The organism is Bittarella sp. HCP28S3_D9, from assembly GCF_052065655.1.
Lineage (GTDB): Bacteria > Bacillota > Clostridia > Oscillospirales > Ruminococcaceae > Bittarella > Bittarella massiliensis.
Genome location: NZ_JBQHTP010000001.1, coordinates 170,413 through 228,083 on the forward strand (window position 1 = coordinate 170,413; position 57,671 = coordinate 228,083).

Annotated in this window: 39 protein-coding genes, 2 tRNA genes and 1 riboswitch (1 of these 42 running past the window's edge); of the genes, 14 read left to right on the top strand and 27 right to left on the bottom strand. The window is 63.9% G+C overall.

What is annotated here, in order from left to right; translation table 11 throughout:
- Positions 1 to 84: 84 nt before the first annotated feature.
- From ACTNAU_RS00805 to ACTNAU_RS00820, 4 genes are all read right to left on the bottom strand, one after another.
- Positions 85 to 1,485: an MATE family efflux transporter gene (locus ACTNAU_RS00805; protein WP_441097240.1), complete on the bottom strand. Its 1,401-nt coding sequence runs from the start codon at positions 1,483 to 1,485 to the stop codon at positions 85 to 87.
- Positions 1,486 to 1,686: 201 nt separating this feature from the next.
- Positions 1,687 to 2,952, bottom strand: a complete 1,266-nt coding sequence (locus tag ACTNAU_RS00810; RefSeq protein WP_441097241.1) for an alkyl sulfatase dimerization domain-containing protein — start codon at positions 2,950 to 2,952, stop codon at positions 1,687 to 1,689.
- 3 nt (positions 2,953 to 2,955) lie between these two features.
- Positions 2,956 to 3,429, bottom strand: a complete 474-nt coding sequence (locus ACTNAU_RS00815; protein WP_441097242.1) for a MarR family winged helix-turn-helix transcriptional regulator — start codon at positions 3,427 to 3,429, stop codon at positions 2,956 to 2,958.
- Positions 3,430 to 5,221: 1,792 nt separating this feature from the next.
- Positions 5,222 to 7,867 (bottom strand): ATP-binding response regulator, encoded by a 2,646-nt coding sequence (locus tag ACTNAU_RS00820; RefSeq protein WP_441097243.1) that lies wholly within the window; start codon positions 7,865 to 7,867, stop codon positions 5,222 to 5,224.
- A gap of 561 nt (positions 7,868 to 8,428) precedes the next feature.
- Here ACTNAU_RS00820 and ACTNAU_RS00825 point away from each other — a divergent pair.
- Positions 8,429 to 8,680 (top strand): hypothetical protein, encoded by a 252-nt coding sequence (locus ACTNAU_RS00825; RefSeq protein ID WP_021661325.1) that lies wholly within the window; start codon positions 8,429 to 8,431, stop codon positions 8,678 to 8,680.
- A 77-nt stretch (positions 8,681 to 8,757) separates the two neighbouring features.
- Here the strand turns inward: ACTNAU_RS00825 and ACTNAU_RS00830 are convergent, their stop codons facing one another.
- The 8 genes from ACTNAU_RS00830 to ACTNAU_RS00865 all read right to left on the bottom strand — a co-directional run bounded on the left by ACTNAU_RS00830 (position 8,758) and on the right by ACTNAU_RS00865 (position 23,037).
- Entirely contained in the window at positions 8,758 to 9,300 is a 543-nt protein-coding gene (locus ACTNAU_RS00830) for a DUF1062 domain-containing protein (RefSeq protein ID WP_441097244.1), read from the bottom strand.
- A gap of 303 nt (positions 9,301 to 9,603) precedes the next feature.
- A complete protein-coding gene (locus ACTNAU_RS00835) occupies positions 9,604 to 10,839 on the bottom strand; it encodes a GH25 family lysozyme (RefSeq protein ID WP_441097245.1) in 1,236 nt (411 codons plus the stop codon).
- Positions 10,840 to 11,111: 272 nt separating this feature from the next.
- The gene (locus ACTNAU_RS00840) at positions 11,112 to 14,120 is read right to left on the bottom strand and encodes an EAL domain-containing protein (RefSeq protein ID WP_441097246.1); all 3,009 of its coding nucleotides are present in this window, start codon (positions 14,118 to 14,120) and stop codon (positions 11,112 to 11,114) included.
- Positions 14,121 to 14,159: 39 nt separating this feature from the next.
- Positions 14,160 to 15,596, bottom strand: coding sequence for an extracellular solute-binding protein (locus ACTNAU_RS00845; RefSeq protein ID WP_441097247.1), 1,437 nt, complete (start codon positions 15,594 to 15,596; stop codon positions 14,160 to 14,162).
- 275 nt (positions 15,597 to 15,871) lie between these two features.
- On the bottom strand, positions 15,872 to 17,647 hold the full coding sequence (locus ACTNAU_RS00850) for a sensor domain-containing diguanylate cyclase (protein ID WP_256135943.1): 1,776 nt from the start codon (positions 17,645 to 17,647) through the stop codon (positions 15,872 to 15,874).
- A gap of 368 nt (positions 17,648 to 18,015) precedes the next feature.
- Positions 18,016 to 18,705, bottom strand: coding sequence for an anaerobic ribonucleoside-triphosphate reductase activating protein (locus ACTNAU_RS00855; protein ID WP_441097248.1), 690 nt, complete (start codon positions 18,703 to 18,705; stop codon positions 18,016 to 18,018).
- On the bottom strand, positions 18,702 to 20,804 hold the full coding sequence (locus ACTNAU_RS00860) for a ribonucleoside triphosphate reductase (RefSeq protein ID WP_441097249.1): 2,103 nt from the start codon (positions 20,802 to 20,804) through the stop codon (positions 18,702 to 18,704). The genes ACTNAU_RS00855 and ACTNAU_RS00860 overlap by 4 nt, the downstream gene beginning before the upstream one ends.
- A 136-nt stretch (positions 20,805 to 20,940) precedes the next feature.
- Positions 20,941 to 21,131, bottom strand: a riboswitch (cobalamin riboswitch).
- Between the two features lie 781 nt (positions 21,132 to 21,912).
- Positions 21,913 to 23,037, bottom strand: a complete 1,125-nt coding sequence (locus ACTNAU_RS00865; protein ID WP_441097250.1) for an Mbeg1-like protein — start codon at positions 23,035 to 23,037, stop codon at positions 21,913 to 21,915.
- 253 nt (positions 23,038 to 23,290) lie between these two features.
- Here ACTNAU_RS00865 and ACTNAU_RS00870 point away from each other — a divergent pair, with 253 nt between their 5' ends.
- Positions 23,291 to 25,225: a putative bifunctional diguanylate cyclase/phosphodiesterase gene (locus ACTNAU_RS00870; RefSeq protein WP_256135947.1), complete on the top strand. Its 1,935-nt coding sequence runs from the start codon at positions 23,291 to 23,293 to the stop codon at positions 25,223 to 25,225.
- A gap of 66 nt (positions 25,226 to 25,291) precedes the next feature.
- On the opposite strand, the gene ACTNAU_RS00875 is transcribed toward ACTNAU_RS00870, so the two are convergent.
- Entirely contained in the window at positions 25,292 to 26,602 is a 1,311-nt protein-coding gene (locus ACTNAU_RS00875; RefSeq protein WP_441097251.1) for an MFS transporter, read from the bottom strand.
- A gap of 356 nt (positions 26,603 to 26,958) precedes the next feature.
- On the opposite strand from ACTNAU_RS00875, the gene ACTNAU_RS00880 reads away from it, so the two are divergent.
- Complete coding sequence (locus ACTNAU_RS00880; protein WP_185916835.1) at positions 26,959 to 27,927, top strand: cation diffusion facilitator family transporter; 969 nt, start codon at positions 26,959 to 26,961, stop codon at positions 27,925 to 27,927.
- A gap of 395 nt (positions 27,928 to 28,322) precedes the next feature.
- Here the strand turns inward: ACTNAU_RS00880 and ACTNAU_RS00885 are convergent, their stop codons facing one another.
- A complete protein-coding gene (locus ACTNAU_RS00885; protein ID WP_185916825.1) occupies positions 28,323 to 29,453 on the bottom strand; it encodes a DUF4317 domain-containing protein in 1,131 nt (376 codons plus the stop codon).
- A gap of 127 nt (positions 29,454 to 29,580) precedes the next feature.
- Here ACTNAU_RS00885 and ACTNAU_RS00890 point away from each other — a divergent pair, with 127 nt between their 5' ends.
- Positions 29,581 to 30,021, top strand: a complete 441-nt coding sequence (locus ACTNAU_RS00890) for a hypothetical protein (protein WP_441097252.1) — start codon at positions 29,581 to 29,583, stop codon at positions 30,019 to 30,021.
- A gap of 72 nt (positions 30,022 to 30,093) precedes the next feature.
- On the opposite strand, the gene ACTNAU_RS00895 is transcribed toward ACTNAU_RS00890, so the two are convergent.
- A tRNA-Leu gene (locus ACTNAU_RS00895) sits at positions 30,094 to 30,175 on the bottom strand.
- A 167-nt stretch (positions 30,176 to 30,342) separates the two neighbouring features.
- On the opposite strand from ACTNAU_RS00895, the gene ACTNAU_RS00900 reads away from it, so the two are divergent.
- The 6 genes from ACTNAU_RS00900 to ACTNAU_RS00925 all read left to right on the top strand — a co-directional run bounded on the left by ACTNAU_RS00900 (position 30,343) and on the right by ACTNAU_RS00925 (position 37,055).
- On the top strand, positions 30,343 to 31,020 hold the full coding sequence (locus tag ACTNAU_RS00900; RefSeq protein ID WP_185915729.1) for a response regulator transcription factor: 678 nt from the start codon (positions 30,343 to 30,345) through the stop codon (positions 31,018 to 31,020).
- Complete coding sequence (locus tag ACTNAU_RS00905; protein ID WP_441097253.1) at positions 31,007 to 32,569, top strand: HAMP domain-containing sensor histidine kinase; 1,563 nt, start codon at positions 31,007 to 31,009, stop codon at positions 32,567 to 32,569. The genes ACTNAU_RS00900 and ACTNAU_RS00905 overlap by 14 nt, the downstream gene beginning before the upstream one ends.
- 335 nt (positions 32,570 to 32,904) lie before the next feature.
- Complete coding sequence (gene rbsD / locus ACTNAU_RS00910; protein WP_216401974.1) at positions 32,905 to 33,300, top strand: D-ribose pyranase; 396 nt, start codon at positions 32,905 to 32,907, stop codon at positions 33,298 to 33,300.
- Positions 33,301 to 33,443: 143 nt separating this feature from the next.
- Positions 33,444 to 34,004, top strand: a complete 561-nt coding sequence (locus ACTNAU_RS00915) for an RNA polymerase sigma factor (RefSeq protein WP_441097254.1) — start codon at positions 33,444 to 33,446, stop codon at positions 34,002 to 34,004.
- Positions 33,991 to 35,145 carry a DUF4179 domain-containing protein gene (locus ACTNAU_RS00920; protein ID WP_441097255.1) on the top strand — a complete coding sequence of 385 codons (1,155 nt, stop codon included), beginning with the start codon at positions 33,991 to 33,993 and terminating at the stop codon, positions 35,143 to 35,145. Before ACTNAU_RS00915 ends, ACTNAU_RS00920 begins: the two co-directional genes overlap by 14 nt.
- Positions 35,146 to 35,336: 191 nt before the next feature.
- Positions 35,337 to 37,055, top strand: coding sequence for an ABC transporter ATP-binding protein (locus tag ACTNAU_RS00925; RefSeq protein ID WP_441097256.1), 1,719 nt, complete (start codon positions 35,337 to 35,339; stop codon positions 37,053 to 37,055).
- Positions 37,056 to 37,122: 67 nt separating this feature from the next.
- On the opposite strand, the gene ACTNAU_RS00930 is transcribed toward ACTNAU_RS00925, so the two are convergent.
- The 7 genes from ACTNAU_RS00930 to ACTNAU_RS00960 all read right to left on the bottom strand — a co-directional run bounded on the left by ACTNAU_RS00930 (position 37,123) and on the right by ACTNAU_RS00960 (position 45,750).
- Complete coding sequence (locus tag ACTNAU_RS00930; protein WP_185915735.1) at positions 37,123 to 37,968, bottom strand: YitT family protein; 846 nt, start codon at positions 37,966 to 37,968, stop codon at positions 37,123 to 37,125.
- Positions 37,969 to 38,353: 385 nt separating this feature from the next.
- Entirely contained in the window at positions 38,354 to 38,827 is a 474-nt protein-coding gene (locus tag ACTNAU_RS00935) for a DUF4830 domain-containing protein (protein WP_441097257.1), read from the bottom strand.
- A gap of 182 nt (positions 38,828 to 39,009) precedes the next feature.
- Complete coding sequence (locus ACTNAU_RS00940; protein WP_256135992.1) at positions 39,010 to 39,714, bottom strand: Crp/Fnr family transcriptional regulator; 705 nt, start codon at positions 39,712 to 39,714, stop codon at positions 39,010 to 39,012.
- Between the two features lie 208 nt (positions 39,715 to 39,922).
- Positions 39,923 to 40,912, bottom strand: coding sequence for a nucleoside hydrolase (locus ACTNAU_RS00945; protein ID WP_441097259.1), 990 nt, complete (start codon positions 40,910 to 40,912; stop codon positions 39,923 to 39,925).
- Between the two features lie 68 nt (positions 40,913 to 40,980).
- The gene (locus ACTNAU_RS00950) at positions 40,981 to 41,967 is read right to left on the bottom strand and encodes a nucleoside hydrolase (protein WP_059004274.1); all 987 of its coding nucleotides are present in this window, start codon (positions 41,965 to 41,967) and stop codon (positions 40,981 to 40,983) included.
- Between the two features lie 1,070 nt (positions 41,968 to 43,037).
- On the bottom strand, positions 43,038 to 43,502 hold the full coding sequence (locus ACTNAU_RS00955) for a helix-turn-helix transcriptional regulator (protein WP_441097260.1): 465 nt from the start codon (positions 43,500 to 43,502) through the stop codon (positions 43,038 to 43,040).
- Between the two features lie 160 nt (positions 43,503 to 43,662).
- Positions 43,663 to 45,750: an elongation factor G gene (locus ACTNAU_RS00960; protein WP_441097261.1), complete on the bottom strand. Its 2,088-nt coding sequence runs from the start codon at positions 45,748 to 45,750 to the stop codon at positions 43,663 to 43,665.
- Positions 45,751 to 46,001: 251 nt separating this feature from the next.
- Between ACTNAU_RS00960 and ACTNAU_RS00965 the strand changes: the two genes are divergently transcribed.
- Both ACTNAU_RS00965 and gluQRS read left to right on the top strand, forming a co-directional pair.
- Positions 46,002 to 46,958, top strand: a complete 957-nt coding sequence (locus ACTNAU_RS00965) for an L-lactate dehydrogenase (RefSeq protein ID WP_353653964.1) — start codon at positions 46,002 to 46,004, stop codon at positions 46,956 to 46,958.
- Positions 46,959 to 47,046: 88 nt separating this feature from the next.
- Positions 47,047 to 48,012, top strand: a complete 966-nt coding sequence (gene gluQRS, locus ACTNAU_RS00970; protein WP_441097262.1) for a tRNA glutamyl-Q(34) synthetase GluQRS — start codon at positions 47,047 to 47,049, stop codon at positions 48,010 to 48,012.
- Between the two features lie 77 nt (positions 48,013 to 48,089).
- On the opposite strand, the gene ACTNAU_RS00975 is transcribed toward gluQRS, so the two are convergent.
- Positions 48,090 to 49,223 (bottom strand): hypothetical protein, encoded by a 1,134-nt coding sequence (locus tag ACTNAU_RS00975; RefSeq protein WP_441097263.1) that lies wholly within the window; start codon positions 49,221 to 49,223, stop codon positions 48,090 to 48,092.
- A gap of 338 nt (positions 49,224 to 49,561) precedes the next feature.
- Here ACTNAU_RS00975 and ACTNAU_RS00980 point away from each other — a divergent pair, with 338 nt between their 5' ends.
- Together ACTNAU_RS00980 and ACTNAU_RS00985 are read left to right on the top strand one after the other, a co-directional pair.
- Positions 49,562 to 50,401, top strand: a complete 840-nt coding sequence (locus ACTNAU_RS00980; protein WP_441097264.1) for a LicD family protein — start codon at positions 49,562 to 49,564, stop codon at positions 50,399 to 50,401.
- A 154-nt stretch (positions 50,402 to 50,555) separates the two neighbouring features.
- The gene (locus tag ACTNAU_RS00985) at positions 50,556 to 54,035 is read left to right on the top strand and encodes a tetratricopeptide repeat protein (RefSeq protein ID WP_441097265.1); all 3,480 of its coding nucleotides are present in this window, start codon (positions 50,556 to 50,558) and stop codon (positions 54,033 to 54,035) included.
- Between the two features lie 213 nt (positions 54,036 to 54,248).
- Here the strand turns inward: ACTNAU_RS00985 and ACTNAU_RS00990 are convergent, their stop codons facing one another.
- From ACTNAU_RS00990 to ACTNAU_RS01005, 4 genes are all read right to left on the bottom strand, one after another.
- Positions 54,249 to 55,718, bottom strand: a complete 1,470-nt coding sequence (locus ACTNAU_RS00990; protein WP_441097266.1) for a M48 family metalloprotease — start codon at positions 55,716 to 55,718, stop codon at positions 54,249 to 54,251.
- Positions 55,719 to 55,800: 82 nt separating this feature from the next.
- Positions 55,801 to 55,887 (bottom strand) — tRNA-Leu (locus tag ACTNAU_RS00995).
- A 119-nt stretch (positions 55,888 to 56,006) separates the two neighbouring features.
- Positions 56,007 to 57,272: an aminotransferase class I/II-fold pyridoxal phosphate-dependent enzyme gene (locus tag ACTNAU_RS01000; protein ID WP_441097267.1), complete on the bottom strand. Its 1,266-nt coding sequence runs from the start codon at positions 57,270 to 57,272 to the stop codon at positions 56,007 to 56,009.
- Positions 57,269 to 57,671, bottom strand: partial view of a GNAT family N-acetyltransferase gene (locus tag ACTNAU_RS01005; protein WP_441097268.1) — the 3' portion only. The gene runs 305 nt beyond the window's last position; 403 of the gene's 708 nt are visible here — the last part of the coding sequence; its start codon lies off the right edge, out of view; the stop codon is at positions 57,269 to 57,271. The genes ACTNAU_RS01000 and ACTNAU_RS01005 overlap by 4 nt, the downstream gene beginning before the upstream one ends.

A 57,671-nucleotide genomic window follows, 5' to 3' on the forward strand; every position in this document is an offset into this window, starting at 1 on the left:
ATTTTTCCAGTTTTGGCGGCGAGAAAAAGAGAACAAAAAAAGGGCCCGGAAACGGGCCCTTTTGCGGGGAAGCGAGCGGCCGATCTAGCCCTGGGGCTGCTCCCGCTCGGCGGAGAGGGGGGCGGCGTCGAGGTTGCGGATCTCGCTGCTGTAGATGCTGCGGAAGATGACGGTGCTGGCGATGATGGCGGCGATCTCCGCCAGGGGCACGGCCGCCCAGACCCCGGTGACCCCCCAGACGCGACTGAGGAGGAAAGCCAGGGGGAGGATGACCACCAACTGCCGCAAAACCGAGGTGAAGAGGCTGCTGGTGCCGTGACCGGTGGCCTGAAAGAGGGTGGAGAGGATCATCGAGTAGGCCGCCGGCAGGAAGCAGATGGAGAGGATGTGCAGGGCCGGGATGCCGATGCGGCTCATCTCGGCCGAGGGGTTGAACATCCCCAGCAGCTGGGTGGGCAGGAAGTTGAAGAGCAGGGTGCCCAGGGCCATGATGGAAAAGGCCGCCCCCATGCCGATCTTCAGGGTGCCCATCAGCCGCTTTTTGTTGCGGGCGCCGTAGTTGTAGCCCATGATGGGCATCAGCCCCTGGTTGAGGCCGAAGATGGGCATGAACACAAAGGACTGCAGCTTGTTGTAGACCCCCATGATGGAGACCGCCGCCCCCGAGAAGCTGGTGAGGATGGCGTTGAGACCCACCATCATCACCGAGCCGATGGACTGCATGATGATGGAGGGGAAGCCCACCTTGTAGATGTCCCCCACCACCTTGCCCTGGAACTTGAAGCCCTTGAAGGTGATGTGGATCTCGTGGTCCTTGGTGAGGAGGATGTAGACGCTGAAGAACATGGCGATGATCTGCCCGGCGACGGTGGCGATGGCCGCGCCCTTGACCCCCATGGCCGGCAGCCCAAAGTAGCCGAAGATGAGGATGGGGTCGAGGACGATGTTGATTACCGCGCCCATGAGCTGAAAGATCATGGGGTAGATCATGTTGCCGGTGGCCTGTAAAATCTTTTCACAGGCGATCTGCACGAAGGAGCCAAAGCAGAGGATAGTGACGATGGAGCCGTAGTCGCAGCCCATCTGCAGCACCTCGGCGTCGCCGGTGAAGGCGGCAAAGAAGGGCTTCACAAAGAGGAAGCCCAGCAGCGCAAAGACCGCGCTGGAGAGAAGGGCCAGCACCAGGCCGTGGCTGGCGGCCTGGGAGGCCACGTCGTGGCGCTGCTCGCCCAGCCGGCGGGAAATCAGCGAGTTGCAGCCGACGCCGGTGCCCACCGCCACGGCGATGAGCAGGGTTTGAATGGGGAAGGCCAGGGAGACGGCGGTGAGGGCGTTCTCCCCGATCTGGGCCACGTACATGCTGTCGACGATGTTGTAAAGCGACTGGATCAGCATGGAGAAGATGGCCGGCAGGGACATGCTGAAAATCAGTTTGGGCAGGGGCATGCTGCCCATCTTGTTCTCTTTGAGGTTGGTTTGCTCCATATAGACACTCCTTTTCTTTCGCGCCCTGCACACAAAAAAACGACCCCCACAAGTGGCGGTCGTTTTTAGCCTTTCGTTGACACCGCAGCAAAGGGGGATCGAAGAAAGCCGTGACAGGACACAGTTCTTTTTGATCGAACCCAGTATAGCAACTGTCGGGTGGAATGTCAACAAATTTCGCGCAAATGCAGAGGGTGCGCGCTACCCCTCCAACTCCTGGGCGCAGGTGAGGAAGTAGTGGCGGGCGCAGGCGTTTTCAGCCTGCCGGCCCAGCTCGGTCAGGGCCTGGCGGCAGGTGGCCAGGGCGTCGCCCCTCTCCTCCCCCGCGAGGCGGAGTGTTTGGCAGAGTTCCAGCGCCCACTGGCACTCCCCCTCCGCCAGCGCCTGGGCGGCGGCAGCGGCCACCCGCTCAGCGCCGCCCATCAGCGCCACCTCCCGCTGGGCCCGGTCGTCCGGGGCCAGGGGAAAAAGGCCGGCGGGGTCGCCGTCAAACCAGCCCAGATAGCCCGCGCAGATGCCCCGCACCGTCCAGGCCACCGAGCCGTAGAACTCGTCCAGGGCCGGCTGGCCCCGCCACCGCTCAGGCAGGGCGACGGCGGCGGCCACCTGGTCAAAGGAGAGCCCCTCGTCCAGCAGCCGCAGGGTCTCGTCCAGCACCCAGGAGAGGGCGTCGCGGTAGAGGGCGATCTCCTCCCGGATGGCGATGGCCCCGTGGAGCGCCCGGGTGTGGCCGGGCAGCAGGTGTTCGGCCGGGAGGGTCAGCAGTTTGTCCAGCGAGCGCACCCAGGCGGCCACGTCCCGGTACTGGCCGCCCCGGATGGGGGCGGTGTTGGGCCAGGACTGGTAGTAGTTGTCGCCGCAGCAGACCACCCTGTCCTCGGGCAGCCAGAGGTAGGTCTGGTCGTCGGTCTCCCCCTGGGCGGCCAGGAGGACGGCGGGCACCCCGTCCAGGTCGAGGGCCAGCTCCGCCCCCTCCATCCACCGGGTCACCGGCAGAGGGCAGGGCTTGCCGCCCCGCTCCCCCAGGGGCCCTGCCCCCATGGAGATGGCCTCCTCCGGGGTGAGGGAGAAGCCCCACTGGCGGTCCCCCCGCAGCCCGCCGATCCGGCCCAGCTGCCCGCTGCGGCCGTAGGTCGGCACGTCGGGGCGTCGGGCGATCACCTGGCGGGCGCCGGCGGCCAACACCCCCGCGCCACCGGTGTGGTCGGGGTGCTGGTGGGTGTAGATGAGGGTCTCCACCGGCTTTGCCGCCAGCAGCTCCCCCAGTTCGGCCAGGGCCAACTCGGCCATCTTGCTGTCGTTGAGGCCGTCCACCAGGGTGCAGCTGTGCTCCCCCTCGATGAGGGTGGCGTTGCTGGCGCCGAACCCGGCGATAAACCAGACCCGCTCCCCCACCTTGTAGACGCCCCGCGCCTCCCCGTTTCCGGCGGCGGCCTGCAGTCGTTTCTCTCCTGTGTACTCTTTCAACTCTTACTCCTCCTCTACTGCTCGGCGCAGGTTCTCCTCGATTTGGGAGAGGACCCGGCGAAAGACCGCCAGCTCCCCCTCGTCGATGCCCGCCCGGTAGCGCTCCTGCAACTGCTGTGAAATGGACGAAAAGGCCCCCTCCAGCGCCTGCCCCTGGGGGGTGAGAGAGACCAGCACCGCCCGCCTGCTGTGGGGGGCGGTCCGGGTCTGCAGGTAGCCCAGGGCCACCAGCTTCTTCACCAGGGCGGTGGCGGTGGAGGGATCGCGGCCGATGCAGCCGGCCAGCTGGCCCATCTGCATCTCCCCCCGCGCCAACAGGGCGGTGAGGATCTCGCCGTGGGAGGTGGCCAGCCCCCCCAGCCCCAGCTGGGCCAGGCGGGCCTGCAAAAAGGCGTTGGCCGCCGCCCGGGTGCGGCTGATGCGGCTGACGGTGTCGTCCCGGCTCCAGCTGGCGCGATTCGTCGCTTCCCTCTCCACACATGCTCTCCCCTTCCGTTTTCTACCATTATACTTTGATGTCAAAATATTTGCAAGGGGGAATTTCCCCGCTTTGTTCGACCTTTCTCCGGCCTGTCCGGCAGCCCCGCTCCGCAGGCAGAGGGGACAGAGGTCGCCTTGTGGATAACTGCCTCTCGATGGGGCCCTCCCCGCGGCCGCAGCGGGAAAACACCTCGCGGCTCCCACCGCTGCCTTGGCTCATAGTTTTTGCCGCCGGCACCCGCTCCTTCTCACGCTCTGATTTTCCCCTGTCATCTCCCGACCACCGAAGGGAAGCACAGGTCATCCATCGCCCGCGCTGCCCGCTTGTCACAGCTAAAAGTGGTTTGCGCACCGTTGCTCTGCCAGGTTGGCGCGCGCCGTGCGCAGGGGGGATGCCAATTCGCCCCCCTGCTCTGTGGCCTCTTCCCCCCTTTGGCCGCCTGTAGCGCCAAAAGAGATCGTCCCCTCCAGGTCGGCAGCCGGCGCTAGAGGCGAGCGCTTGTTGTTTCCCCCTCCGCATTTTTGAAGCCACGGCGTTCACCTTCCCTGTCCTACGATCACGTCCGCCCTCTCCCCCCTCCGGCCGTTTGACTGGCAGTGGTATTATGGGCGTCGCCAAGCCCTCTCAAGTGGGAAATCGGCATCGGCCTCCCTTCTGTTGTTTCCCCCTCCGCATTCTAAAAATGCGGCCCATAGGCTATTTCCCCACAGCATGGGGGCAACTTCTCATCCCACCGTCGCCCATCTTGCAATTGCGTTGGCTTCCCCTTCCCCCCTCAACCGTTTGGCAGCGGCACCGCACCAGAGAAAAACCAACTCTGTTCAACCTCCCCTGTCCCGCAATCACATTCGCCCTCTCCCCCTCCGGCCGTTTGACCGGCAATGGTATGGGCGTTGCCAAGCTTGTTCAATTGGGGAAATCGGCATCGGCCTCCCTTCTGTCGTTTCCCCCTCCGCATTCTAAGAACGCGGCCCATAGGCTGTTTCCCCACAGCATGGGGGCAACTCCTCCCCCCACCGTCACCCATCTTGCAATTGTGTTGGCTTCCCCTTCCCCCTTCAACCGTTTGGCAGCGGCACCGCACCAGAGAAAAACCAATTCTGTTCAACCTCCCCTGTCCCGCAATCACATTCGCCCTCTCCCCCTCCGGCCGTTTGACCGGCAATGGTATGGGCGTCGCCAAGCTTGTTCAAGTGGGGAAATCGGCATTGGCCTCCCTTCTGCTGTTTCCCCCTCCGCATTCTAAGAACGCGGCCCATAGGCTATTTCCCCACAGCATGGGGACAACTTCTCATCCCACCGTCGCTCGTCTTGCAATTGTGTTGGCTTCCCCTTTCCCCTTCAGCCGTTTGGCAGCGGCACCGCATCAGAGAAAAACCAACTCTGTTCAACCTCCCTTGTCCCTGCAATCTCTTCGGCTTTCCCCCCGCCTTCACAGCCGCTTGATTGGCAAATGCTGCGGGATGCCGCCGATCTCCATTAAGCAGGCAATGGCCGGCCGCGTCCCCGTCTCGGCCCCCTTTGCTATTGAAAGCCCCAGCTCAGACCAGTCCTTTCCTCTACAGGGGCACCCCCTTGTTTGGCTGCCCCCGCCCCGTGGCCGCGCCGCCCCTCCCCCTCCGCAATTCGAAAGCGCAGCCCGAGGGCTGTTTCCCGCGCTGTGGGGAGCGATTTTCCCCCCGCCCCATCGCCACCGCTTTCCCCACCAAAAAAGGGCGGCCAAAACGGCCGCCCCAAGGGCTCTGTTTTTTTAGGCTTCACCCGGCGACAGACACGGCCACCCAGATCTTAGCGATTTTTTTGCACACATTCCAGCAGCACCCGGCAGAGCTGGTCAATGTCCAGCGGCTTGCTGACGTGGGCGTTCATCCCGGCGGCCAGGGCCGCGGAGATATCGTCGCCAAAAGCGTTGGCCGTGGTGGCGATGATGGGGATCTTCCCGGCGGCCGGGTGCTGGGATAGGCGGATGCGCCGGGCGGCCTCGTGGCCGTTCATCACCGGCATCTGCACGTCCATCAGGATGGCGTCAAAGGCGCCGGGGTCGGAAGCCAGGAACGCCTCCACCGCCTCTTCGCCGTTCTCCACCCCCACGACCTCGGCCCCGTTCATCCGCAGCAGCTCCTCGGCGATCTCCCGGTTGAGGGAGTTGTCCTCGGCCACCAGCAGGCGCAGGCCGGCCAGGGGCCGTTTCTCCGCGGAGGTGGGCTTGCGGCGGACAGGGCCGCTGCGGCCGGAAACCGCCTCGCGGATGGCGGTGTAGACCGAAGAGCGGTAGAGGGGCTTGGGCAAAAAGCCGTTGACCCCTGCCTCCCGCGCCTCCCACTCCACCTCGGAGATGTCGTAGGCGGAGATCATGACAATGGGCAGCTCGTCCCCCACCTCACGGCGGATGCGGCGGGTCACCTCGATGCCGTCCATCCCCGGCATCTTCCAGTCCACCAGACAGAGGTCAAAGTCGCAGCCGCTGCGGTGGGCCTCCCCGATGCGCTCCACCGCCTCGGCCCCGGACTGTCGCCACTCGGTCCGAATCCTGATTTTTTCCAACAGGGTGGAGGTCTGCTCGCAGACTTGCTGCTCGTCGTCCACCACCATGGCGCAGAGGCCCCGGTCGCCGAAGTCGGGCTCCTCCAACCGCTCTTTTCCGCGGCGCAGGGGGATGTCCACCTCGCAGGTGGTGCCCTTCCCCGGCTCGCTGTCGATGCGGATTTTGCCCCCCATGAGGGAGACCAGGTTTTTGGTGATGGACATCCCCAGCCCGGTGCCGCCAAAGCGGCCGGCAATGGTGGCGTCGGCCTGTTCAAAGGGCTGGAAGATGCGCTCCACCGCCTCTTTGGACATGCCGATACCGGTGTCGGTGACGGCAAAGCGAACCACATCCGCTCCGGACTTGGCGGCCACCCGAGAGACCTTGAGGCGGACGCTGCCCCCCGGCTCGGTGAACTTGACCGCGTTGGAGCCCAGGTTGAGGAGGATCTGGTTGAGGCGCAGGGGGTCGCCCAGGTAGATGGCCTGGTCGCCAAACCCCTCCATGGTCTCGCCAAACTCCAACCCCCGGCCCTTGGCCTGGGCGTAAATGGTGGAGACAAAGCCGTTGACCAGCTGGAAGATGTCAAAGGGCTCCTCCTGCAGGGTCATCTTGTCGCTCTCGATTTTGGACATGTCCAGCACGTCGTTGATGAGCATCAGCAGGTGCTTGGAGGAGAAATTGATCTTCTGCAGGCAGTCCTCCACCCGGGAGGCGTCCCCCGCCGAGGCCGCGGCGATGGTGGTCATGCCGATGATGGCGTTGAGGGGGGTGCGGATCTCGTGGCTCATGCGGGAGAGAAAGTCGCTCTTGGCCGAGCTGGCCCGCTCGGCGGTGAGCATGGCGTCCCGCAATGCCTGGCGGGAGCGCACCTCCTCGGTGCGGTCGGAGAGGACCGAGATGATTTGGGGGGCGTCGGCCCCTTCGACCCGGTAGAGGCGCAGCAGCAGCCAGCGGTGTTCCCCGTCCGGCTTGCGGTAGTCCAGCATCTTTTCAAAGAGGATGTCGCCCTGCGGCGGTTTTTGGTCCGCCGCCCGAACGGCCTGGCGGATCTCCCCCACGTCCTGGTCGGTGAGGCCGTGGTGAGGGGCGTCCCCCCCTTCAAAGGAGAGGCCCAGCACCCGCTCGAGGTTGAGGGAGCTGTATTGGACGGCGCCGGTGCGGGCGTCGCGGATGACAAAGGCGTCGTCGATGCTGCGGGAGAGGTCGTCAAAGAGGCGGCCTCGGTAGGCCAACTCGTCCCGCTGCCGCCGCAAAAGCCGCTGCGAGAAGAGGAACACCCCCACGATGGCGGAAATAAGGAGCACCGACCCCACCAGGGTGGTTCGGCGCAACCGGGTCGCCGTTTCGCCATAGCCCACCTTCTTTTCCTGGGCGACGGCGATGAGCCTTTCCGCCTCGTCGGTGGCCTGCCGGTAGAGGGGGGTCAGGTGTTCGGCGCTGTAGGCGGCGATCTCTCCCTCTTCGGTGTCGTCGCGGGCGGCGTACTCCAAAAACGCCTCCTGCTCCACCCGCACCTTTTCCAGGGTGCCTTTCAGGCGGCGGGTGTCCTCCTCGCCGCCCAGATAGAGTTCCTCTATCCGGGACAGGGGCTGCTGCAGGGTGGTGTAGAGCCCGTCCAGCTCCTGGCGGACGGCATCCACCTCGGCCGCCCCGTGATAGCGCAGCAGCCGCTCGGTGCGCACCTGCATCTCAGAGAGGTAAAGCTTGACGTCGCCGGCGGAGATGACCACCTCGAAGGGGTGCTCGGAGATGATGTCGGTCTGCGCCGCCAGCTGGGCGGAGCTGACGATGGTCATCAACAGGTAGAGGAGCATCATCGCAACCAGGCAGACGGTGCACACCGCGTTGATCCGTCTCCCTTTGGCCAGCTGCTCCCTCCGAAAAACGGTCCTGTTTTCTTTTTTCATTGCGAATTCCTGTCCTCCCAATCGCCATACGGCACGAAAAACCCTTCGGCTGAGGGGAACGTCACTCTCACCGAATTTTCAAAAGGGTTATTTTTTTACAGTGTAACAAAAACAGCTGTCATTTGCAAATGCTTTTCCCATTTTAAATCAGTAAAACAACAAAAATCCTCCTTTTCCTTCCGCTCTCAGGCCCTTGCCGGACAGCGCGCCCCGCCTTTCAGGGGGAAAGGGCGGGGGCGGGGACCGCTTTGACCCCTCGGGGCAGCTGCTCCCCAACAGAGTGCAAGGGGGGAGGCGGCGGCCCCGCCCCCGCGAACGACGGGCCGAATCGGCACAAAAGACCCCGCCGGCGGCCAGGGAAACCGCGCGATCGGCGGGGCGAGGGGAGGCGAACGAGCCCGGCGCCTCCCCTCCGCCTGTCCGGCAAGGGGAGAGAGCCGGTCGCCCCTCCCGCCCGGCGAACCGCCCTCCCCGCTTTGGGAAAGGCGGTCAAGGCCTTTGCAAAAAGTGGTCAAAGCGGGTAAAATAGAGACAGAAAAAAACAAGAGGGAGGGCCCTGCCGTGCTCACATTCAAATACGACACCCAGCTGCTGCTGGAAGGGGAAAACCTGGACGAGGACGAGATAAACGACTACTTCACCGACCACTTTCAGGGGGACTGCCTGCTGGCGGTGGGGGACGAAGACCTGGTCAAAATCCACTTTCACACCAACGAGCCCTGGAAGGTGCTGGAATACTGCGCCTCCCTGGGGGAGATATTCGACATCGTCATCGAGGACATGGACCGCCAGTCCCGCGGGCTCAAGGGCTGAGGGGCGGCGAGGCGGACGGAAAAGAGAGAGGCGTCCCGGGGCACAGGCCCTCGGGACACCTCTCTCTATATAACAGGTCAGCGGGCGGGTGTGAACCGCCAGCCGTCCTCCGTCGCCTCGGCGACCACTTCGCCGCCCTTCAGCAGCGCCTTGGCCCGGGCGCGGGGGATTTCCAGGCACTGGGACAGCAGCTTGTCGGGGCGGACCCGTATCCGCCCGGGGTTTTGCACCCACAGCCCCTCCTCCCCCGCCCGGTCGGGCAGCCGCGAAAGCCGGTAGGGCAGCTCGCCCCCCAGCTGGGCGCCGCAGCGGAGAAAGAGGGCGCGGTCCCGCCCGACGCGGGCCACGGCCGCGGGGTCGTTTGCCAGCAGGGCGCGGTACTCCTCCGGGGAGAGGGCTTCCCGCAAGACGCGGGAGTAGACCGGCAGGTTGTAGGTGTGCTTGCAGCGCTCGCAGCGGTAGATCAGCCAGACGTCCAGCCGCTTGCCGTTGGCGTTGACGCGAAACCTGTTCGCACAGCGGTAGGTGCTCTTGCCGCCGCAGCCCGCGCAGCCGCGCACAATGGTGTAGGTATCGGTGGGGACCATCCGAAAGGTCCCCGAAAGGGGAAAATAGCTCATCTTGCATCTCCTGATTTTGATAAAATCGGGGGTGCAGAGGCTATTTCAGCAATTTTGGTAGATTGCAATAGCCTCTGCTATGCAATCTGACAGATGGGAGCCAGCATCAAAAGGCGACCTCCTTTTTCAAGGGAATGGCGGGATGACAGGCTCTTAAAAGATCGGCATATCCATTTGGCGCTCCTCTCCCGGGGGCGGGCGGCGGTGCAGAGAGGAGCGCCAGGAGAAACCCCGCGGTCTCCCCTGGCGCTCTTTCCCTGCGGCCGGCAGGCCGCACCCTGTGTTTGATTATGTAGGCAAATTTTACAGCAGTTCCACGTTCATGTCCACCTTGCCGGGGATGCCCGGCACCGAACCGCCGCTGGTGTACTGCCAGATGTTGTAGCGGCCGGAGTAGTCGGTCTGGTTGGTGTAGTGGGCCAGCCAGATCTTATAGCTGCCGAACTGGCTGGTGTCCAGCTTGTTGTAGAGCCAGCTCTTGTTGGCGTAGACCATGGTCTGGTACCCCAGGCTCTTGGTGGCGGCGCAGAAGGCGTTGACCACCTCGGTGTTCTGGGCCTTGGTCATCCCCTCTACCCGGCCCTGGCTGCACTCGATGTCGATGGCCAGGGGGTAGTCCAGGCTGTAGCCGGTGGAGCGGATGATGCCTGCGGCCACGCCCGCCTCTTCGGCGGCCTCCTCGGCGTTGATGGCGGTGGTGTAGAAGTAGGCGCCCACCTTCAACCCCGCGGCCTTGGCCCCGGCGATGTTCTGGCGGAAATAGGGATCCTCGACGATGGCGCCGGTGCCGTAGCCCCGGTAACCCACCCGGATCATGACAAAGGAGCAGCCCGCGGCCTTGACCGCGCTCCAGTTGACATTGCCCTGGTACTTGGAGACGTCCACCCCCCAGCGGCTCTTGAGGACGCCGCTGTTGTCAAACTTGTACTTGATGCCCTCGAGGGTCTGCCAGCCGGTGAGGGGGTTGCCGTTGATGTAGAGGTAGGTCTTGCCGCCGATGACCTGCCAGCCGTTGAGCACCGGGGTGGGGGCCGGTTCGGGCGCAGGCGCGCTGCTGCCGCCGGAACTGCTCCCCTCCCCGCCATTGTCGGGGGCAGGGGAGGGCTCAGGAGTGGGCGTGGGGGCAGGAGTGGGGGGGACCACCACCGAGTCCTCGATCTCGCTCTCCTGCTTCTGGTTGTCCTGCTTGCCCGGGTCCTCGTAGCTGTGGGCGCTGTCGTTTTTATACTTGCTGGTGTCCTTCTGGGCCTCCTCCGCCGCCTTTTTGGCCTTGGCGGCAGCCTCTTCCCGCTGCTTGGCGGCCTCTTCCTCGGCCCTCTGGGCCTCGGCCTCTTCGGCTGCCTGGGCCTCGGCGGCCATCGCCTCTTCCAGGTCGGCCGAGAGGGCGGCCATGTACTCCTTGGTGTCGATCCGGTTCACAGCCAGGGCAATGCCCTCCTGCCCGCCGGAACTGCCCTCGGCGCTCTTGTCGACGCCGCAGCTGCTGAAGGCCAGCAGGATGGCACAGGCCACCGCCGCCGACACGATCTTTTTGAACATCGCCGCTCTCCTCCTCTTTTCACAGACCCCCGCGGGGGAAAGGGGCGCAAGGCCCCGCAATGATTTCTCTAGACGGTTCCCAATTGTAGCACAGATCCCCCCTCTTTACAAGGAAAGCGCTGCCATTTCGCCCCTTTTCGCGCAAAAAAGCGGGTGGAAAATATTGCCCAAAAACCGCGCCACTCTGCGGTTTTGTCACCACTTTGCATCCGCGAGGGCCCGACTGTGACCAAACGGGGCGGCCAAAGCCGCCCCGTTTGCAAAGGGGTCATCTACTGCATTTTCTCCCGGGCCGCCTGCACCGCCCGGAGGATGTCCGGCTCGACGGGGGCCACCTCCAGCTGGGGGCGGGCTATGTAGTAGCCCTGCAGGTAGTCGACCCCGTGGGAGACCAGGGTCTCCATCTCGGCGCGGGTCTCCACCCCCTCGGCCAACACCTTGATGCCCCGGCTGTGGGCATAGGAGAGCAGGTTTTCAAGCAAGCTCAGCCGGTCGCCGTCCCGGTCGATGTTGTGGACGATGGTGATGTCCACCTTGACGATGTCCGGCGAGAGGAAGATGAGCAGCGACTCGCTGTTGTAGCCCGAGCCGAAGTCGTCGATGGCCAGCTGGCCGCCCCAGCGCTTGGCGGTGCGGATCTTGAAGCGGGTGCGCTCGTTGTCCCAGGGCTCCTGCTCGGTGATCTCCAGCACCACCCGCGCCAGGTAGGGGCCGTAGAGGTCCTCCAGGGCGGTGATGTCCGAACCGGTGAGGCTCTGGCTGGCGATGGAGTTGATAAAGGCCCGCTCGCCCGGGCCGACCCGCCCGGCCTTGACCTGCTGGGTGAAGGAGGCCATGGCCTCAAACCAGGTGAGGCGCTCGATCTGGTAGAGCTTGGACTGGGCCCTGGCAATGCGCAGCACGTCCACCGGGCTGCGCAGCGCCTCCACCTGGGAGCGCATCAGCAGCTCGTAGCCGTAGACGCTGCCGGTGGCCACCTCCAGCACCGGCTGGTAGGCAAAGCGCACCAGCCGGTGGTCGATGAGGCGGTTGAGCTCCTCCTGGCCGCGCACCAAAAAGGAGTCGGCCTGGTAGGAGGTGCGCTCGAACTCCTGAATGCTGCCCTTTTCGCTGTGCTTGACGCTGTACATGGCAAAGTCGGCGTAGCGGATGAGCTCTTCATAGGTAGAGGCGTCGTCGGGGTACCAGGCCAGCCCGCCGGAGACCCGGATCTTGAAGTCCTTTCCCGCCAGGGGGAAGGTGGTGTGCCCGATCTGCGTCCAGACCTTGCGGATGATCTGGCGGATCTTCTCCTTGCTCTGGTAGCCGTAGAGGAAGACGTAGAACTCGTCGCCGGAGCGGCGGGCCACCAGGCTCTGCTCCGAGAGGAAGGACGAGAGGCAGCGGGCAAAGGCCTCGATATAGCGGTCGCCGCTGTCGTGCCCGTAGTTGTCGTTGACAAATTTCAGGTTGTCCAGGTCCCACATCAAAAGGGCGGCAGTGCCCAGCACCTCAGGGGTCTCAAAGAGCCGCTCCATGTTGGCGGCAAAGGCGCGCCGGTTGTAGAGGTTGGTGAGGATGTCGTAGTCGCGCTCGTACTCGATCTTCCGCTTTTCGGCCATGTCCTTGCTGACGTCGGTGATGGCGCCCAGGATCTGCCCCTCTTCTCTGAGGAAGGTCAGGCGCACCCAGCGCTCCCCCTCCGGGCTGGAGGGCAACCGGTAGAGGAGCCCCTCTTCCCCGTCCTCCACCAGGCACTCCTGCAGCTCCCTCATCCGCCGCTCAAAGACCTCGCGGGGGAGCCGGCCCTCCACCTGCTCCTCCGAGGGCCAGCCCAGGATGGGGAAGATGTTGGTGCTGCAAAAGACCGAGGGCGCTTTGGCGCTGTACTCGAACACCCCCACCGGGATGTTGGTGGTGGAGATGATCTGCCCGAACTTCGAGGCCGATTCGGCCGCGGCGTTGCTGAGGTTTTCGATGGAGATGGTGAGCTGGTCGATTTCCTCGATGCCCAGCTTTTTGAGCTTGATGGGTTTGTTGGGGTCACTGCGCTTGAGGTCTTGCACCAGGGCGGTGATGGGCTTTGCCACCATCCGCGAGGCAAGCACCGCCCCCAGGATGCCCAGCAGAAGGGCCGCCACCGTGCACAGGTAGATGATCTGGCGGATCTGGTGCGAAAACTGCAGCAGGGTCTTCCCCTCGCAGAGGCCGATGAGCACCCACTGCTGCCCGACAAAGGGGGTGTTGGTGTTGTACAGGGAAAAGGGCTGCACGCTGCCGTAGAGGTCGCTCTTCCCCCCCTCCCCTGCGCGGGTGAAGGTGGAGATGTTTTTGTGCTCGCTCTTCTTCCCGGCGATCTCTTGGCTGACGCCGAACTTCACCTGGTAGAGGGAGCCGCTGGCAAAGACCGTCTGAAACTGCTGCCCCTCCCTGTCGGTAATCGCCAGGATGTAGGCGCCGCTGTGGTCCACCCCCAACTCCTCGTAGTTCATGAGGGAGGTGAGGTAGCTCTGGGTGATGTCCACCCCCATCACCCCAAAGACGGTGCCGTCGGAGGCGATGAGGGGGATGGAGTAGGTGATGACCTGCCCGTCCTGGTCGGAGAGGGAGAAGGCCGGGCTCCAGTAGCCGAAGTTGCTGCTCTCGCGGTTGGTGCTGGCCCGGGCGGCGTTCAGGGGGGCGAGGAAGAACTGCTCGTCGGCCCGCCCCTCCTCCCCGGTGAAGAGGAAGTCGGCCCGCCAGAAGCTGTCCAGGGGGATCCCCATCCGCCGGGAGGTGGTGGGCATCCCCCGCTCCATGAGGATGTCGGAGACGCCGGAGGAGTTGTTGACCGGGTCCAAATCCCGCAGGTAGAGGCCCGCCTTGGACTGGCCGCTCTCATCTCCCTGCACCCCCACGCCGTCCAGGACGACGAAGGCCCCGGTGACCCCGTTTTTGCGCAGCATGTAGACCAAACTGTCGGAGAGGCCGTCGAGGATCTGGGCGTTGAGGGCGGCGTCGGTGGCGATGTCGTCCAGGGTGGCGCCCCGATCCTTTAGGGTCTCCTCCACCGAGGAGAGGATGGCGGTCTCGTGCTCCTTGACGTTGGACCAGCGGTGGATCATCTCGTTTTCCAGGTAGAGCTGGCGGTTGATGGTGCGCTCCCCCAAAATGTCGTAGGCGTTGGCGTCGGTGTGGGAGAGGACGCCGCCCTGTAAAAACACCACGGCGTAGAGGGCCGCCTGGGCCAACACGATGGCGGTGACCGGGATCAGCATCTTCTGCAAGATGGTGCGCCCGCCCCTTTTGCGACCGGCCTTCATTTCCTCACCTCCTTCCCCGTTCAGGTGGCTGCGCCCCGCTTACAGCGCCGCAAGCTGGGCGGAAAAGTCCTGATACCAGCTCTCGAAGTTCTCGTCGGTGTCGTACTGGGCCACCGCGTCGGCCAGGGTGCTGCCCCCGTCCAAAAGGGCCTTTACCGCCTCGCGGTCGGCGACGGCCTTCTGCTGGAGGGACTTCTCCACCACGGCCCGGGCCTCGGTCCCGTTTTCAAACGCCTCGTTGGTGTAGAGGGTGTAGTTCTGGGTGATCTCCACCCCGGTGAGGAGGGTCTCCTCCATCAGCTCGGAGATGGGCTCGGGGGAACTCGCCACCGCCTCGCCGATGGCCTCGGCGGTGTTGATGTCCTTTTTCACCGGCAGGTAGCCCGAGCCGATGGCAAAGCGGACGTTCTGCTGCTTCTCGGTGAACCACTTCAAAAACAGTGTGGCGGCGTACTCGCGGGTCTCGTCGCTCTTGGTGACCATCATCCCCGCGCCCTGCTGCACCGCATAGGGCTTGGTCCCCTCAAAGTTGGGAAGGGCGTAGGTCTTGGCGTCGATGGGGTAGCTGCTGCCGTCAGACAGGGTGACGGCGGTGGGAAAGTAGGTGTTGCCGCTGGTGGAGCCCACCAGGGCGATGATGTCGCCGGTCTTGGCGTCATCGCTGCGAAAGCGCCCGATGGAGGCGAAGTAGCCGCTGACATAGGGGGTGTAGTAGTTGTCCCAGAGGCGGCGCATCACCGCCTTGTCCAGGTTGTAGGTGACCTGGCCGTTTTCGACCGAGAACAGCTCCTGCCCCAGCTGCATGCTGCCGATGATGAAGTAGTTGGCCATCACGTCCCGGCCGAAGAAGGCCTTGCCGTCGTTTTTCTCCGGGGTGAGGCCGTCGGTCCACTCGTAGTAGCTCTTGGCCAGCTTGCAGATCCCCTCCCAGCTCCGCAGGTCCTCCTCGCTGGCGCCGGTGGCGGCGGCGAATTTGTCCCAGTCTGTCTTGTTGAGGGTGAGCACCTCGGTGGACTTGGCGGTGGGGAAGAGCTTGACGCTCCCCTCCTCGCTGAAGGCCCCCTCGTCCAGGTAGGCGGAGACATAGCTGTCCCGCTCCTCCTCGGTGAGGTACTGGCTCAAGTCGGCGGCCATCCCCCGGCGGTTGATCTCGTAGGCGGTGTCGGCGTAGGCGGCAAAGACGTCGGGCACCTCTTCGGCGCCGACTTTCTTGTCGATGGCGTCCATCACCTTGGCGGTGAGGTCGTTGACGCTGCCCTGGCTGTAGGCCTGGACCACGATCCCCTTTTCGGCCCCCACCGACTCGTTGAACTCGGTGACCATCTCGTCAAACATCTGCTTCTGGGCGCCGTTGTAGTAGTGCCAGATGGAGATGGAGATGGAGACCGGGCTGTCCTTTTTCAGGCCGTGGTTTTTGTCCTTGCAGCCGGTGAAGAGCCCCAGGGAGGCCAGGGCGACGCTCAGCACCAAAGCCACTGCCCGCAGGCCGCGTCGGGAACGACAATTTCCTTGTTTTGACACAGTACTCTCTCCTCTCGGCGGGGCGGGGCGCTCCCACCCGGACACAGCGCCGGTTCCGCTCGTCCCTGCCCAGCGGGCAGAGACAGCCGATTTTTCTATTATCATATCATCATCTTCCAATCTTTACAATTGGAAGTGGCCATTTATAGACAAAATTTGTTGTGTTTCCACCAAAAAAAGCCGGCCTTTGCGTTCGCAAAGGCCGGCGAGCGGGCGGTTTTGGACCGCCCCTAGCACAGCAGCAATTGGCAGATGCGGGCCGCCCCCTTGAGGAGGGCGACCTCCTCCTTGTTCCAGTAGCGCCGGGCGCCGTTGACCTCGGCCCCCAAAAGGCCCAGGCGCTCGCCGCCGCTGACGCGGCACTGCAGCACCGCCCGGGCCCCCCGCGCCCGGCAGAAGGCGGCAAAGCGGGGGGCACTCTCCGCGGCGGCCGCCGCGTCGGGGCAGTAAAGCAGCCCGGCGGCCGGGTCGTAGTAGGGCTGCAACTCCTCCCGGTCGAGAAGGGCGGGCGCCGCCGGCCCCTCGGGGAGATCGGCGGCCACCCCGGGGGCCGTCCAGACGTGCAGGGGGATCTCCCCCTTCCAGACAAAGTAGGTGCGGTGAGCGCCCAGGGCATCCCCCAGATCGGCCAGCACCCGGCGCACCCCCTCCTCCGGGGTGGGGGCGGCCGTCGCCCGCTCCAGCAGCCGCCCCAGGCAGAGGGGGCAGCCGACCTCCCCCTTTGCGCCCCCGCCGAGGGGGGCGGCGGGGTTCCCGGCGGCCATCCGGTAGCGGTCCTTCCCCGCCCGCTTGGCCTCGTACATGGCCCGGTCGGCGGCGGCAAAGAGGGCCTCGTAGCTGGCGCCGTCCCTGGGCCAGAGGGCGACGCCGATGCTCCCCCGCACCGAGAGGCCCCGGCGGGAGGGCAGTTCCCGCTCCAGCAGCTGGCAGAGGCGCTCCACCGTCTCCCCCACCACCGGCGCGGCGGCGTCCTTCATAAAGACCACGAACTCGTCGCCCCCCACCCGGCCCACGATGTCGGTGGCGCGAAAGTTGGCCTGCAGCCGGGCGCTGACCTCGGTGAGGACCGCGTCGCCAAACTGGTGGCCGTAGCGGTCGTTGACCCCCTTGAAGTCGTCCAGGTCGATGAGCAGCAGGGCGCCGGAGCCGCCCCGGCAGGGGCTCTGCAGGTAGCCGTCCACCGCCTCGGCGGTGGAGAGCTTGTTGTAGAGCCTTGTCATGGGGTCGCGGCAGCAGCGGGAGCGCAGCTTCTGGGTCTCCCTTTTGTGGGCGCTGATGTCCCGCAGCACCCCCAGCACGCAGGTGCGGCCCCCCGGGCCCTCCACCGGTGCACCGGAGGCCGAAAACCAGCCCCCCTCGTGGCCGGGGAAGGCCCGTCCCTCCAGCTGCACTTCGGCGGGGCCGGCGCTCTCCCCCCGGCAGATGGCGGCAAAGGCCGCGGTCCCAGGGCAGCCGCTCTCTTTCAGGGCGGCCAGATAGCCCTCCGCCCGCCAGATGCCGCCCCCCGCCCGACCGGGGCGGCGGTCGCAGAAGGTCATCACGTCCTCCGCCCCGTCGTACTCGAAGGCCAGCCCGTCGGTGCAGCGCAGCAGCACCTGCCGCCGCTCCCGCTCCCCCTCCAGCTCCCGCTGCATCTGCCGCCAGCGGCCGACGTCCAGGCAGAAAAACCGCCAGCGGCGCGGGGCCTCCAGCACCCCGCACCAGCGCAGCCAGCGCAACTGGCCCGCCGGGGTGTAGCAGGGAAAATCGGCCTGCACCCGCCCCGCCCGCCGGGCCCGGGCCAGTTTGCGGGCGGCCAACCGCCGCCCCTGGGCCCCCAGGAAAAACCAGGGGTCCTCTCCCTGGGCGCGGGCAAAGGTCTCCGGCGCGCAGTCTAGCAGGGCCAGAAATCCGCCGTCGGGCGACCAGTGGGCCCTGGCCTGTCCCAGCTGCAGCCGGACCAGCCCCCCCTTGACCCCCCGGGCAGCCGCCGCCAACAGCGCCTCGCCGCTCATCCTCTCGTTCACCCGATCTCCTCCTTTTGCTGTGAACGCCCAACTGGGTCTCCTTCCCAATATAGTCAGAGGAGCTGTAAAAATATGGCGTTTTTTGTCCCTCGACCGCCCCCGTGCGGAGACGGCGGACCGCTGCCGCCGGCCCCGCCCAGATCCCTGGCGGACGCCGGGGAACAGGGGCGCCTTTCCGCCCTGCGGCGGCTTGGGCGGCAGGGGGGACGGGTTGGGCCCTCCCCTTTCTCCCCTTTCTCCCCTTTCTCCCCTTCCCCCCCTTCCCGCCGACCCCCATCCCGCTGCGGCCGGGCGGGAAGAGACGGCAAAAAGGCGCGGGGGAGCGTTGCCGCTCTCCCGCGCCGGGGCCGCATATCAAACAGGCCTGTCTAAAAGGTGAGGCCGGGCTGGACGGCCCGGAGCTGGGGCTCCACCGCCCGCACCTGTTCGTGGGTGAGGAAGGGGCGCTCCAGCAGGGGGAGGTGCCGCTGCCGGGCGCAGGCGGGGGTGCGAAAGAAGTTGAGCCGGTAGCGGGGCAGCGGGGGCAGCTGCCCCGCCAACTCCACCAGCGCCCCGGCGGTGAGCCCGGGGTAGAGGGTGGTCCGCGCCTCGCAGGGGATCCCCTTCTCGGCCAGTTGGCAGAGGGTCTCGCGGGTGGCGTCGTACCCCTGTTCGGGGGGGACGCCGCACACCTGGAGGTACTGTCGGCGGGGGGCCTTCCAGTCGATGGCCAGGTAGTCGCAGAGCCCCGCCTCCGCCAGGGCCAGCACCCGCTGGGTCTGGCGGCCGTTGGTGTCCAGCTTGACCCGGTAGCCCATGGCCTTGAGGGCGGCCAGAAACTCCTCCAGATCGGGCTGGAGCAGCGGTTCCCCGCCGCTGACCACCACCCCGTCCAGCAGCCCCTGGCGCTTTTTCAAAAAGGCCTCCACCTCCCCTTCGGGCAGGCAGTCGCCGGGGCCCAACAGGTCGCGGTTGTGGCAGTAAAAGCAGTCGGTGTCGCAGCCGCGGGTGAAGAGGACGCAGGCCAGCACCCCGGGGAAGTCGATGGTGCTGGTGCGCTGGATGCCGGCGACCCTCACTGGGCGGCCGCCCCGGAGAGCTCGCTCTCTTTGATGACGTACTTGACCCGCTGGCGGTACTCCTCCTTCTTGCCCTTGTGGAAGTTCTGCACCGGGCGGAGGTAGCCCACCACCCGGCTCCACACCTCGGTGGCGGCGCCGCAGTCGGGGCAGCTGTACACCTCGCCGCTGATGTAGCCGTGCTCGGGGCAGACCGAGAAGGTGGGGGTCAGGGAGAGGTAGGGCAGCTTGTAGTTGGTAAAGGCCTTTTGCAGCAGGGCCTTGGCCACCTCGATGTCCCGGATCTGCTCGCCCAGGTAGAGGTGGAGCACCGTGCCGCCGGTGTACATGCACTGCAGGTCGTCCTGCAGGTCGAGGGTCTCGAAGATGTCGTCGGTGTAGCCCACCGGCAGCTGGGTGGAATTGGTGTAGTAGGGCACCTCCTCCCCGGCGGTGAGGATGTCGGGGTAGCGGTCCCGGTCGAGCTGGGCCAGGCGGTAGCTGGTCCCCTCGGCGGGGGTGGCCTCCAGGTTGTAGACGTGGCCGGTCTCCTCCTGGAAGCGGGTGATGACCTCCCGCATGTGGCCCAGCACCCGCAGGGCGAACTGCTGGCCCTCGGGGGCGGTGATCTCGCAGCCCAGGAAGTTGCGACAGGCCTCGTTCATCCCCACCAGGCCGATGGTGTTGAAGTGGTTGAACCAGTAGGAGCCGGTGCGAGCCTTGACCTCTTTGAGGTAGTGGGCCGAGTAGGGGTACATCCCGTTTTCGGTCTGCTTTTCAATGGTCTTGCGCTTGATCTCCAGGCTGTTCTTGGCCAGTTCCAGCAGCCCGTCCAGCCGCTGCATCAGGTCCTCCTCGTCCTGGGCCAGGTAGCACAGCCGGGGCAGGTTGAGGGTGACCACCCCAATGGAGCCGGTCATGGGGTTGGAGCCGAAGAGGCCGCCGCCCCGCTTGCGCAGCTCGCTGGTGTCAAGGCGCAGCCGGCAGCACATGGAGAGGGCGTCCTCGGGGGAGAGGTCGGAGTTGATGTAGTTGGAGAAGTAGGGGATGCCGTACTTGCAGGTGATCTCCATGAACTTGTCCACCACCGGGCTCTGCCAGTCAAACTCCTTGGTGACGTTGATGGTGGGGATGGGGAAGGTGAAGACCCGGCCGTGGCGGTCCCCCTCCATCATCACGTCGCAGAAGGCGGTGTTGAGCAGGTCCATCTCGGCCTGAAAGTCGCCGTAGCAGGCGTCCATGGGCTGGCCGCCGATGACCACGCACTCGTCCTTGAGGGTGGAGGGGACCACGATGTCGAAGGTCAGGTTGGAGAAGGGGCACTGAAAGCCCACCCGGGTGGGGACGTTGAGGTTGAAGATGAACTCCTGCAGCGCCTGTTTCACCGAGGCGTAGTCCATGTGGTCGTAGCGGATAAAGGGGGCGCAGTAGGTGTCAAAGGAGGACCAGGCCTGGGCGCCGGCCGACTCGCCCTGGGTGGTGAAGGTGGAGTTGACGATCTGCCCCAAAAAGGAGCGCAGGTGCTTGGCCGGGCCGCTCTCCACCTTTCCGGGCACCCCGCCAAAGCCCTGCATCAGCAGCTGGCGCAGGTCCCATCCGGCGCAGTAGGGGCCGAAAAAGCCCAGGTCGTGCAGGTGCAGGTCCCCCGAGGTGTGGGCGCGGCGGATCTCCTCGGGATAGATCTCGTGGAGCCAGTACTGCTTGGTAAAGGCCTCGCGGATGTAGTTGTTCATCCCGTTGATGGACTTTTGGGTGTTGGCGTTCTCCTGGATCTTCCAGTCCATGTCGTCCAGGTACTGGGAGAACATGTCGATGGTAGCGCCGATGAGGGCGTTGGCCTCCCGCGCGCCCTGGCGCTTCTCCCGGTAGAGGATGTAGGCCTTGGCGGTGCGGGCGTGGCGGTTTTCGATGAGGACCTTTTCCACCATGTCCTGCACCTCCTCCACGTCCAGCACGCCGGTGCGGGACGTGGCCATCTCCACCACCTGGCGGGAGAGCTCCTCCGCCCGCTGCCAGTCGTCTCCCCCTACGGCGGCGGCCGCCTTGAAGATGGCCCAGGTGATCTTCTCCGGATCAAAGGGGACAATGTCCCCGCTGCGCTTGCGAATCGACTCGATCATCGTATTGTGTCCTCCCATCAAAGTGGTTTCAGAAAACCGCTGGAGACGCCCAGAGCGCTGAAAAGCCCCTGCCGGCCAAAGGGCAGGGGCGCGACAAAGGTCACTCACCAGAGCCCGCTTGACGCCATACACCGTGGCAGCGCGCGCACAGCGGGCAGGTATTCCGGCTCGGATTCCACGCGCGCCCCGCCTTCCCAGCTCCCGGGGAGCCAGTGGCAGTTGGGGCGCGCTCTCTCCTTACGGCGGCGGGACCGCGCGGGCTTTTCACCCGTCTTCCCTGTTGCCGCCCGGCCCGATGACAGGCCGGGCACCCGCGTGCTTTCGTTTCCATATCTAGTTTGATTCTGAAACAGATTGGTCAAATCATACTACATCTTGTGCACCCAGTCAACCGTCATTTCGCCGATATTGCGGCGATAAAGTGCCACAACAAGCGCGTTTTGAGAGGGGGCCCGAAGCGCCGAGGCGCATGGAGAAGCCCTCGACGGGGTTTGGGCAGAGCGTCGGGGGGAAAGGCCCATTTCACCCCGCCCCAACCAGGGGGCAGCCGCTTCCCTCCCACAGGGGCGCCGGGTGGACCCCCCGCCCGGCGGAAAAGGGAAAACGGGTGCAGGGGCCGGGCGGGCCGCCAGATGACAGGAGAATCCGCCGCCTGCAACCCAAAGAGCCGAAAGGCCCCGCCGGTCTTTGGGTGCGATCTCCCCTTCGCGCCTCCCACAAAAGGAGACGGACACCCGCCTCCGCTCCGCCGGCCCTCTTGAAAGAGAAGACCGACGCCCCCTGCAGGGAAGCAAGCCCCCCTTCCCGGCGGCGACAGGGGACCGAGCCGCAGACGACCCCGCTCCCCGCCCCGGGGCAAGAGGGTCCCCTACTCCAGACGCCGCTCCGGCCCACGCCCCGGAGCGGATGGTATGGAAGTTCTCCCGGCAGAAAAGGGAAAACGGGTGCAGGGGCCGGGCGGGCCGTCAGATGACAGGAGGAGCTGTCGCCCCTCCGCCCTGGCCCCCTTGACAGAGAAGTCCGCCGCCCCCGCCGGCCGCAGAGGCGACTGCAAGGGCCTTTGCTCCCCGGCGGTGGCAGGGGATCCCCGCCCCGGGGCGAGGGTCCCCTACTCCAGACGCCGCTCCGGCCCCTCGCCCCGAGGGTGGGCGGTACGCAGGTTCTCCCGCGCCGAGCGAAAGAGGCCGCCCATCACCTGGCCCATCAGGCGGCGGGTGTCCTCATCCACATTTTTGAGGGACTGCAGCACCGCCCCGGCGCTGTGCAGCCAGTCGCCGGAGAGCTCGCCCACCGTCTTGGCCTGGGTGCCCGCCAGCAGCTGGTAGAGGGTGTCAAAGAAGGTGGCCCGCTCCTCCCTGCTCATCCCGGCCACCCAGTCCTTGAGGGTCTTGTCGATGAACTTGCTGCTGGCGCTCACCTCGTCGAGGCAGACAAAGCCGGGGCCCTTCACCTCCCAGGAGTAGAGGTCGTGCTGCATCAGCCCCACCTGGCCGCTGTGGACCACCGTGTAGGCCTCCTCGTGTTCCAGCAACATCCCCACCACCGAGGACTGGGGCAGGTAGGTGTGCACCCGCTCCCGCACCGCCCGGTAGCCCGGGCCCTCCAGCACCCCGCCGTCAAAGCCGGGGCCGTCGTTGTTCTGCACCCAGAGCAGCCGCTCTTGCACTGGGGCCGGGGCGAAGGCGGCGGCGTAGACGGCCAGGTTGCCCCCCTTGGAGTGGCCCCCCACCCGCCAGGTCGCCGGCCCCCGCTCCACCGCTTGGCAGAGGTAGGAGACCGCCTCCCTCTGGGCGGGCACCGGGGTGGCAAAGCCCATGTTAAAGTCCTCTTTCCAGCCCACCAGGGTGTTGTCGGTCCCCCGGAAGGCGGCGAATCCGGTGCCGTCGCCGGGCAGGGCGCAGAGGGCGGAAAACTGCTTTTGCTCGTCGGCGTCCACGTCGTTGACATAGCCCCAAAGGGGCATCTCGCCAAAGCGGGCGCTGGCAGCCAGGGCCCGCAGCAGGTCGCGGTCGCGCGCCCACATGGCCTCCGTCTGGCGGGCAAAGGCCGGGGAGAGGAGCCGCTCCGCCGCCCGGCGCAGGGGAATCGCTCCCCCCTCCCCCAGCGGGGGGACCACCCCGTCAAAGGGGACGTAGGACAGCCGGCAGAGGATGAGGTCGTCCACGCAGGTAAAGGGCGCCTGGTCAAAGCGCAGGTCGCCCCGCCATTCCAGATAGTCAAAGATGTTGGCCAATGTATCCACCCTCCCCGCGCCCCACGCCACATCTCTCTCCGGCGCGGGGCGCGCTTTCTGCCTTTCATTATACCCCTTTTGGCGCCCTTTTCCAAACAGAGGGGCGGCGGGGGGAGGACGGCAGTGGATTTTCATTGCCTTTTTTGCAGTTTTCGACTATGATGAACGTATCTTTACAGTTTTGACATATTTTATCCTTTGATTTTTGATTCTTGATTTTATTCTTTGCCCTGCGGGGCGGCGGAGGGATCACATGCGCTGGGACATCGCGCCGGAATGCGTTTCGGCAGTCATACTGCTCATCATCTGGGGGTATTCCCGCCGGGGCAGCCCGCTGCCCAGCTTAAAAAACCGGGTGTTTCAGGGCTGCCTGATCGTCACCTTTTTGGCGGTGTCCACCAACATCCTCTCTACCCTGCTGCTGATGCGCCCCGACCTGGTCCCCCAGTGGCTGGTCTGGGGGGTGACCACCCTCTATTTTGTCTGCACCCCCTTGATGGGGCTGGCCTATTTCCTCTACTCGGCCGCCATCCTCTGCAAGGGGCAGCCCATGTTGCGCTGGGTCTTTGCCGGGGGAATCGCCCCCGGCGCCCTCTACGCCCTGCTGGCCCTGGCCGACCCCCTCACCGGCAAGCTCTTCTCCATCACCCCCGAGGGCGGCTACCGGCAGGGGGAGTGGATCGCCCTGACCTACCTGCTCTTTTACGCCTACTGCGCCGCCAGCATCCTGCTGGTGCTGCGCTTTCGCCGGGCGGTGGAGCGCTCGACGAGGACCATCCTCCTCTCCTTCCCGGCGGTGGCCTTCGTCGTCATTTTGGTGCAGCAGTTCTACCCCACCGTCATCCTATCGGGCTCGGCGGCGGCCTGCGCCCTGCTCATCATCTACCTGCACCTGCAGAACAAACAGATGTCTCTGGACTCCCTCACCGGCGCGCCCAACCGGCAGGAGCTGGTCAACCTCATCGACCTGCTCCTCTTTGAAAAGCGGCTGCCCACCTTCACGGTGGCGGTCCTCTCCCTGCGGGACTTCAAACAGATCAACAGCCGCTTCGGCCAGTCGGTGGGGGACCTCTTTTTAAAAGAAGTCTGCGGCTGGCTGCAGCGGCTGGCGGGGGAGAAAAACGTCTTTCGCTTCGGCGGGGACGAGTTCGCCGTCCTCATCCGCGACGGCGGGCGGGAGGAGGTGGGCCGGGTGCTGGGGGCCATTCGGGAGCGGATGGCCCTGCCCTGGCGGGCGGGCAACTACCTGCGCCCCCTGTCCTGGGCCATGGGGGTGGTGCAGTACCCCAACAGCGCCGACACCGCCGAGGGGTTGGCCGGCGGGATCGCCTACGCCGTCTCCCAGGCCAAGCGCCGGCCCGGCCGCAACATCTGCTACTGCGGGCCCGCCATGCTGGGGGAGATCCGCCGCCGGGAGCAGGTGTTGCAGGCGGTGAAGCGGGCCTGTTCCCAGGGTGCTTTCTCCCTGCGCTACCAGCCCATCTACGACGTGTCCAGCGGCCGCTTTCTCTACGCCGAGTCGCTGATGCGCATCGAGGGCACCCCCGCCGACCCGGTCTCGCCGGCGGAGTTCATCCCCCTGGCCGAGGAGACCGGCGACATTGTGGAGCTGACCTACCAGGTGTTGGAGCGGGTCTGCCGCTACCTGCTCTCCCTCGGGGAGCGGGGCATCTCGGTGGAGGGGGTGCACGTCAACTTCTCGGCGGTGATGTTCGGGCAGCCGGGGGTGGTGGAGCGGGTGCGCCGGATCATCGGGGACAGCGGCGTCCCCTTCTCCCAGATCGTGATCGAGTTCACCGAGACCGCCCTGGCCGAAACGCCGGAGCTGGTGGGCGAATTCGCCCGGGAGATGCGGCAGATGGGCATCCGCCTGGGGCTGGATGACTTTGGCACCGGCTACTCCAACTTGAGCTCGGTGCTGGCCCTCCCCTTCGACACCGTCAAACTGGACAAGAGTCTCGTCTGGGCGGCAGTGGAACAGGAGAACACCGCCGTCATGGTCCGGGCCCTGACTGAAATTTTTCACCGCATGGGAATGCGGGTGTTGGCCGAAGGGGTGGAGGACGAGGTGCAAAACCGCTTTGTCCTCGACTGCGGCATCGAGCTGATCCAGGGCTTCCTCTACGCCCGCCCCCTCCCCGGGGAGGAGGCCGCCGCCCTCCTGGCCGCCGAACCCCCCGCCCGCTAAAAACAGCTTCAAGAGCGAGAGCGCCCGCCCCCTGTAAAAGGGGGGCGGGCGCTCTTTTCTGCGCGCTTATCGGCGGGGCGGCCGTTCCTCCAGGGCCCAGATGGCCCGGGAGCGGCGAAAGAGGAGGCAGGTGCCCACCCCCAGCGCCGCCAGGAAGAAAAAGAGGAGGGCGGCCCCCGCGCCCTTCCCCTCGCCAAAGAGAATATGCAGGGGGCTGCCGGCGGGCTGGGCGGCCATCAGGGGCTCGCAGACCCCGTCCACCAGGGCGCCCCCGGCCAGATAGCCCAGGGGGATGGTGAAGAACTGCAGGGCGTTTCGCACCGAGTAGACCCGGCCCTGCATCTCCACCGGGATGTGCAGCCGCAGCAGCACGTCCAGGTTGGCGTTCATGGCGGGGATGCAGAGCCACCCCAGCACCGCCCCCAGGCACCAGACCGGCAGCCCCCGCCCCAGGGAGAGGAGGAGGTTTTCGGTGCTCATGGAGAAGAGGAGGGCCCCCACGATCACCCGCACCCGGCTTTTGGGGGCCGGGGCGAGGGAGACCGCGGCGCTGCCCGCCAGGTTGGCAAGGCCGGCGCAGGTGTTCACCAGCCCCAGGACCATCTCCCCTCCTCCGGCCCGGGGGAGGAGGAGGGCGGGCAGGGCCGCATTGTACATCGAGGCGGTGAGGTTGATGGCGGCCAGAAAGAGGATGAGGTGGAGCACCCCCTCATTTTGGGCGAGGAAGGCAAGCCCCGCCTTTGCCACCTGCCAGATCGGCTCCCGCGGGCCTGTCTCGGCGGCGGTGTGGGGGAGCCGGACGGCCAGGCAGAGGGCAGCGGCGGCCACGGCGAAGGTGGCAAGGTCGACTGCGATCACCGCCCCCAGCCCCCCAAAGGCGAAGACCGCACTGGCCAGGATGGGGGCGAGCACGGTGACCAGGGAGTTGGAGAGGGCCCGCAGTCCACTCACCTGGTGATACTGCTCCCGGGGGACCAGCAGGCTGACGGCCACGTCGGAGGCGGGCTGCTGAAAGGTGTTCATCAACCCGCTCACGGCGTTGAGGAGGTAGAGGTGCCCCATGGCCAGCTGCCCGGTGCAGAGGAGGGCGAGGGCGCAGAGGGTACAGAGGGCCGCCGCGCTGTCGCACAGCAGCATGGTCTTTCGCTTGTCCCAGCGGTCGCTCAGGGCGCCGGAGAAGATGCTCAGCGCCACATAGGGGGCGTAGGAGCAGACTGAGAGCAGGCCGGTAGAGAGGGCCGAGCCCCACTGCTGGTAGGACCAGACCACCAGGGCAAAACTGGTCATGGCGCTGCCCAGGGCCGAGAGGGATTGGGTGGACCAGAGGACGAAAAAAGGCCCCAAGCCGCGATAGCGGGCTTTGATTTTTGAAAACACGATGGACTTTGCTCCTTTGTTTGGATTTCCGGCCGGGCCGGATGGCTGTTCCAAACGCGCAAAGTCCCTCTGTCGGGCGAAAAGCGTATCTTTACTACTTAATCATTTGCTCCGCACAGCGCCGCCCGACTAGCGGACCTTGCGCGGAGCTCCCTCAATGCAAAGGCGCAAAGCCAGCGCCCCCTCTCTCAAAAAATTTCCTCTATCGTACCGCCCCCCTCCCCCTTTGTCAACCGCGGCGGGGGCGGCGCATAAGCTGGGGGGCACGGCGCCGCCCTTCCGGCAAAGAGGGGCGGTGCCGCAGGACAAGGGAGGGGATCGCCGTGAGAAAGGCGGACGAGGGTCGGCGGGTGGCCATGCGGGTGTCGGGGGTGAGCATTGCGGTCAACCTGGCGCTGACGGCCTTCAAGTTGGCGGCGGGGCTGTTGGCCCGCTCGGGGGCGATGGTGTCCGACGCGGTCCACTCCGCCTCAGACGTCTTCAGCACCCTGGTGGTGATGGGGGGCATCAACCTGGCCGCCCGGCAGCCCGACCGGGACCACCCCTACGGCCACGAGCGGCTGGAGTGCGTGGCCGCCATCCTGCTGGCGGCGATCCTGGCGGCCACCGGGGCGGCCATCGGCGCCCAGGGGATCGCCCAGATGTGCGGTGGACGGGGAGAGCTGGCGACACCGGGGGTGCTGGCCCTGACGGCGGCGGTGGTCTCCATCGCGGTGAAGGAGTGGATGTTTCGCTACACCCGAAAGGCGGCCCGGCGGGTGCACTCGGGGGCGCTGATGGCCGACGCCTGGCACCACCGCTCCGACGCCCTCTCCTCGGTAGGGGCCTTTGTGGGCATTTTGGGGGCCCGGCTGGGGTGGCCGATCCTCGATCCCCTGGCCAGCGCCGTCATCTGCCTCTTCATCTGTAAAGCGGCCCTGGACATCTTTCGCGACGCGGTGGACAAGATGGTGGACAAAGCCTGCGACGCCCAGACAGTGCAGGCCATCGCCGCGGCCGTCCGCGTCCAGGAGGGGGTGGCAGGGCTGGACGAGATGCGCACCCGGCAGTTTGGGGCCCGGGCCTATGTGGACATGGAGATCGCGGTGGACGGCCGCCTCTCCCTCGAGGCTGCCCACCGAATCGCCGAGGGGGTGCACCGGGCCGTCGAGGCGGGGTTCCCCCAGGTCAAGCACTGCATGGTGCACGTCAACCCCGCCCGCCCAGGGGGCAAGGCGGGGCCGGGAGAAGGAGACGCGATTTCAGAGAGGGCGGTCCCGTTGAAACCGCCCCCTCCGGCTGTCTGCGGACAACCGGCAAAAACAGCCAGGTCCCAAGGGGAATAAAGGCAGTCGCTCCCTGCCGCCCGCAACAGGGCGGGGACCGGCCGGTGACAGCTCCCGGCCCCATCGGGCCAGGGCCGCTCCCGCCGGCATCTCCCCACAGCGCCGCGACCGGCCGCCCCGTCTCCCCCGCGCCGGTGGGGCCGGGCAGTGAAGGGCGCGGCAGAGGGGCAGGGCGGCAGGGGACCCCGCCACGTCGGGGCTGCTGGCCGCCCTGGACCCCGTCGGCCCCCGCCCGGGGAGAAGGCCGCGGGGCAAAAGGGCCCCCCTTTCCCCTGCGAAACAGTGGCGAAATACCGCCTCCCCCCGTCGGCCGACAAAAGGGGAGCAACCTGCCCTTCAAGGCAAATTGCTCCCCTGCAAACCAAATCGTCGCGCCCCCTGCCGGGGCCAAGAAATCAGGAGATGTGGATGTCGATCCCGTTGACCTGTACCCCCTCCTCGGCGCGGATGAGGATGTAGCGGACGCCGTCGATGACCCGGGTCTCCACCAGATCCCCCCGCTCGGGGTTCACCTTGACGGTGACGTCGGGGGTGGCGACCTCCAGCGCCCGGGCGTTGACCAGGTTGCGGGGGCTCAAATCCAAATCGGGGCCAAAGGCCTCGTCGTAGCGCTGGGTAAAGGTGCTCAACCGCTCCTCCGGCACCCCGCAGCCCTCCAGCACCCGCTTGACGGCGTACTTGGAGACGGCCAGGGGCTCCTCCTCTTTGCGCTCCTTGTGCGCCTCGATCATCTCGGTGAGCTGGCCCTCCACCGCCTGCACCACCTCCAGGCTGCAGTCCTCGCCCAGGCTCTCCCCCAAAAGGGACTGAAAGGTCTCCTTCTGCTCGGCGGCAGGCATGGGGATCTCCCGGTTGAAGACGGCGTCGGCAAACTCCTGGTGGTTTTCGGCGGGGTTGCGGGTGTAGTAGAGGGCGCTGTAAATGTTGGCGCTGCGGCTGTCAAAGGCGGGGAAGAGAAAGCCCAGTTCGGGGGGCGAGACCAGCCAGTCCGCCGGCCGGTTGGAGAGCTTGTTCTCGTAGATGAAATAGCTCAGGGCGGGGGTGGTGAGCTTGACCGGGCAGATGCTGCAGAGAAAATAGGTGTAGACCTGGTCGGAGGCGTCGTCCTGCCGCCCCCCGTCGGCCGCGCGGTAGGGGACGTCGTAGGTCTCGTGGGCCAGGAGGATGAGGTAGCTGCCCTCCATCGACAGGGAGGCGATGACCTTCTGCAAAAAGGCCTGCACCGCCTCCTCGTCCCCCAGACCGGAACTGCGCAGGGACATGAGCAGCCGGTGCTCCTCGCTGTCCACCACCTGCTGGGTGGCGAACTCCACATCAAAGAGGTTGCGGCCCTGGGCCCCCGAGAGGGTGCGCTTGAGGGTGGCGAGGATCTTCTCCGCCTCCTCCTCGCTCATCATCGAGAGGGGCTGGTCAAACTGGGAGACGATCTCCCGCTTCTCGTTGACATAGCAGCCCCGCAGGTGGGTGATGTTGGTCTTCTCCGGCCGGTAGCGGCGGCGAATCTCGGCGATTTCCCGTTCGGTCATGACGATCTCTCTTCCTTTCGCTCTTTCCGGGGCGGGGCGATACACCCCCGGGCCCCCTCTGCAATATCCTGTAAAAAAGGCGTCCCCCTCTGGGCGGCGCCCAACATTCTGTGGGAGTGATGCGGCAATGAAAAACATCATCTGCAATTCGCGCTGGTGCCCCGGGCCCGACGGCGGCCCCCTCTACTTTTCGGGGAGCGGGGCGACCTACGACAACCTCTGCGTCTGCGGCTACCGCACCTGCACCACCACCCTGCCCGAGGGCGGCAGCGGCTGCGACCAGTATGACCCCGCCATCCCGGTGTGGGGGCAGCAGGCCATCACCTGGGGGTATGTGCTGCGGGCGGTGGAGGCCCAGGACATCCGCCTGGCGGCCGAGTTTTGCGGCCCCAACGGGCAAACCGAGCGGCGGGAGGAGGTCATCACCCACCGGGTCTGCTACTGCTTTTGCCGGCAGATGGCGACCTTCCCCATCCCCGATTGGGCCGAGACGGTGCGCCTCTCCCTCCACTTTGCGGGAAAGACCACCGCCTGCACCTACTACGCCCCCGCGGCCTATTTCTGCTAGAGCAGCCGCACAGGGGCGGTCGGGGGCAAAGGAAGGGCCCGGAGCGCACATTGGCTCCCGGCCCTTTTTGGATGGTGCGGGAGATGGGACTTGAACCCACACTCCGAGGAACTGGCTCCTAAGACCAGCGCGTCTGCCATTCCGCCACTCCCGCACACAGGGGCACAAGGCGGCCGGCGGCCGCCTTGTGCCCCTTTATGATACCCCACATTCCCCCGCTTTGTCAATCTCCTCCCCGGGCGAAAAGAGGACCCCTTCACACGGGTTTCACATTGTGCCGATATGCTGTATAATAGCAGAAAAACAGGTGGAGGAGGGGTTTTGATGCGCCTATTGGTGGTCGATGACGAGGCGCGCATCCGCGAACTGGTGGCCAAGTACGCCCGGCACGAGGGGCACCAGGTGAAGGAGGCGGCCGACGGCGAGACGGCGGTGGCCCTCTGCCGGAGCGAGCCATTCGACATGATCGTGCTGGACGTGATGATGCCGGGGATGGACGGGTTTGCCGCCTGCCAGAAGATCCGCGCCTTCACCGATACCCCGGTGCTGATGCTCTCGGCCCGGGGGGAGGAGTTCGACCGCATCCGCGGCTTCGAGGCGGGGGTGGACGACTACGTCTGCAAGCCCTTCTCCCCCAAGGAGCTGATGCTGCGCATCGCCGCCATCGCCAAGCGGACCGCCGGTGGCGCCGAGGGAGCCAAGAAGGACATCTACACCAGCGGCGAGCTGACGGTGGACTTCACCGGCCGCCTGGTCTACGTCAAGGGGGAGCCGGTGGACCTCTCCCCCAAGGAGTACGACCTGCTCTTTTACATGGTGAAAAACCGGGGCATCGCCCTGAGCCGGGAGCGGCTGATCACCACCGTCTGGGGCTACGACTTCTTTGGGGACGAGCGGACTCTGGACACCCACATCAAGCTGCTGCGCCGCCAGCTGGGCGACTGCGCCGGGCTGATCACCACCCTGCGCGGGGTGGGCTACCGCTTTGAAGACCGCTGACCGCCCCGGGCGCCGGGGCCGGCGGCGGCTGGGCATCAAGTGGAAGCTGCTGGTCTACCTGCTCTGCTTCGTGGCGGTGATGCTGGGCTGCCTCTGGTTGTTTCAGGTGGTATTTTTGGAGAGCTTTTACAAGTCCATCAAGGAGCAAAACCTGAAGGACTGCCGGGCCCAGGTGGTGCGGCAGCTGGCCCGCCAGGAGAGCCCGGAGGACTTTCTGGCCACCCTGGCCCTGAAAGAGGGGGTGGCCGCGGCCATCTACACCACCCAGGGGCAGCTGCGCTACAGCGTGGTCACCAGCCCCGGCGAGACCATCACCCGGCTGGGGAGCAACACCATCGACCAGCTGGCCGCCCAGATCGAGGCGTCGGGGGAGATCCTCTTCGTCTCCGCCCCCCGGCTGCAGTACAAGAGCTGGATGGCAGCGGACGACGGCGGGGGCTACCTCTTCGGCAAGAGCAAGTTCCCCACCCAGCTCTCCCCGCCCGAACTGAATATCCAGCCCCGCGACAGCACCATCGACAACATCCAGACCCTGATTTTGGGGACGGCGGTCTCCCTCCCCGGCGGGGAGGAGGGCTACCTCTTTTTGAGCAGCGCCCTGACCCCGGTGAGCACCACCACCCAGACGCTGCAGGTGCAGCTCATCTACATCAGCCTGCTGCTGGTGGCCCTCTCGGCGGTGCTGGCCCTCTTCCTCTCCCGGCGGATCACCTCCCCCATCGTCAGCATCAACCAGACGGCCAGGGAGCTGGCCGAGGGCAATTACAGCGTCACCTTCCACGAGAGCGGTTACCGGGAGGCGGGCGAACTGGCCGAGACCCTCAACTACGCCGCCGGGGAGCTCTCCAAGGTGGAGCACCTGCGGCGGGAGCTGGTGGCCAACATCTCCCACGACCTGCGCACCCCCCTGACCCTGATTGCCGGCTACGCCGAGATGATGCGGGACCTTCCCGGGGAGAACACCCCGGAAAACCTCAACGTGATCTTAGAGGAGGTCAACCGGATGAGCAGCCTAGTGACCGACGTGCTCGACCTCTCCCAGCTGGAGGCGGGGGCCCAGAAGCTGACCCCCACCCGCTTCTCCCTCACCGAGCTGGGGCGGGAGACGGTGGAGCGGTTGGGGGCCCTGTTGGCCCCCCAGGGCTACCGGCTCATCTGGTCGGCCGACCGGGAAGCACAGGTGCAGGCCGACGAGAACAAGATCTACCAGGTGCTCTACAACCTGGTCAACAACGCCGTCACCTACACCGGGGCGGACAAGGCCGTCTTTGTCAGCCAGACGGTGCGGGAGGGGATGGCCTACCTGCAGGTGCGGGACACCGGCAAGGGCATCGCCCCGGACGACCTCCCCTATATCTGGGACCGCTACTACAAGCAGACCGGCAGCCACAAGCGGCCCACCGTGGGCACCGGGCTGGGGCTCTCCATCGTCAAGGGGGTGCTGGAACTGCACCAGCTGCCCTACGGGGTGGAGAGCAGCTCCGCCGGCACCACCTTCTGGTTCGCCATCCCCCTGGCAGAGGGGGAGGCCCCCTCGGCCGGCAGGTAGGGGCGGGCGGCACCCTGCGAAGCGGGTCCTTTGCCGGAAGGCGGGCTCCGCTCGCACTCCGCCCGGTTTCCCCCAAATCCTCCCGCCGGGAGCGGCCCCCCTCCAGCCCCAAAACGGCCCTGTCAAAACGGGCCGTTTTTTCATTTTTTGCGCCAATCTGCCCAGGTGGGGACCGCTGGGTTTGGCCAAGCCGCCAAAATCGTTGGAAACGCCGGCTTTGTTGGGGGAAAACAGTTGTCAAATCGGCCAAATGCGCTATAATCAGAGATGTGAAAAAACGGTTCGACAAAAAGGGGGAAGCCCCCCTGCCGCCGGGCTGAAAGGAGTGCGATGGCATGAAGAAAAAGGGAGTTCTCAACGCCCAACTGGCGGGGTATATCGCCGGGCTGGCCCACAAGGAGTGCTTTATGATCACCGATGCGGGGATGCCCATCCCCAAAGGGGTGCCGGTGGTGGACCTGGCGGTCTGCGGCGGGGTGCCCACCTTCCGCCAGGTGATGGACGCGGTCCTGGGCGAGGTGGCGGTGGAGCACTACACCGTGGCCAAAGAAATCGGCGAGCACAACCCGGTGATCTGGTCCTATATTCAGGAAAAATTGCCGGGGGTCAGCCACGAGATGATCGACCATGTGGACTTAAAGGAGATGTCCCAGCAGATCAAGTTTGCCGTGCGCACCGGGGAGTTCACCCCCTACCCCAATGTGATCTTGCAGGCGGCAGTGGTCTATTGAGGGCGGCGTCACCCTTCGAGTTGGGGCCAAACAGCAGCGTGCTGTTTGGCCCTTTCTTTTTGCGCACCCGGCAAAATGTGCACCCAAATGGGGGAACGCGGTGTATTGAGGGGTGAAGAGCTTTTGGAGAGGAGGGAGTCGTCTTGAAGGAGAACGAACTGATCGCCCGGCTGCAGGCGGGCGACGCCACGGCGCTAAAGGCGGTGGTCTACCAGTACGGCGGCTACGTCTACACCGTCGTCAAGGCGGTGCTGGGAGGGCGGATGGCCGAGGAGGACATCGAAGAGGTGGCCGCCGACGCCTTCGCCAACCTCTGGCGGGTGGCCGAGCGGCTGGACGGCCGCCCCGGGGGACTGAAGGCCTACCTGGCCGCCACCGCCCGCAACCTGTCCAGGAATAAACTGCGGCGCTTCACCCCCGGCCTTCCCCTGGAAGAGGGGGTGGAGGACCCCGAGCTGGACACCCCAGCCGCCCAGTTGGAGGCCAGAGAACAGGCCCGATTGCTGCGGGAGGCCCTGGACGAGCTGGAGGAGCTGGACCGGGAGATCCTCGTTCGCCACTACTACTTCTACCAGCGGGTGAGCGAGATCGCCCGCCTGCTGGGGCTCAACACCAATACCGTCAAGAGCCGGCTGCTGCGGGGGCGCAAGGCCCTGCAAAAGAAGCTGGCAGAAAGGGGGATCGATCACATTGAAGCTGTCTGATTGGATGGACCTCCTCCCGGCGGAGGAGATGGTGCACTTGATCCGGCAGGAAGAGGAGCCACCCCTGGACGCCATCTGGGCCAAGGCACAGCGGCGGGCCGAGCGGGCGAGAAAAGCCGCAAAGAAACCCGCCAAGCGCTGGAAGCGGACCCTTCTCATCGCCGCAGCCATCTGTGTGGCGGCGGCGGGGACCGCCCTGGCAGCGGCGATCTTTCGCTGGAACCAGCCGTTGGTGGAGCAGTACAACCCGCCCGAGACCATCCGCGAGGGGCTGATCCAGACCGGCAAAGATTTAAACTACCGGGTGGAGCACGACGGGGTAGCCGTCACCTTTCAGCAGGTGATTGGGGACGAGAATGAGATTCAAGTGCTCTTTCAGGTGGAAAGTCTGGATGGGCAGGGCTGGAAAGGCGGTTTTCGCACCGTCGATTTCTTCCTGGACGGAGTGAGCCCCGACTACAGAGTATGTCAGATGGGGGGCTGGCAGACTGTCGGCGACACCTCGCAGGGGGACAAACAGCGCGGTGCGGCGGTGCAGGACTTCGCACTCTTCATCAACCCTGTCACCTCGATCGACGGGCGGGTCATCACTGTGCGGGTAAAGGATTTTTTCCGTGAAGACTCCTACACTCTACAGCGGGCGGGGATTGACTGGCAAACCGCCTCTCCCGACATTGCCGAAACCTGGCAGGCCTCTTTCCGGGTAGATTACAGTCTGCTCACCAAAACTGATACCTATTATCCCAACAAACCAGTGAAAGTAGGTGATACTTGGACCCTCCACCAAATCTCCATCTCCCCCCTATCGGCGAAAGTTGTGTTGCTTCCCCCTTCTGAAAACGCTATCTTTGACCCTGCCAATGAGGGAATCGACTTTGACGATGAAGACTTCACGGCGTGGGAGGCCAGTGAAATTGTCTACTACATGGATGATGGGTCGGTGCGCGTTCTCAACACCCGCGGCTCTTCAGCTGGTATAGGAGGCGATGATGCCGTCTTCCTTGGCAGACCCTACTGGGCCATCGACACCAGCCAGATCCGGGCCATCGCCGTTGGGCCCATGACCAAAATCAACGGCATCACCTTCTACGAGCCCAGAGAGAATCCGGAGGACTACCCCATCCACTATTTCTTAAAGTAGCCACCCAGCACCCCAAGAGCCCGGCGCAAAGTTTGCGCCGGGCTCTTCCCTTTTGCCCGCACCGGCAAAAGGCACAGAAAAAGCTGGGTATCCGGGGGCATATCGCCGGTTCTCGCGGCAGCGGTTGCTTTTCCCCATCCCGGCTTTTATAATGAATTTTGCATTGACATTTTAAAAAGAGGAGTGCCAAGATGTTAAAGAAGTTCATCGGCTATTACAAACCGCAAAAAAAGCTCTTTTTTGCGGACATGCTCTGCGCCCTGGTGGTGGCGGTTTGCGACCTCTTCTACCCCATGATCACCCGCAGCATCATCCAGGACTACGTGCCCAACAAAAACCTGCGGCTGATCGTCGTCTGGGCCTCGGTGCTGCTGGGCATCTACCTGCTCAAGGCCGGGCTCAACTACTTCATCCAGTTCTACGGCCACGTGATGGGGGTGCGCATTCAGGCCCACATGCGAAGGGACGTCTTCACCCACCTGCAAAAGCTGCCCTTCTCCTACTTTGACGAAAACAAGACCGGCGTCATCATGTCCCGCATCCTCAACGACTTGATGGAGGTGACCGAGCTGGCCCACCACGGGCCGGAGGACCTGTTCATCTCCCTGATCATGCTGCTGGGCTCCTTCATCATCCTCTGCGGCATCAACGTCCCCCTGACCCTCATCGTCTTTGCCCTGCTGCCCGTCGGCGTCTTTCTGGTGGCCAAACTCCGCACCCGGATGAACCACGCCTTCCGCGTCACCCGGGAAAAGACCGGCGAGGTCAACGCCGAGCTGGAAAACAGCATCTCCGGCATCCGAGTGGCCAAGGCCTTCACCAACAAGGAGGGGGAGATCCGCAAGTTCGAGCACCGCAACGGGGAGTTCGTGGAGGCCCGCTCCAACGCCTACAAGGTGATGGGCCAGTTCTCGGCCAGCACCAACTTCTTCACCGACGCCCTCAACTTCACCGTCCTCATCGCCGCGGCCTGTTTCCTCTTCGCCGGGGCCATCACCGTGGGGGACTTTGTGGCCTACCTGCTCTACGTCTCGATGTTCCTAAACCCCATCCGCCGGCTGCTGGCCTTTGTCGAGCAGTTCCAGGAGGGGATCACCGGCTTCAAGCGCTTTTGCGAGATCATGGACCAGCCCGAGGAGCGAGACGACCCCGGCGCCGTCCCCATGGGCGACGAGGAGGCCCGGGGCGACATCTCCTTTGAGGGGGTGCGCTTCTCCTACGACAACAACACCCAGATCCTGCGGGACATCGACCTGCACATCGGCAGCGGCAAAACCCTGGCCCTGGTGGGCCCCTCGGGCGGCGGCAAGACCACCCTCTGCCACCTGTTGCCCCGCTTCTACGAGCTGGACGACGGCTCGATCCAAATCGGCGGGCGGGACATCCGCCAGTACACCCGCCACTCGCTGCGCGAACACATCGGCATCGTACAGCAGGACATCTTCCTCTTCACCGGCACCATCCGCGACAACATCGCCTACGGCAAGCTGGGGGCCACCGACGAGGAGATCGTGGAGGCGGCCAAGCGGGCCAACCTGCACGACTTCATCCTCTCCCTGGACGACGGCTACGACACCTATGTGGGCGAGCGGGGAGTCCGCCTCTCGGGCGGGCAGAAACAGCGCATCTCCATCGCCCGGGTCTTTTTGAAAAACCCGCCCATCCTCATCCTGGACGAGGCCACCTCCGCCCTGGACAACGCCACCGAGCACCTGATCCAGGAGTCGCTGGGCGAGCTGTCCCAGGGGCGGACCACCCTGGTGGTGGCCCACCGGCTCTCCACCATCAAGAACGCCGACGAGATCGTGGTCCTCACCCCCGAGGGCATCGCCGAACAGGGCAACCACCGCCGGCTGCTGGAACAGGGCGGCATCTACGCCGAACTCTATAACTCCCAGTTCGCCGAATAGCGGCACAAAAAAGAGCCCCCCTCCCCTGGCACCAGGGGAGGGGGGCTCTTTTCAAGGGAGGACGACTCTACATCTCCCGAAAGCCCTTGCCGACGATGGTGGTGGCGTTGGAGATGAGCATAAAGGCGTGGGCGTCGGCGTTTTTGACGTAGTTGCGCAGGGCGGCCGCCTGCATCCGGCTCATCACCGAGAGGATGACCCAGTGGGGCTTGTCGGTAAAGGCCCCCTTGGCCTGCCAGATGGTGGCCCCCCGGTGGAGGTTTTTGTTGATGAACTCGCAGACCTCCTCCGGGTGGGTGGTGACGATGGTGAAGCTCTTTTTCATGTTGATGTTCTCGATCACCATGTCCACCAGGAAGGACTTCATCACCAGGCCCACGATGGAGTAGAGCCCGGTCTGAATGTCGAAGACAAAGAGTGCCGAGAGGGCGATGACCGCGTCGCTGAGGAGGAGGGCCTTGCCGATGTTCAACCGGGTGAACTTGCGCATGATCATGGCCAGGATGTCGGTGCCCCCCGAGCTGGCATCGATGTTGAAGAGGATGGCCGACCCCACCGCCGGCAGGGCTGCGGCGAAGATGAGCTCCAGCATCTTCTGGTCCGTCAGGGGTCCGGCCAGGGGGAAGATGTACTCCAGCCCCTGGGTGAGCCCGGCGAAGAGCAGGCTGCAATAGACGGTCTTGAAGCCAAACCCCCGGTCGAGAAAGACAAAGCCCAGCACCAGAAAGAGGAGGTTGAAGATGGTGTTCCAGGCGCCGGGGCTGAGAAAGGAGAAGACCTGCCCCAGCACCACCGAGAGGCCGCTGACCCCGCCGAAGGAGAAGTGGTTGGGGAATTTAAAGAAGTAGGTCCCCACCGAGACCAGGACGGTGCCAAAGGTCATCAACAGAAAATCGGTCGCTTTTTTCTTCATGAAAATTGCCTCCCGCTGCGGGGGCGTCGCTGCCGCGGCCCCGAATTTGCGGTATCAGTATACCACAACCAAATCCTTTTGCAACCGCCATTCTCCCCGCTGCAAAGCCATTTCCGCCCGTTTCTCTCCCCCGGGAGGGCGACGGCTGAAAGCCGGTTTCCTGCATCCTGCACCGCCTCCCGCATTCTCCCTTTTCGCCAAAAAAACGCGCTCTATTTTGGGCGATCTGTTTTTTGAATCTGCATTTATCCCCTCTGAAAATTTTTTTGGTTTTTTGCTGCGGGGGCGCAAAAAGCGGGCGGGACAGCCCTCTTTTCCGGCTGTCCCGCCCGTTTGCAGCGAGGGGCGGCGGCCTGCCCGGCCCCGCGCCCTGCCTGCACACCCGCTATTTTTGCACCAGGGGGGCGCTGGCGCTCCCCGCCTCGGCGGGGGTCACGTCGCCCCCGACGATGGTGTTTTTGTAGAGAAGGAGGTGGACGTACTCCGCCGGGGTCCCCTTCTCGGCAGTCTTTTGGTAGCGATAGCGCTTGAGGGTCTTGCCCGCGTACTTCTTCAGGTCGAACCCCGCCTGCTTTTGCAGCTCGTTGTAAGCGGTATAGGTGTCGTCAAAGGCGGAGGGGACCTTCACCTCCACCACCTCCAGGGGCTCCGGCTCCACCTGCAGGTCCACGCTCTCCAAAAACTGCAGCCGCTTTTCGGCGGTCTTGCCGTCCAGCGAATAACCCACCTGCTGGGTGGCGGTCTCTCTGGCCTCCCCCAGCTGCTTGCGGTCGGCGGCATAGCGAAACGCCCCCGCCGTACAGAGCAGGGCCAGGGCAAAGCAGCCCGCCCCCAGCACCAGCTTTTTGGCTTTGATCATGCAAACGAACATCGCCGTTCCCCGCCTTCCCCACTGTCTCATTTCTGTTATCAAGTGTATGCGCGCCGGGCGGTGGGTATGCCGGGCAAAGGGGAACACGGGGCGGGCAGAGGAGGGAGAAAATAAAGAGCGCAGGAGGAAGATTCCCTCCTGCGCTCGGCTGTCTTTTCGGTGAAACGCCCCTAGTCGTCCAGCCCGTCGGGGTCGGGACCGACGGTGTAGTCCTGGTCAGGCTCGAAGTCGGCCCGGATGTCGACGATGGCTTGCAGCGCCGCCGGGTCGAGGACCCGCAGGTTTTCGCCGTCCACCGCCAGCACCCCCTCTTCCCGCAGGGTCTTGACGATGCGGTTGGTGCTGCGCATGCTGGTGGCCAGCAGCCCCGCCAGGGTGGTCTTGTCGATCCTCACCCGGCCGTCGGGGGCCAGGTTTTCCTGAATGAGGACGGCGGTGCGCACCCGCAGGGGGAGCAGGGCCGCCATCACCCCAAAGCGGGAGGCGTCGCTGCTGCGGCGGTTCTGCCAGCGGATGAGGTAGATGCAGAAGGCGTGGTCCCTCTCCAACCAGCGCCAGAAGTCGTCCTTCGAGAGGCGCAGGGTGTCGCAGTCGGTCTCTGCCTGGACGTTGTAAAAGATGGTGGGCAGCTCCTGCAGCACCTCGGACTCGCCGAAGATGGTGCGGTTTTTGTGCCCCAGGTAGTTGATGACCAGGTCGCCGCCGCCGGTGTAATAGAACACCCGGATGCGCCCCTTGGCCAAAAGGTAGACCCAGCGGGCCGTCTCGCCCGCGCGAATGATGTACTCCCCCTGGGCGTAGTGGCAGCGCTCCATCCGGTTTTTCACCGATTGGGGACAGGTGGCCAAAAGCCGCTCCAACTCTCTGCTGTCCAACGGGAACCCCCTCTCTCTGCCGGTCCTGCCGGCGCTGTGCATCAGCGTTCACAACAAGTATAGCAAAAACGGTTTTTCAAAAAAAGGGGGGAATCGACCTTGGGAGAGGGTGATTTTTCACAAATCCGCCCTCCCCTTTTTGGAAGGGGCCGCAAAAGGGCCGCCCCAGCGGCAGGCGGGGCGGCCCTTTTCTCGCAGAGTGCTCTGATTACTTGGTGTATTCCAGCAGCTGGCAGAGGATGTCTACATACTTCTGCCGGTCGGCGGCCAGGGCCACCTTGCAGTTGGGCTCCTTGGCCTCCATCCGGCCGTTTTTGATGTCGAACATGGTCACGCCATAGGCACTGCCGCGGCCGCAGTCCACCTCGCAGGGGGCGTCAACCAGCTCGGTGATGACGGTGGGGTCCACCAGATAGGCCACGCAGAGGGGGTCGTGGATGGGGGCAGCCGGCTCCTCGGCCACCTTCTGCCAGGTGCTGTACCCCTTGATGCGCTGCTCGCAGAGGGAGGCCACCACCTCGGCCGGCTTGGTGCCGATCGCGCGGATGCGGGCCACATCCTCCATGTTGAGGTAGGCGGCGTGGGTGGCGTCCAGGGTGACGAAGGTGAAGGGGATGTTGGCGTCGATCACCGCCTGGGCGGCCTCGGGGTCGAGCCAGACGTTGAACTCGGCCAGGGCCGACTTGTTGCCCACCCGGAAGCCGCCGCCCATGTAGACGATCTCCCCAATTTTGGGGATGATGCGGGGCTCGATGCGCACGGCGTGGGCGATGTTGGTCAGGGGGCCCAGGGGGATGAGGGTGATCTCCCCGTCCTCGGCGGCCATCAGGGTGTCCACCAGCCAGCTGACGGCGTTCTGGGGCTGGGCCTTGAGGGTGGTGGGGGGGCACTGGTCGATATAGGTGCCGTGGATGTTTTTGTAGAGGGCCTCTTCCGGCGCCTTGTACTGGGGGTAGTTCTTGCGCAGCCCCAGCATGCAGGAGGTCCAGGGCAGGGCGCAGCCCTGGAAGACCGGCACCTTGCCCCCCATCAGTTCGCTGATGCGCAGGCTGTTTTCGGTGGTGATGGGGACGGCCCGGTTGCCGTTGACGGTGGTGATGCCCAGCACCTCAAACGCGGGGTTGGCCATGGCACAAATGAGGGCGATGGCGTCGTCCGAACCGGTGTCTACATCCAAAATGACCTTTCTCTTTTCCACAGTTCATCTCTCCTTTGCTACTCTCGGTTTCTATTTTTCTGCGCGGCCGCCAGGGCCTGCGCGGGGGTTCAGCGGGTGTGCTCCAACAGCTCCTCCAAAATCTGGGCGAAGCGGACGCGGTCGGCCCCCAGGGCCACCTTGCAGTTGGGGGCCTTGGCCCCCAGCCGCCCGTTTTTGATATCGAAGATGGTCTGCCCGTAGGCCGCGCCCCGGCCGCAGTCCACCTGACAGTGGGCGGGTATCAGCTCGGTGATGACCGCCGGGTCCACCAGGTAGGCCACGCAGAGGGGGTCGTGGATGGGGGCAGCCGGCTCCTCGGCCACCTTCTGCCAGGTGCTGTACCCCCGGATGCGCTGGCTCACCAGGTCGGCCGCCACCTGGGCGGGGCGGGTGCCGACCCGCCGCAGGCGCTGGGCATCCTCCTCGGTGAGGTAGGCCTGGTGGGTGGCGTCCAGGGGGATGAAGGTGAAGGGGATGTTTTCATCCAGCACCGCCTGCAGCGACTCGGGGTCGACCCAGACGTTGAACTCGGCGGCGGCCGTCTCGTTGCCGATTTTGTAGCCGCCGCCCATGTAGACGATCTCCCCAATTTTGGGGGCGATGCGGGGCTCGATGCGCAGGGCATAGGCGATGTTGGTCATCGGCCCCAGGGGGATGAGGGTGATCTCCCCGTCCTCGGCGGCCATCAGGGTCTGGATCAGCCAGACCACCGCCGGGGTCTCCTCCTCGCGGATGGTGGCGGGCGGGCACTGCTCGATATAGGTGCGGTGGATGCCGGCATAGGCCGGGTCGGCCGGCTCGTACTGGGGGATGTAGGGGCGCAGCCCCATCATCACACTGACCCAGGGCAGGGCGCAGCCCCGGTAGACCGGGACCTTGCCCCCCATCAGCTCGCTGATGCGCAGGGTGTTCTCGGTGGTGATGGGGACCGCCCGATTGCCGTTGACGGTGGTGATGCCCAGCACCTCAAAATCGGGGTTGGCCAGGGCACAGATGAGGGCAATGGCGTCGTCAGAGCCGGTGTCCACATCCAAAATGACCTTTCTCTTCTCCACGGGGGAAAACCTCCTTCTCGTGCTGGCGTGGGGGTGTCTCCTGTCTTTCAGTATAGCGCGAAACCGGCCGTTTACAAGGACATCCGTCCGGCCCGCCGCGACCAACAAAAGGGCCGGGGACTTTCCTGTCCCCGGCCCTTGCCACTCCCTGCTCCGCCTGTAGGCCGACCTGCCTTCAACTCACCCGTACAAAAGTCCCCATCCAATCGGGCAGGGGCATAGGGCAGGAAATCCGCTGCGGATAGCGGGGTCGTTTCCCAGCCATCCTCCCCCTCTCGTCGCCTACCCTTCCCCAAATCCTCGACACGTAGGGAGAGGGTGGCGCTCTTTTTCCCCCGAGGGGAAAGCCCTGCTGTCGCAGAAGGGCAAGGGGCAAGGGGCAGGGAGCAGGGGGCGAAGGGCAGGGGGCGAGGAGGCAGGGGGCGAGGAGGCAGGACGGTTGAAAGAAAAAGACTGCTCTGTGCAAGGGCGCTTTCCCCTTCCCGCCCCTCGTCGACTGTTCCCCCCTGTCTGTGAGCCGGTCCGCCTCCTGCTTGCTGTGCAAACCCACCTTCGATTGGGCAGCGACACAGGACAGCCAAAGCGCCGTGGATAGCGGGGAGGACCCTTGCGGCCTTCCTCCGCCCATCCTTCCTCACAAGTCCTCGGTGTGCGAGGGAGCGAAGGCCACCCTTTTTCTTTCCCCCGGGGAAAAGCCCTGTTGCCGCAGGGGACAAGTAGGCAAAAAGAAACGGTGAAAAGTCGCCTTGCGCATGAACACTTCTCCCTCCCCCGTCCTCGCCAGCCGTTCTCCCCTGTCTGTGGGCCAGTCCGCCTCCTGTTTGCTGTGCAAACCCACCCCCGATTGAGCAGCGACACAGGACAGCCAAAGCGCCGCGGATGGCGGGGAGGCTCTCCGGCTATTCTCCTTTACCGTCCGTCCTTCTCCAAGCCCTCGGAGCACCGGGAGGAAGTAGCGCTTTTTTCTCCCCGGGGAAAGCCCTGCTGCCGCGGAGAAAAAAGGTCAGAGGGGCAAATGAAAAGGAAAAGGTCGCCCTGCACATGGGCGCTTTTCCTCCCCAGCGAGTTCCCTACTGCCCGTCCACCTCCTCGGCGCGCTCACAAAGGGCGACAATGGCGCCGTCGGTCGAGCAGCAGCCAAAGACCCCCTCGTAGATTGCCAGATAGTGTCTGGCCTGCTTGGCCTTTTCGCGAAAGACAAATTTCTGGTGGCGGACGGTGGAGACCGACACCCCCAACCGGGCGGCAACCTCTTTGTCGGGCAGTCCCTGGGCAAAGAGGGCGTAAAGCCGCCGCTGGTTTTTGGTGAGGGTGTTGTACTTGGAGTCGCTGTCGATGAGTCCGGTCTGCAGATAGTCGGGGTGCTCCCTCTCCAGGTGGAGGGCCACCGCCCGGCTGGCGGTGTAAAACCGGCCCCCAGAGGGGTAGACCTCCCCCTCTTCAAACAGGCGACCGCAGGCGGCGCAGCGGTAGCCCCCCTCCTCTCTGGCGTACCCCCGGGCCAAGTCCTCCGGCGTCCAGTGCGCTCTGTCCATCTCTCTATCCTCCAAATTGTTTTTTACAAATTTAATTATATTATATTTATCAAATTTATCAATATATTTAAATGCCATCTACTCCATTGAAAAGAGAGCAGACCGGCATGGCCGGGCTGCTCTCTTTAAAACGGTCTAAACTAGGGTCTTATGGATACGGCTACTCGCCCTTTTGGAAGAACTTCTTGGCCTCTTCCACCACCTTCTCCTCCAACTGGGGGGGAAGGGGCTCGTAGCGGGCAAAGGCATAGGTAAAGCTGCCCCGGCCCTGGGTCATGGAGCGCATGACGGTGGAGAAGTCGGCCATCTGGGCCATGGGCACGTCGGCCACGATCTCCTGCAGGCCGTCCTCTGCCGGGTTCATGCCCAGCACCCGGCCGCGGCGCTTGTTGATCTCACCCATGATGTCGCCGGTATAGCTGTCGGGCAGGTAGGCCTTGAGGGTGCCGATGGGCTCGAGCAGGGAGGGCGCGCCCTGCTTCATCCCCTCTTTGTAGGCCAGGGAGGCGGCGGTCTTAAAGGCCAACTCAGAGGAGTCCACCGGGTGGTAGGAGCCGTCGAGGAGGGTGGCCTTGAGGCCCACCACCGGGTACCCGGCGATGACGCCGTGGCGAACGGCTTCCTGCAACCCCTTTTCCACGGCGGGGAAGTAGTTTCTGGGCACCGCGCCGCCAAAGACGTTCTCCTCAAAGACCAGCTCTTCGCTGTCGCAGGGCTCAAATTCGATCCAGACGTGGCCGTACTGGCCGTGGCCGCCGGTCTGCTTTTTGTATTTTCCCTCTACCTTGACCTTCTTGTTGATCCGCTCGCGGTAGGCGACCATCGGCACCTCCAGCTTGGCGTCCACCCCGTAGCGGGCCTTCAGGCGGGCGATCACCACGTCCAGGTGCTGCTCGCCCAGGCCGGTGAGGACCTGCTCCTTGGTCTCCCGGTTGGTGGCGAAGTGGAGGGTCGGGTCCTCCTCGCAGAGGCGGAGGATTCCCTGGCCGATCTTCGACTCGTCCCCCTTGTCGAGGGGGTGTACCGCCATCGAGAGGGTGGGCACAGGGAAGGCGGGCCGGTCGAGCTTGTAGACCTTGCCCTCGGCGCAGAGGGTGTCGCCGGTGAGGACCCCCGAGAGCTTGGTCACCGCGCCGATGTCCCCGGCGGCGATGGCCTTGATCTCACTCTGTTTTTTGCCGAAGAGGGAGACCATCTTGCCCATCTTTTCGCCCTTTTGCTGGGTGGCGTTGTAGAGCTTTGTCTCGGGCAACAGGGTGCCGCTGAACACCTTGACAAAGGAGAGCCGCCCCACAAAGGGGTCGTTGACCGTCTTAAAGACCAGGGCCGCCAGATCGCCGGCGGGGTCACAGGGCAGTTCGGTTAGGTCGCCCACCTCGGTCTCGGCCGCGGTGGGGGCCGCGTCGGCGGCAGTGGGGAGCAGTTCGGCCATCATCTCAAGGGTCAGGTCGATCCCCTCCATCATCAGGGCGCTGCCGCAGACCACCGGGGTGATGCTGCCGGCCTTGACGCCCTTTTTGATGCCGCGGATGAGCTCCTTCTCGGTGAACTCCTCGCCGGAGAAGAACTTCTCAAACAGCTCCTCGTCGGCCTCGGCCACCGCCTCGCTCATGGCCTCCCGCAGGCCGTCGATTCGGTGCTCCAGGTCGGGCATGGGCACCTTGGAGGGGGCGCCCTTGTCGTCGTACTGGTAGGCCTGGCCGGAAATCAGGTCGATGTAGCCGTTTTTCTCGCCGTCCTTGTAGGGGACCACCACCGGGCAGACCGAGGGGCCAAAATGGGTCTTGAGCTCCTCGAGCACCTTGTAGAAATCGGCGTGGGGGCGGTCCATCTTGGAGACAAAGAAGATGCTGGACTTCCGGTTTTTCACCGCCATCTTGTAGGCCTTCTCGGTGCCCACCGAGACGCCGGACTTGCCGGACACGGCGATGAGGACACTCTCACAGGCCATCAGCGCCTCGTACTGGCCCATCTCGTAGTCAAAGAGGCCCGGGGCATCGATGAGGTTGAACTTGTACTCCTCCTCCCCCACGGCGCAGGAAAAGGGCAAAACCGATGAAAAGACCGAGGTCTTGCGGCTCAACTCCTCGTCGGAATAGTCGCTTAAGGAGGTGCCGTCGTCCACCCGGCCCAGCCGGTCGCTGGCGCCGGCCTTCCACAGCAGGGCCTCCACCAAGGTGGTCTTGCCCGCGTTGCCGTGGCCCAGTACAGCGACGTTTTTGATCTGCTCCGGTCGATAGTTTTTCATGGTTGTCTTCCCTCCAAGTCGTTGGCCGGAAGCCCCGGCCATGTTGTGAATGTTACTGAATCGCAGAGCGTATTCCAGTCATATTTTAGTATATACTACCACCCTTTGGGGAAAATAACTATTCATATCCTGTCACAAATATGGCGCGCCGGATTGTAGGATGTCACAAAATCCCCCGGGTGCGCAGGCCGCGGGAGGCCGCGCCTCCCGGCCCTGACAGGGATCTATCAAAAAAACAGGAGGAAAACGAAGTGGAGAAAAATCCAAACAAGGCCGTCATCGTCGGGGCCGGGATGGTGGGGGCCGCCGTGCTGGGCGCCCTGCTGGGCGACAACCTGCTCTCGGAAATCGTCCTCATCGACCAAAATCGGGACCGCGCTGCAGGCGAGGCCCTGGACGCCAGCCACACCACCGCCTTTGCCTATTCCGCCAGGGCCCAAGTCCGCGCGGGCGACTACGCTGACTGCGCCGATGCGGGCATCGTGGTGATGACCGCCGGGCCCAGCATCAAGCCCGGCGAGACCCCCGACCGGCTGAAATTGGCCGGGCAGAACACCCAGATCACCCGAGAGGTGATGGCCCAGATCACCCGCTACACCCGCGAGGCCATCCTCATCGCCGTCACCAACCCGGTGGACATCGTCACCTACTGCGCCCAGGCCGAGTTCGACTACCCGCGGGAGCGGGTGATCGGCACCGGCACCCTGCTGGACACCGCCCGCCTGCGGCAGATGATCGCCGCCAGCTGCCATGTGGACGGCAAGAACGTGCACGGCTATGTGCTGGGCGAACACGGCGGCGGGGCCTTTGTGCCCTGGGGGCTGGTGGACGTGGCCGGGGTGCCGGTGGACAAGCTGCACGCCGCCTTTGACCTCCCCGCCCCCTTGAACCGGGAAGAGCTGCTGGAAAAGACCAAGGCGGCCGGGTTTGAAATCATCACCCGCAAGGGCTACACCAGCGCCGGGATCGCCGCCAGCGTGGCCCGGGTGGTCAAGGGGATCCTGCTGGACGAGCGCTGCATCCTCCCCCTCTCCACCGTGCAAAACGGGGCCTGCGGCCTCTCGGGGGTGGCTCTGAGCCTGCCCAGCATCCTGGGCAAAAACGGGGTGGAGCAGGTCATCGAGGTCCCCCTGCAGCCAGGGGAGCGAGACCAGTTGCAGCAGTGCGCCGCCCACCTCAAAGCCACCCTCGGCCAGGTGGGGCTCTGAGCGCCCTGCGGCAAGTCCCCCCTTTTCAGCGGCCCTGAGCGGTGGTACAATACCCCCAGAGACGCGCAGCGCAAAAGGGGGATGACAGATGGAGAGAGGGGCGGTCAAGGGGCGGTTTGCCCCTACCCCCAGCGGGCGGATGCACCTGGGCAACCTGCTGTGCGCCCTGCTGGCCTGGCTGTCGGCCAGGGCCGAGGGGGGCCGGGTGGTGCTGCGCATCGAGGATCTGGACGCCATGCGCAGCCCCCGGTCATACGCCGACTTGCTGGAGGACGACCTGCGCTGGCTGGGCCTTTTCTGGGATGAGGGCGGCTCCTCCGGCGGGCCGGATGGGCCCTATTACCAGAGCGAGCGCACCGCTTTATACCAATCCGCCCTGGCCAATTTGGAGGAACAGGGGCTCGTCTACCCCTGCTTTTGCAGCCGCGCCCAGCTCCACGCGGCCCAGGCGCCCCACCTCTCAGACGGGCGGGTGCTCTACCCCGGCACCTGCCGGAATTTGACCGCCCAGGAGGTCGCCCAGCGGCGACAGCATCGCCCCCCTGCCCTGCGTCTGCGGGTGCCGGACGAGACGGTCTCCTTTGTCGACCGGCACCTGGGCCCCTACTCGGAAAACCTGCAGCGGGAGTGCGGCGACTTTTTGATCCGCCGCTCCGACGGGGTGTTTGCCTACCAGCTGGCGGTGGTGGTGGACGACGCGGCCATGGGGGTGACCCAGGTGGTGCGGGGGGCGGACCTGCTCTCCTCCACCCCGCGGCAGCTCTACCTCTACCGGCTGTTGGGGCTGCCCGCCCCCACCTTTGCCCACATCCCCCTCCTCACCGCGCCGGACGGGCGGCGCCTCTCCAAGCGGGACGGGGACCTGGACCTGGGGGCCATCCGCCGCCGGCTGCCGGGCCCCGAACCGCTGCTGGGGCTGCTGGGCTGGCTCTACGGACTGCTGGAACGGCCGGAGCCGGTGCGCGCTCAGGATCTCGTCCCCCTCTTTTCCTGGGACAAGATCCCCAAGGGGGACCTGCCGCTGCCCGCGGCGCTGTGGGAGCTGCTGGGGTAGAGACCGACGCAACAAAAAGAGAGAGGCCAAATGGCCTCTCTCTTTTTCTCTGCAACCGATTTTACACATCGGCCCGCCTAGTCGCCAAAGTCAAAGTGGATGCCAAAGGCCTTGCAGACCTCCTCAAAGGCGGGGCGGGTGGTGGCCTCTGCATCGTAGCTGTTGATTTCCACCTCGATGCTCAAAAAGGTGTCTGTCCCCACCTGGTCCACCTTGTGGATGACAAAGCCCGGGTACTTCTCCCCGTCAAACCCGACGTAGTTGAAGTTGACCTGCTGCAGGGCCCAGCCATCGCCGGTGAGCAGCTCCTCGGCGGCGACATCGCTGTAAAAGTCAAGCGAGCCCTTGACTGCCAGGGTCCCCTTCACATCCGAATCCACCTGTTCTTTGGGGGTGTCGGCCCCCGCGCCGCTGCTGGTGAAGAGATAGGTGGTGAGTTCGATGCCGTCCGCGGAGGTGGCGGCGTAGTCGCCGTTGAGGTAGATGTCCTCGTCCTTGAGGCAGTAGACGCCCAGAGACTTGCCGTCGGCCTGCAGGGTGATTTGCGAGAGATAGGTAAATCCGTCCGCCGGTTTCTGGACGCTGCTTCCCGATCCGGAGGACTGGCTGCTGCTCCCAGAAGAGGAGTTCCCGCCGGGGGCGGTCTGCCCCCCAAAGCTCCACTCGTAGTCCGACAGGGGGCCGTATTTGCGGATGCTGTTGACCAGGTCCTCGTCCCCCACCGCCCGGTCGGGGGCGCCCATCCAGACGTCGATGATGAGACTGCCCGCCTCATCGCTGTGAAAGATGATGGTGCGCTCGACGCTGCCGTTCAGGCGGTACTTGTAGGTGCTGGTGGAGGCGCCGTTCACGCTGCCGCTGCGGTGGCTCTCCCGGCTGACGGTATAGCCGTCGCCCCTCTCGTCCGCCTTGATTTCATCGATATAGTCCTCCTCGTCGACAGAGCGGCGGTCGCTGTAGCGGACAACGACGAGATTGCCCTCCTCGTAGATGTCCTCCTTGTCCAGCCCCTTTTCGTAAAATAGCAGTCCGTAGTAGTCCCCACTTTTGCCGGCGTCCAGATATTCCCAGTAGCTCTCGTCGTACTGGGCCTTGATACAGCCGTTGTCAAAGTTGTACTGGTACTCCTTGTCCCTGCCGCAGCCGGTCAGCAAGGTGCCCAGCAGCAGACAGAGGGTCAGCAGTGCGCCGACCCAGCGATTTTTCTTCACGGTGGTCCCCCTCTTTTTGGCGAGATCGCCTTTTTATAGGTATTTTCATTATACTGCAAAGGTGGAAAAAGAGGAAGGGGGCCGCCGCTTTTCTGCCCTGTGCACACTGCGAGGGTAGTGAGTCAGCTGGAAAGGCACCCCCTATTCGACGAATTTAGTCATCCGTCTTGCTCCGTCTGCAGATCCTTGTTATACTGGGGTAAATCGATCTGTTCTCTGAATGAAAACCTAAACCTTTTCTTTCGGGGGAAATACGGGAAATCAGGCCGCGGAAAATCGCCGCACCGGTCCATTTTACAGCAGAATGGATTGGTTTACTTAAGCCATCGGGGGATTGTATGGAAACATTTCGCGAGTTGCAGCTGACCCAGCTGCAAATTTTAAAAGAATTGGACCGCATCTGCAAAAAGAACGACATCACCTACTACCTAGCCTGGGGCTCGCTGTTGGGGGCTGTGCGCCACCAGGGGTTTATCCCCTGGGACGACGACGTGGACGTCTGCATGAGCATCGAGGACATGCTCCGCTTTGAAGAAGCTTGCCGGCGGGATCTGGGAGAGGAGTTTTACTACCTCAGCCGCAGCCAGAACAAGTACAACTACATCTTCTGGCATCGCATCGGGTTAAAGGGGACAACCTGTAACGAGCGGGACTTTCTCGATCTGCCTGCAGACAACGGCATCTGCATCGATATCTTCCCCCTGTTTGCCCTGCCCGACAACCAGGCGCAGTGGCCTGCCTACAATCAGCTGATGAAGCGCTATCAGCTTCTCAGCGAGAAATACCTTCACGTACACACCCTCAAAAGGGAGCCCAGTCTGGTGGGAAAGTGCAAGAAGATGGCTCACGCCCTCCTCCCCGACCAGCTAAACCTCCGCTGCTCGCAAAAAATCCTCTCAGAACTGATTGCGCGCCAGGGAAAAGCGAGGGCATACCTTGCCGATTACAGCGATGGGCAACCGCCCACCGTTCTTTCCGGAGAAATTTTTCGAGACACAGTGGAACTGCCTTTTGAAGGGGTCCCCTTTCTCGCACCCATCGGGTATGACGAGTATCTCAAGACAGTTTACGGGGACTATATGAGCCCTCCCCCTCTCACCGAGCGGGCAAACCACTGTGAGCGGGCAGACGTCGTACTCGACTTTCATAAGCCCTATCGGGAATTCTGGGCCAAATAGCAAAATCAAGCAGGGCTTGCTCTGGATGGGCAGGCCCTGCTTTTTTGTTTATTCCCCCTTTATCGCGGCAATTGCATTGACTTTACCAGCCCCGGCTGGTACCATTCTTTAATAGAAGTTTGTCGAATGCACAAAAAGAGGAGGATGGGTAGAGATGGAGGCAACACAGAACGGGGACAACCTGTTTGAAGACCAGAACATCGTCTTGGTGGACACCCAGAACCTGTTGCGGGCAGCGAAGGAATTAAAACAGTCCAAAGAGGACTTTCAGTCCCTGCTCGAGCAGGCGGAGCTGGGCGACACCTCGGTCCAATACGACCTGGGCGAGCACTACGCCAGCGGCGACGGGGTGGAGACCGACTTTGAAAAGGCGGTCTACTGGTTTAGCCAGGCCGCCGAGGTGGGGGACCTGCGGGCCATCGAGGCCCTGGCCCGCTGCTATTTCGAAGGTCGCGGCGTGGAGAAGGACGAGAAAAAGGGGCTGGAACTCCTCACCCAGGCCGCCGAGCAGGACAGCTGCTCGGCCCAGTGCGAGCTGGGGCTCTGCTACGAAAACGCCGACGGCACCGAGCGCGACCCCAAGGCCGCGGCCGAGTGGTACCGCCAGGCCGCCGACCAGGACTACGCCCCCGCCCAGTGCAACCTGGCCGTCTGCTACTTCAACGGCATCGGGGTGGAGAAGGACGACGCCCTGGGGATGGAGTGGCTGGAAAAGTCGGTCTCCCAAAACCACCCCCGGGCCCAGACCATCCTGGGCAGCTTTTTTGAAAACGGCGCCCACGTGGAAAAGGATGAGGGACAGGCCGTGCGCCTCTACCAACTGGCTGCCGACCAGGACTACGCCCCCGCCCAGTGCAACCTGGCTGTCTGCTACTTCAACGGCATCGGGGTGGAAAAGGACGAGGCCCTGGGGATGGAGTGGCTGGAGCGGGCCGTGGCCCAGGAAAACCCCCGCGCCCAGAGCATCCTGGGCGGCTTTTACGAGGCCGGCGGGCAGGTGGAGAAGGACGAGGAGCAGGCCGTGCGCCTCTACCAGATGGCGGCGGAGCAGGAGTACGCCCCCGCCGTCTGCGACCTGGGGCTCTGCTACGAGTTCGGCACCGGGGTGGAGATGGACAAGGTCCACGCCGCCCAGCTCTACCGGCGGGCCGCCGACCAGGACTACGCCCCCGCCCAGTGCAATCTGGCCGTCTGCTACCTCAACGAGATCGGGGTGGAAAAGGACGAGGCCGCCGCGGTGCAGTGGCTGCAAAAGGCCGCCGACCAGGGCTTTCCCCGGGCGCTGAACATCCTGGGGGACTGCCACTTCCACGGCATCGGGATGGAGGAGGACGAGGTCCAGGCGGCGGAGTGCTACCGCAAGGCCGCCCAGCAGGGGCATCCCCCCGCCAACTACAACCTGGGGCTCTGCCTGGAGCTGGGCCTGGGGATGGAGAAGGACGCCGAAGCTGCTGTGGCCGAGTACTTGAAGTCGGCCGAGCAGGGGTACGCCCCCGGCCAGTGCAACCTGGCTTTCTGCTACCTGGTGGGGGTGGGCTGCGAGGCAGACCCCCAGGCCGCCATCCCCTGGCTGGAAAAGGCCGCCGAGCAGGAGCACCCCCGGGCCCTGGGCCTGCTGGGGAGCTGTTACCGGGACGGGAACGGCGTCGAGCAGGACCTTGCGCGGGCCGCCGGCTACTTTGAAAAGGCCAGTGCGCTGGACTATCCCCCCTCCCTCTGCGACCTGGGGCTCTGCTACGAGATGGGCGAAGGGGTGGAACAGGACCAGCCCCGGGCCGTCGAGCTCTACACCAGGGCGGGCGAGCTGGGCCACGCCCCGTCCCAGTGCAACCTGGGATACTGCTACCTGCGGGGCATCGGCTGTGAGGCGGACGCCGCCAAGGCCATTCCCTGGCTGCAAAAGGCCGCCGAGCAGGACTACCCCCGCGCCCTCGACCTGCTGGGGGACTGCTACCTCTACGGCGACGGGGTGGAAAAGGATCCCGCGCAGGGGGTGGCTTGCTACCGCAAAGCCGCCGATCTGGGCTACCTGACTGCCCTGTGCGACCTGGGGCTGTGCTATGAAAACGGCGACGGGGTGGAGATGGACAAGGCCCAGGCGGTCTCCTACTACCTGCAGGCCGCCGAGCGGGGCTATGTGCCCGCCCAGTGCAACCTGGGCTACTGCTATCTGGAGGGCATCGGCTGCGAGGTGGACAACCAAAAGGCCGTCGAGTGGCTGGAGAAGGCGGCCCAGGACGGCTATCCCCGGGCCATCGCCCTGCTGGCCGGCTGCTACCGCGATGGCAGAGGGGTGGCACAGGACGCCGCCGAGGCGGCAAGCCGCTACGCCCAGGCCGCGGAGATGAACTACGCCCCCGCCCTCTGCGATCTGGGGCTGTGCTACGAGATGGGCGACGGGGTGGAGAAGGACGAGGCCAAGGCGGTGGAGTACTACACCCGCTCGGCCGAACTCGGCAACGCCGCCGCCCAGTGCAACCTGGGATACTGCTACCTGCGGGGCATCGGCTGCGAAACGGACGCCGCCAAGGCCATTCCCTGGCTGGAGCGGGCGGCCGAGCAGGGCCACCCCCGCGCCCTCGATTTGTTGGGGGACTGCTACCTCTACGGCGACGGGGTGGAAAAGGACGAACAGAGGGGCGCCGACTACTACCGCCAGGCGGCAGAGCGAAACTACTCGGTGGCCCTGTGCGACCTGGGCCTCTGCTACGAAAACGGAACCGGGGTGGAGATGGACAAGGCCCGGGCCCTGCAGCTCTACCTGCAGAGCGGGAAACTGGGCAACCTGGCCGCCCAGACCAACGCGGGTTTTTGCTACCTGCGGGGCATCGGCTGCGAGGCGAACGCCGCTGAGGCCGTCCTCTGGCTGGAGCGGGCGGCCGGTCGCGGCTATCCCCGCGCCCTCGACCTGCTGGGGGACTGCTACCTCAACGGGGACGGCGTCGCCGTGGACAAAGCCAAGGCGGTGGAGCTCTACCGCCAGGCCGCCGACCAGGGGTATGCCACCGCTGTCTGCGACCTGGGGCTCTGCTATGAAAACGGGCGGGGCGTGCGGATGGACAAGGCCAAAGCGGCGGAGTACTACCGCCAAGCCGCCGACCTGGGGAGCGTGGCCGCCCAGTGCAACCTGGGGTACTGCTACCTGCGGGGCATCGGGGTGGCCAGGGACCCGGCCCAGGCCATTCCCTGGCTGCAAAAGGCCGCCGACAACGGCAGTTCCCGCGCCATCGACCTGCTGGGGGACTGCTACCGCGACGGGCTGGGGGTCGAGCGCGACCCCGCGCAGGCGGTGGCCTGCTACACCCGCTCGATGGAGATGGGCTTCTCCCCCGCGGTGACCGACCTGGCCCGCTGCTACACCCAGGGCATCGGGGTGCCGGTGGACCGGCAGAAGGCCGCCCAACTCTACACCCGGGCAGCGGAGGACGGCGACGAGGAGGCCATGCTCTGGCTGGGGCTGTGGTACCGGGACGAGTCGTCTCAACCGGACAGCCAGCAGCAGGCCCAGCACTGGCTGCAAAAAGCCGCCGACAACGGCAGCAGCCAGGCGGCTGAAGAGCTGAAAAAGGGAGCCGGCGGCGGCTCCCTGGCCAAAAAATTGGGTGGGCTCTTCCGGCGCAAAGGGAAAAACTAGTTTTCCGGAATTCTGTATTTACATTGTAAAAGGGGAGTGCCTATATAATGGCATTCCCCTTTTAGATTTCAACTATTGTAAAATCAGACAGCATTGGGAATTTTAACAGGAAAGCACTTCTAACGCACCATCTTACTGCTAAAACCTCTACCAAAACCATTGAAAGCCTCTTTTTTTGCTATTCATAACGATAATGAAAAACAGCAAGTACAATTACCTTCCATTCCATCCTTTGCGTTTTATTTTCCACTTACAAATAGTAAAATACAAATCAATATAATCTCGCAGGGACCACGTCTTAAATTTCTCAAGACATTCTTTTCTCTTCAAGATAGAAGGGTGCGTTTCTATTTCAATATTTCTTTTATAGTGCTTATAAGCCACATTGGTTGTGTCTACTCTCTGTGTCTCCCTTTGATCATGCTCCAAAAAGCCCATTATCTCCCAATAATCTGCTAATGTGTCTGTAGAAATATCACTTATTTGTTTTCCAATGCGATCCGCTCTCAATTCACTAGCCATTCCCCAATACCTGCCATCTCCAACAATTCTAACTATTAATGAGTTGAGCACAAATAATAGTAAGATAGGAATTGCTGCATATGAAACTGATGCAAATGCCATCATTAAACCAATAAGCAATCCATATATGAGAAGACTCACCGCACAAAATACCCTTACTCTATAATTAATGCGGATATTATCTCTATATGCAATATGCACTAACTCATGGCCTATTGTAAAAACAAACATATCTGTCATTTTTTCATATTGAAACGTTTTTTGTGCATAACTAAATAGCCGTGCCCATAGAGCATTGGTAATAAAAACTATTGGTGTCTTATTTCTAAAACACTGTGCACCCGCATTTACAACATTCCCCTCTTCAACTTTTATCTGCAAATCCGAAATGTTTAGCTTGGCACACATTTCTTTAACCTTTTCACCAATTAGAAAATTTAAATCATTATCCTCAATTCTAATTTCTTTTTTCTTTTTATAATATGCGCTCTTTTCTTTGTAAGAACGAAATAAAAATCTAGCCAAAGAAAGAAGTAAAAAAACCACAAAAATGATTGAGTCAAATCGTTTGAATAAATCGCTATTTAGTGCAAGTAAAAGGATCCCGGAAAATAAGGCAAAAAAAGCACCAGCTAAAATACAATTTACAATCTTCTTTTTATTAACTGCTATTTTGGGGGGTGTTTCTCTGCAGTCAAAAAGATATTTTGCATCAATACAGTCAATAATAGATATTAACTGCTTATATTTTCTTGTAAATGTTGGTGTGTGTTCTTTTAACAAGTTATAATGAACTGCTATTAAGCTAAACAAGCTCAAAATAAAGGAATAAATATTCCCATTTGAATACATATACACCGCCATCACAATAAAAGGCACCATTATTACTGCCATTGCCAACATCAGTACTGTATACTTTAAATCGGAAACAATTAGCTCCTGCCTTTTTAAGATTTCTCTTTCTCTCTCACTTTTGGCAATTGGTGTCTCATGTCTAAAAATTACTTTTAAAGTCCAAAATAATTTTGACTTTAAAAAGAGAATAATTTTTCGAGTTGTTTTCATATTAATTTGTTCGTATTTTAATATTTTAAAATACCATAAAAGGTATAGTGCAGCTTCTAATAAAAACAAACCGAGTAACAACACCAAACCGTTCACACAAACACCTCTATATTTTTGGCAATGAAATAAACTAAAATATAAAAAAAATAGATTCTAAAACATCTGTTTTAGAATCTATTGGTGCGGATGAAGGGACTTGAACCCATACAGTATTGCTACCACTAGAACCTGAATCTAGCGCGTCTGCCAATTCCGCCACATCCGCGAGTACGTTTGTTATTATAGCGCGCTCGTCCGGCTTTGGCAAGGGGTTTTTGTAATTTTTTTAGGAAATTTGTGCGTTTTCAGATTCTGCCCAAAGCCCTTTCCACATCGGCCGCAACCTTAGGCGGTTTGCCCATTGACTTTCAGCACCTCTTCCGCTGCCTTGAGGATGCCGATCTTCCCGGTGGCGTAGTTGAGCCCGCCCTGGAACCAGACGGCAAAGGGCTCGCGGATGGGGGCGTCAGCCGACAGCTCGATGGAGGAGCCCATGGTGAAGGCCCCCGCCGCCATGATCACCTCGTCCTCGTACCCGGGCATGGGGCAGGGTTCAGGGGTGACAAAGGAGTCCACCGGTGCTCCGGCCTGAATGCCCCGGCAGAAGGCGCAGAGCCGCTCTTTGTCCTGCAGGCAGATGGCCGAGATGATGTCGGCCCGGGTGTCGTCCACCGCCGGGTAGACCTGGTAGCCCAGCTCCTCGAAGAGGGCGTTTGCAAAGCAGGAGACCTTCATGGCCTCGCCGGTGACAGTGGGGGCGTGAAACAGCCCCATGTAGAGGGCGCGGTTTTGCCCCAGGGAGCAGCCTAACTCCCGCCCCGTCCCCGGGGAGGTGAGACGATAGGCGCAGAGCTCCACCAAGTCGTGGCGGCCGGCGATGTAGCCGCCCGACTGGGCGATCCCCCCGCCGGCGTTTTTGATGAGGGAGCCCATCATGATGTCAGCCCCCACCTGCACCGGTTCGACCTTCTGGGAGAACTCGCCGTAGCAGTTGTCCACCATGACGATGCAGTCGGGGTTGGCCTCCTTGGCGGCGCGGCAGACCTCCGCGATCTCCTCCACCGTGAAGGAGGGGCGCAGGCTGTACCCGCGGGAGCGCTGTATGTAGCAGAGCTTGACCCCTTTGCAGGCCGCAGCGATGGCGGGCAGGTCAAAGCGGCCGTCCTCCCGCAGTTCCAGCTGGCGGTACTCCACCCCAAAGTCCTTCAGGGAGCCGTTACCCTCCCCCCGCAGGCCGATGACCTCTTCCAAGGTGTCGTAGGGCTTGCCGGAGACCGAGAGCATCACGTCGCCGGGGCGCAGCACCCCGAAGAGGGCGACGGTGATGGCGTGGGTGCCCGAGGCAAAGCCGGCGCGAAAGAGGGCGTCCTCCGCCCCCACGGCGGTGGCAAAGACCTGGTCCAGGGCGTCCCGGCCCCGGTCGTCGTAGCCGTAGCCGGTGGTGTCGGTCAGGTGGGAGCCGCCGATGCGCTGCTCCTGAAAGGCGTGGAGGATCTTCTGCTGGTTGTAGGCCTGTATCTCCTCAATGCGGTCAAAGGCCCCCCGGCACCGCCTTTCGGCGGCCTCTGCAAGGGCCTCGACCCGCTCGGAAAAATGGAAAAATGCTGTCACTGTATGATTCCCTCCCATGTACTTTGACAGGGCGTGAAGCCCTGGGATTGATAAAACGACATCCGCTCCGGCGCGCAGCAGAGGAGCAGCCGGCAGCAGGGCAGGGCGGTCCGCAGATCGGCCAGCGCCCGGGCGGCCAAGCCCCGGCCCCGGTACTGCGGCTGGGTGTAGACCTGCTCGATCACCCCTTGGTGGGAGACGGGGTCCAGGGCATAGACCCCGGCGGTGGCCCGCAGCGCCCCGTCCACCCGCACCCCCGCCAGCAGGGCGGCCCCGTGGCGCAGCCGGTGGGACAGTTCGCCGTAGAAAGCGGGGCCGCCAAAGGCCGCGTCCCATCGGGCCAGCAGGGCCGATACCTCGGCCAGCGGCGGGCCCTCGGCGGCGGGGCGCCCCTCCGCC

What these genes read in the sequence shown, in the direction of transcription:
- ACTNAU_RS00805 (WP_441097240.1), bottom strand. Translation starts at nt 1,485, where the DNA reads ATGGAGCAAACCAACCTCAAAGAGAACAAGATGGGCAGCATGCCCCTG.
- ACTNAU_RS00820 (WP_441097243.1), bottom strand. Translation starts at nt 7,867, where the DNA reads ATGAAAAAAGAAAACAGGACCGTTTTTCGGAGGGAGCAGCTGGCCAAA.
- ACTNAU_RS00830 (WP_441097244.1), bottom strand. Translation starts at nt 9,300, where the DNA reads ATGAGCTATTTTCCCCTTTCGGGGACCTTTCGGATGGTCCCCACCGAT.
- ACTNAU_RS00835 (WP_441097245.1), bottom strand. Translation starts at nt 10,839, where the DNA reads ATGTTCAAAAAGATCGTGTCGGCGGCGGTGGCCTGTGCCATCCTGCTG.
- ACTNAU_RS00840 (WP_441097246.1), bottom strand. Translation starts at nt 14,120, where the DNA reads ATGAAGGCCGGTCGCAAAAGGGGCGGGCGCACCATCTTGCAGAAGATG.
- ACTNAU_RS00860 (WP_441097249.1), bottom strand. Translation starts at nt 20,804, where the DNA reads ATGATCGAGTCGATTCGCAAGCGCAGCGGGGACATTGTCCCCTTTGAT.
- ACTNAU_RS00870 (WP_256135947.1), top strand. Translation starts at nt 23,291, where the DNA reads ATGCGCTGGGACATCGCGCCGGAATGCGTTTCGGCAGTCATACTGCTC.
- ACTNAU_RS00880 (WP_185916835.1), top strand. Translation starts at nt 26,959, where the DNA reads ATGCGGGTGTCGGGGGTGAGCATTGCGGTCAACCTGGCGCTGACGGCC.
- ACTNAU_RS00885 (WP_185916825.1), bottom strand. Translation starts at nt 29,453, where the DNA reads ATGACCGAACGGGAAATCGCCGAGATTCGCCGCCGCTACCGGCCGGAG.
- ACTNAU_RS00890 (WP_441097252.1), top strand. Translation starts at nt 29,581, where the DNA reads ATGAAAAACATCATCTGCAATTCGCGCTGGTGCCCCGGGCCCGACGGC.
- rbsD (WP_216401974.1), top strand. Translation starts at nt 32,905, where the DNA reads ATGAAGAAAAAGGGAGTTCTCAACGCCCAACTGGCGGGGTATATCGCC.
- ACTNAU_RS00925 (WP_441097256.1), top strand. Translation starts at nt 35,337, where the DNA reads ATGTTAAAGAAGTTCATCGGCTATTACAAACCGCAAAAAAAGCTCTTT.
- ACTNAU_RS00930 (WP_185915735.1), bottom strand. Translation starts at nt 37,968, where the DNA reads ATGAAGAAAAAAGCGACCGATTTTCTGTTGATGACCTTTGGCACCGTC.
- ACTNAU_RS00935 (WP_441097257.1), bottom strand. Translation starts at nt 38,827, where the DNA reads ATGATCAAAGCCAAAAAGCTGGTGCTGGGGGCGGGCTGCTTTGCCCTG.
- ACTNAU_RS00955 (WP_441097260.1), bottom strand. Translation starts at nt 43,502, where the DNA reads ATGGACAGAGCGCACTGGACGCCGGAGGACTTGGCCCGGGGGTACGCC.
- ACTNAU_RS00960 (WP_441097261.1), bottom strand. Translation starts at nt 45,750, where the DNA reads ATGAAAAACTATCGACCGGAGCAGATCAAAAACGTCGCTGTACTGGGC.
- gluQRS (WP_441097262.1), top strand. Translation starts at nt 47,047, where the DNA reads ATGGAGAGAGGGGCGGTCAAGGGGCGGTTTGCCCCTACCCCCAGCGGG.
- ACTNAU_RS00980 (WP_441097264.1), top strand. Translation starts at nt 49,562, where the DNA reads ATGGAAACATTTCGCGAGTTGCAGCTGACCCAGCTGCAAATTTTAAAA.
- ACTNAU_RS00985 (WP_441097265.1), top strand. Translation starts at nt 50,556, where the DNA reads ATGGAGGCAACACAGAACGGGGACAACCTGTTTGAAGACCAGAACATC.